Raw genomic sequence first — 56,236 nt, 5'->3', positions numbered from 1 at the left:
GATGTCCGCGGTTCGCTGCGCACCCTCTCCGACAACCGCGACAAGGCGTTCGAGCTGCTGCGCGTCGCCGTCAGCGAGCCGCGCTTCGATACCGAGGCGGTGGAGCGCATCCGCGCCGCGCAGATGGCCATGCTGCGCCGCCGTTCCACCGAGCCCAACTCCATTGCCAACGAGCGCTGGTTCGCCCTCGCCTTCCCCGGCCACCCCTACGGCCGCCCGGTGGATGGAACGCTGGAAAGCATGCCGCGCATCAGCCGCGACGACATCGCCGGCTTCGCCAAGCGCAGCCTCGCCCGCTCGAACCTGCGCGTGGCGGTGGTCGGCGACATCGACGCGGCGGAACTGGGCAAGCGGCTCGACGCCACCTTCGGCGCCCTGCCCGCCACCGCCACCCTTACCCCGGTGGCCAACGTGACGCCGCAGAAGATCGGCACGGTGGACGTGATCCCGCTCGACGTGCCGCAGTCGGTGGTGGTGATGGGCACGGGCGGCCTGGAGCGGCGCGACCCGGACTTCATCCCCGCCTTCGTGCTCAACCACATCCTCGGCGGCAGCGCCTTCTCCTCCCGCCTGTTCAAGGAGGTGCGCGAGGCGCGCGGGCTTGCTTACTCGGTCTATTCCTATCAGGTGGCCCTCTCCCACACCGGCCTGTGGTTCGCCGGCACCGCCACCAAGAACGAGCGGGCGGGCGAATCCATCTCGATCATCACCGACGAGTTCCGCAAGATCCTGAAGGACGGCCCCAGCCAGACCGAGCTGGACGAGGCGAAGAGCTATCTGACCGGCAGCTACGCCCTGCGCTTCGACACCTCCTCCAAGGTGGCGGGTCAGCTCCTGCAGATCCAGCTCGACGAGCTCGGCATCGACTACATCGACAAGCGCAATGCGCTGATCACCGCCGTCACCCTCGACGACCTGAAGCGCGTGGCCGGGCGCCTCGCAACCGCCCGCGATGCCCTCACCGTGGTGGTCGGCAAGCCGCAAGGCCTTTCGGGCGGCTGAACCGCGGTTCCGGCGCGGGCGCGGGTAACCATGCCGCGCAAAACCCTCCGCCGCCCCCCGCCACCGGTGCCGGTCGGTGGCGGGGGGCGGTTCCGGCGGACCGGCATCCTTTGCTATAACGGCCTCCGCCTCGAAGCCGGCATCTGACATCGAGCGACTGGAGTTGAGCGCAATGGCCCGTGCAGAACACGCCCTTCCACATGCCAGCCGCGCCGCGCGGCGCGGCGGCAAGGGCGCTCCGACCGGCGCTCCGTCCGGCGCTCCGATCGCGGTGGTCCTGTCCGCGTTCCTCGCCCTCGCGGTCGCCGGCTGCGGCGCCGGCGAGGGGCTCGACGGCGCCTTCGGCGCGCAGGACACCGGGGTCGCCTCGCGGCCGGGCACCTCCTCGGCCGGCGTGGTCAACAGCGGCACCACCGGCGTCCTCACCGTGGGGACGGGGCCGGATACCCAGGTCTATGACTGCCCGCCGGTGACGGTGCGCACCGGCGCCTCCACCTGGCAGGTCACCGACAAGCCGGGCGGCGCCCTGCGCTACCAGGCCAGCATCAGCCGGCTTGCCCGCGAGTGCTCCATCGCCGGCGGCACCATGCTGGTGAAGGTGGGCATAGAGGGCCGCGTGCTCATGGGCGAGAAGGGCACGCCGGGCCCGGTGCGGGTGCCCATCCGCATCGCCGTGGTGCAGGAGGGCCCGAGCCCGAAGACCCTCACCACCAAATTCTTCCTGGTGCAGGTGGATGTTCCGGCCGATCCCGGCCACGCCCCCTTCACTGCGGTGGAGGAGCAGATTTCCTTCCCGCTGCTGAAGCCGGCCGAGATGGAGCGCCACGTGGTGTATGTGGGCTTCGACCCGCAGGGCACCGAGGCGCGCGAGAAGCCCAAGCCCGCCGCCAAGCCCAAGCCGCGCAAGCCGGCGGCCCAGCCGGCCGGCGACAGCACGCCGGAAGTCTTCGGCCCGGCCCCGCAGTGAGGCGGACGGGCGCCCCCCGCCCTTAAACCGGACCGCCCTCCGCATCCCCGCGTTGACGCCCGCCGACATTCGCCTATGCTGCACCCGCGTTCGGGCCGGTTCGGACCGGACGCAATCGGACGATCCCTGCGGGAGAGACCGGCCTTTTTCCTCTCGCGAGGTTCCAGGCCGGCGCCGAAGGCGCAACCGCCCCGGAACCGCTCAGGCACCAAGGGCCGCAGGGGGACGAGCCTCTGGAAAGCAGCGCCGGCACTGCGCGGAGACGCGCATCCTCGTCGCTCACCGAAGGAGTAAGCCGCGCCCTTCCACGAGGCACGGTGAAATCTCTCAGGTCCTTCAGACAGAGGGGGCGCCGCGCGGATCCGCGGGAGCATGCGCCGACGAGTTTGCCTGGCAAGCTTGTCGCGTCACGCATTCTCCCGGCACCCGGATCCGGAAATTGGCGCTATCGTCCGGGAGTCCCTCGTGGATCAATCCGAGCCGCTGCTCGAAACACCCCTTTATTCCGCCCACGCCGCACTCGGGGCGCGCATCGTTCCCTTCGCCGGCTACCAGATGCCGGTGCAGTATCCGGACGGCATCCTCGCCGAGCACGGCTGGACACGCGCCCACGCCGGCCTGTTCGACGTCTCCCACATGGGCCAGGCCCTGCTGGTCGGGCCGGACCACGCCACCACCGCGCTGGCGCTGGAAGCCCTCGCCCCCGCCGATTTCCTCAATCTCTCCCCCGGCAAGCAGCGCTATTCCCAGCTCCTCGCCGCGGACGGCGGCATCATCGACGATTTCATGGTGACGCGCCCGCTCGCCCCGGAGGCGGACGGCACGCTCATCCTAGTGGTCAACGCCGCCTGCAAGACCGGTGACTTCGCCCACATCGCCGAACACCTGCCGCCGTCGGTGCGCCTCGTCACCCGCCCCGAGCGGGCGCTCCTCGCCCTTCAGGGGCCCGAGGCCGCCACCGTCATGGCGCGGCACGCGCCGGAGGCGGCCTCGCTCGACTTCATGAGCGCCATCCCCACCACCTTCGACGGCATTCCGGTGGAGGTCTCCCGCTCCGGCTATACCGGCGAGGACGGCTTCGAGATTTCCGTGGCCGAAGACCAGGCGGCGGCCCTGTGGGCGGCTCTTCTCGCCGAGCCGGAGGTGAAGGCCATCGGCCTCGGGGCGCGCGACAGCCTGCGGCTCGAGGCCGGGCTCTGCCTCTACGGCCACGACATCGACCTTTCCACCTCCCCGGTGGAGGCGGCCCTGGTGTGGTCCATGCAGAAGCGGCGGCGCGAAGGCGGCGGCTTTCCCGGCGCGGCACGCATCCAGCGCGAGCTGGCCGAGGGCCCGGCCCGCGTCCGGGTGGGCCTGAAGCTGGAGGGGCGCGCCCCGGCCCGCGAGGGGGCGGAGATCGCCTCCGGCGGCGCGGTGGTCGGGGTCGTCACTTCCGGCGGCTTCGCCCCGACGCTGCAGGCGCCCATCGCCATGGGCTACGTGCCGCCGGCCCTCGCCGCGCCCGGCACCCGCCTCGACATCCTCGTCCGCGGCAAGGCCCTGCCCGCCGTGGTGACGTCTCTTCCATTCGTTCCGACGCGCTATGCGCGCAAGCAGAAGCCGGGGGCCTGATCCATGACGCAAGTGCGCTACACCAAGGACCATGAATATGTGCGCGTCGAGGGCGACGTGGCGGTGGTCGGCATCTCCGACTACGCCCAGGGCCAGCTCGGCGACGTGGTGTTCGTCGAGCTGCCCGACATCGGCAAGGCGGTGGAGAAGGGCAAGGAAGCCGCCGTCGTGGAGAGCGTGAAGGCGGCGAGCGAGGTCTACGCCCCCCTCACCGGCGAGGTGGTGGAGGTCAACAGCGAGCTCGAAGGCGCCCCCGGCCTCGTCAACGAGGACCCGGAAGGCAAGGGCTGGTTCCTGAAGCTGAAGATCTCGAACCCGGCCGAGCTCGACGACCTCATGAACGAGCACGCCTACAAGTCCTTCCTCGACACGCTGGGCTGACCATGGCCCACGACTACCAAGCCACCATCCGCTGGGCGCGGGGCGAGGCCGCCTTCACCGACGGGCGCTATTCCCGCGGCCATGTCTGGGCCTTCGACGGCATCGAGGTGCCCGGCTCCTCGGCGCCGTCATCGGTGCGGGTGCCGCTCTCCCGCGAGGATGCGGTGGACCCGGAGGAGGCGCTGGTGGCCTCGGCCGCCAGCTGCCACATGCTTTTCGCTCTCGATTTCGCCCGCCGCGCCGGCTTCCGCGTGGACAGCTACGAGGACGCGGCCACGGGCGAGATGACCCCCAACGAGAAGGGCAAGCTGTTCGTCTCCCGCATCAGCCTCAACCCGGTGATGGTGTTCTCCGGCGAGAAGCTGCCGAGCGGCGAGGACGTGGCGGCCCTACACCACCGGGCGCACGAGGAGTGCTACGTCGCCCATTCGCTGCGCGCGGACATCATCATCACGCCGCGCTTCACCCTCGCCTGACCGGAAGGCGGACCCATGCGATATCTTCCCCTCACCCCCGAGGACCGCGCCGAGATGCTGGCGCGCACCGGCGCCGCCTCGGTGGACGCCCTGTTCGCCGACATTCCCCTCGCCCAGCGCGAGACCGAGCTGCCGAACCTGCCTTTGGCCAAGGGCGAGCTGGAGGTGGAGCGGGCGCTGGCCCGCCTCGCCTCCCGCAACGTGCCGGCCGGCTCGGTGCCCTTCTTCGTCGGTGCCGGCGCCTACCGCCACCACGTGCCGGCGAGCGTGGACCACCTGATCCAGCGCTCGGAATTCCTCACCTCCTACACGCCGTACCAGCCCGAGATCGCCCAGGGCACCCTGCAATACCTGTTCGAGTTCCAGACGCAGGTGGCCGAGCTCACCGGCATGGAGGTGGCCAACGCCTCCATGTATGACGGCTCCACCGCCACCGCCGAGGCGGTGCTGATGGCCCACCGCGTCACCCGCCGCCGCAAGGCGCTGCTCGCCGGCAACCTGCACCCGCACTATCGCGCCACGGTGGAGACCGTCTCCCGTTATGCCGGCGACGAGGTGGTGTCCCTGCCCCCCGCCCCCTCCGGCGGCGAGGACATCATCGGCGCCATCGACGCCGGCTGTTCCTGCGTGGTGGTGCAGTCGCCGGACGTGTTCGGCAACCTCGTGGACCTGAAACCCATCGCCGAGGCCGCCCACAAGGCCGGCGCCCTGCTGGTCGCCGTGTTCACCGAGGCGGTGTCCCTGGGCCTCATCGAGCCGCCGGGGGCGCAGGGCGCCGACATCGTGGCAGGCGAAGGCCAGTCCATCGGCAACGCGCTGAATTTCGGCGGTCCCTATGTGGGCCTGTTCGCCACCCGCTCCAAGTTCGTGCGTCAGATGCCGGGGCGCCTCGCCGGCGAGACCGTGGACGCGGAGGGCCGGCGCGGCTTCGTGCTGACGCTCTCCACCCGCGAGCAGCATATCCGCCGCGAGAAGGCCACCTCCAACATCTGCACCAATTCGGGCCTGTGCGCCCTGGCCTTCACCATCCACATGAGCCTGCTCGGCAAGACCGGGCTCACCCGCCTCGCCCGCCTCAACCACGCCGGCGCCTGCGACCTCGCCGACCGGCTGGCGGTGGTGCCGGGGGTGGAGGTGCTCAACGACACCTTCTTCAACGAATTCACCATCCGCGTGCCCGGCTCCGCGTCGCACGTGGTGGAGAAGCTGGCGGCGAAGGGCATCCTCGGCGGCGTGCCGTATTCGCGCCTGGCGCCGAAATCGGGCCTCGACGCCCTCATCCTCGTCGCCGCCACCGAGACCACCAGCGCGGACGACCGCGCCGCTTTTGCCGCGACCCTGAATGAGGTGCTGTGATGAACCGCGAAGGCCGCGGCGCCACCACGCCGCAGATCGTTTCCGACACCACGTCCGTCCCCTATGCGGGGCCGCAGACCTTCACCGGCAACCGCGCCCTGGACCTGGAAGAGGGGCTCCTGTTCGAGATCGGCCGCACCGAGGTGACCGGCGTCGACGTGCCCGAGCCCGCGCCGTTCAAGGACCGCCTGGGCGGCCATGCCCGCACCGCGCCGCTGGAGCTGCCCGGCCTCAGCGAGCCGGAAGCCATGCGCCATTACGTGCGCCTGTCGCGGATGAATTACGGCATCGACAGCGGCCTGTTCCCGCTGGGGTCGTGCACCATGAAGCACAATCCGCGCCTCAACGAGAAGATGGCGCGGCTGCCGGGCTTCGCCGACGTGCACCCGCTCCAGCCCCTGTCCACGGTCCAGGGCGCGCTCGGTCTCATGGGCGAGCTGTCGCGCTACCTCCTGGAACTCACCGGCATGCAGGCGGTGGCGCTCCAGCCCAAGGCCGGCGCCCATGGCGAGCTGTGCGGCATGATGGCCATCAAGGCCGCGCACGAGGCAAGCGGCTCCAAGCGCCACGTGGTGCTGGTGCCGGAGAGCGCCCACGGCACCAACCCCGCCACCGCCGCCCTCATCGGCTACGAGGTGCGCTCCATCCCGGCGCGCGCCGACGGCACGGTGGACCCGGAGGCGGTGAAGGCCGCGCTGGGGCCGGAGGTGGCCGCCCTCATGCTCACCAACCCCAACACCTGCGGCCTGTTCGAGCGCGATGTGGTGGCCATCGCCGAGGCGGTGCACGCAGCCGGGGCCTATTTCTATTCGGATGGCGCCAACTTCAACGCCATCCTCGGCAAGGTGCGCATCGCCGACCTCGGCGTCGACGCCATGCACATCAACCTGCACAAGACCTTCTCCACGCCCCATGGCGGCGGCGGGCCGGGGGCGGGGCCGGTGGTGCTCTCGGCGGCGCTCGCCCCCTTCGCGCCGGTGCCGGCGCTGGTGGCCACGGCGGACGGGCTGGCGCTGGTGGAGGACCAGGGCGCGGACGGGGCGCAGCAGGCGCTGGGCCGCATGAGCGCCTTCCACGGCCAGATGGGCATGTTCGTGCGGGCGCTGTCGTGGATGCTCTCCCACGGCGCCGACGGCATGCGGCAGGCCTCCGAGGATGCGGTGCTCTCGGCCAACTACATCCGCGCCTGCCTCATGGACGTGATGAGCGCGCCCTTCGCCGAGCGCCCGGCCATGCACGAGGCCCTGTTCGACGACGCCTGGCTCGCCGGCACGGGGATCTCGACCCTGGACGTGGCCAAGGCCCTCATCGACGAGGGCTACCACCCCATGACGGTGTATTTCCCGCTGGTGGTGCACGGCGCCATGCTCATCGAGCCGACGGAGAGCGAGTCCAAGGCCTCCCTGGACCTGTTCATCGCCGCCCTGCGCGACCTCGCTTTGGCGGCGAAGGCCGGGGACAAGGCGCGCTTCCTCGGCGCGCCCTATTACGCCCCGCGCCGCCGCCTCGACGAGACCCGCGCCGCCCGCGCGCCGGTGCTGCGCTGGGTGAAGCCGGAGCCGATCCCCGACGCGGCGGAATAGCGGGCAGAGGGCTCCGGTCCCACGAACGGTCGTCATGCCCCGGACAAGCCGGGGCATGACGGTGGTGAAGGACGACAGCGCGATCCTCCCCTCGGGAGGGAACCGGGCGCCGCGCCATGCGTTCCCACCCCTTGCCCCCGCTCGCCGCGCCTGCGAAAAGCGCCGGCATGATCGTTCTCGACGATATTTCCCTGCGCCTCGCCGGGCGCCTGCTCATCGACCATGCCTCGGTGGCCATCCCCGAGAATGCGCGGGTCGGCGTGGTCGGGCGCAACGGCTCGGGCAAGACCACCCTGTTCAAGGCCCTGGTGGGCGAGCTGGAGCTGGAATCCGGCGCCATCCGCATGCCCAACCGCACTCGCATCGGCCGGGTGGCGCAGGAGGCGCCGGCGGGGCCGGATTCGCTCATCGAGCGCGTGCTGGCCGCCGATACCGAGCGCGCCGCGCTGCTGACGGAGCGCGAGGCCGCCGCCGATCCCATGCGCATGGGCGAGATCGAGATGCGCCTGCTCGACATCGACGCCTATTCCGCCCCCGCCCGCGCCGCCACCATCCTCGCCGGCCTCGGCTTCGACGAGAGCGCGCAGGCGCGGCCCTGCTCGGAATTCTCGGGCGGCTGGCGCATGCGCGTGGCGCTCGCCGCGCTGCTGTTCACCGAGCCCGACCTGCTTCTGCTCGACGAGCCCACCAACTATCTCGACCTCGAAGGCACCCTGTGGCTCCAGGACTACCTCGCGCACTACCCGCGCACGGTGATCCTCATCAGCCATGACCGCGACCTGCTCGACACCAGCGTCGACCACATCCTGCACCTCACCGGGCAGAAGCTGACCCTCTACAAGGGCGGCTTCAGCTCGTTCGACCGCCAGCGGCGCGAGCGGCTGCTGCTGGACCAGAAGGCGCGCAAGAAGCAGGAGATGCAGCGTGCCCACATGGAATCCTTCGTCGCCCGCTTCCGCGCCAAGGCCACCAAGGCCAAGCAGGCCCAGTCCCGCCTCAAGGCGCTGGCCCGCATGGAGCCGCTGGCCGCCCAGGTGAGCGAGGAGGGGGCGTCCATCTCCATCCGCCATCCCGAGCGGCTCCTCTCGCCGCCTATCGTGGTCATGGACCATGTGTCGGTCGGCTATGTGCCCGGCAAGCCGATCCTGCGGAACCTCGATCTTCGCATCGACGAGGACGACCGGATCGCGCTGCTCGGCCCCAACGGCAACGGCAAGTCCACCTTCGCCAAGCTCCTCGCCGGCCGGCTGAAGGAGGAGAGCGGCAGCCTCGTGCGCGCCGACAGGCTGGAAGTGGCCTATCTCGCCCAGCACCAGATCGACGAGCTGGTCCCCGGCGACAGCCCCGCCCAGCACGTGCGCAAGCTCATGCCCGACGCGCCCGAGGCCCGGGTGCGGGCGCGGGCGGCGGAGATGGGGTTTTCCGGCGGGGCCGCCGACACCAAGGTCGCGTCCCTCTCGGGCGGCGAGAAGGCGCGCCTGCTGCTGGGGCTCGCCACCTTCAACGGCCCGCATTTGCTCATCCTCGACGAGCCCACCAACCACCTGGACATCGAGGCGCGCGCCGCCCTCATCGAGGCGCTGAACGACTTTCCCGGCGCGGTCATCCTCGTCTCCCACGACCGGCACCTGCTGGAGGCCTGCGCCGAGCGGCTGTGGCGCGTCGCCGGCGGCACCGTGAAGGCCTATGAAGGCGACCTCGACCAGTACCGCACCGAGGTGCTGTCGCGCTCCGACGGCGACCGCATGACCGATTCCGGCCGCAAGGACAGTGCCGAGACGAAGAAGGGCACCCCGGCCGACCAGAAGCGCAAGACGCCCACCGGCCCGCTCAAGAAGCGCGTCCGCGAGCTGGAAGCCAGCGTGGAGAAGCTGGAGAAGGAAATCGCCGGCATCGACGCCAAGCTCGCCGAGCCGGACCTGCATGCCCGGAAGCCGTTCGATGCCGCCCGCTTCGCCAAGGCCCGCGCCGAGGCGGTGGAGAAGCTCGCCGCGGCGGAAGAGGAATGGCTCGCCGTCAGCGCCGAGCTCGAGGCCGCGGCCGGCTCGTAGGCGCCGCCGGGGCCGCCCGCGCCGCTTCGGGCGCCTGCATCAGCGCCGTCAGCGCCTGCGCGGCGCGCGAGTGGTACCGATCGGCGTGGCGCAGCGCGTAGAAGCGGCGCGCCGGAAAGCCCAGCGGCAGCTGGCGCAGGGTGCCGGTGGCGAGCCCCGCCGCCGCCACCAGGTCCGAGATCACCGTTGCCCCGGCCCCAGCCGCCACCGCGCTGATGACCGCCTCGTTGGACGGCAGCTCCAGCACCACCTTGAGCCCCGCCGGATCGAGCCCGGACGCGCGCAGCGCATCCTCGAACACCTGCCGTGTGCCCGAGCCGGGCTCGCGCAGCACGAACGGCAGCTCGAACAGGTCCGCCGGCGTCAGCGCGCGCCGCGCCGCGAACGGGTGGCCGGCCGCCGTCACCAGCACCAGCCGGTCCCCCGGCACGGCGGTGCGGGCGAGGAGCGGCTCCTCCACCTCGCCTTCCACGAAGCCGAGATCGGCGGTCCCCTCCCGCACCGCCGCCGCCACCTGCGTGGTGTTGCCGATGACCACCGACAGCGCGATGTCCGGATAAAGCTGGTGGAAGCGATTGAGCAGGGGACCGAGCCAGTAGTTGGCGATGGTCTGGCTGGCCTGGAGCGCGAGGCGCCCGCGCCTCAGGCCGGAGAGATCGGCCAGCACGGTCTCGGCGGCGGCGGCGCGGGCGAGCACGGCGTCCGCTTCCGGCACGAAGGCGCGCCCCGCTTCGGTCAGCTCGATCCGCCGCCCCACCCGGTGGAACAGGGCGACGCCGCAGGAAGCCTCCAGCGCCGCGACCGAGGCGCTGACCGCCGACTGGGTCATGTGAAGCTGGGCGGCGGCGCGCGTCATGTGCAGGGCGCGGGCGACGGCGACGAAGACCCGCAATTGCTCCAGCGTCATCGTGGCTCCGCCTGCCCGCGCTCAGGCGTCGCGCGGGCCTTGATTCTGCGGGATCCCGCTCAGGCGCCGCGCGGGCTTTCGCTCACATCAGCGTCTTGATCAGGATAAGGCTCAGCGCCGAGATGAAAAGCCAGGCGGCGGCACCGAGAAGCAGGGGCTTGATGCCCTTGAGGCGCAGCTTGGCGATGTCGGTCTCCAGCCCCATGGCGCCCAGCGCCACCGCGAGCAGGAAGGTGGTGGTGGTGGCGACCGGCATCTTCACCTCCGCCGGCACCCATCCGCTCGAAGCCACCATCACCATGGCGATGAAGCCGAACACGAACCACGGCATTGGCGGGCTGGCATGGCCGGCCGCCTTGTCGCCGCGGGCGCGGATGACGGCGGCGGCGCCGAGGCCGATGACCAGGGGCGCGAGCAGCATCACCCGCGACAGCTTCGCCACCGTGCCGAACTCGCCGGCCTGCTGGCCGCCCTGGAAGGCGGCGGCCACCACCTGCGCCACCTCGTGGATGGAGGCGCCGGTCCACAGGCCGAAGCCGTGCGCGTCGAGGCCCGTATAGGGCAGGAGCACCGGCATCAGCAGCATGGACAGCGAGCCGAAGACGGTGACGCAGGCCACCGCATAGGCCACATCCTCGTCCGAGCCACGGGTGACCGTGTTGGTGGCGATCACCGCCGAGGCGCCACAGATGGCGGTGCCGGCCGCGATCAGCTCGGACAATTGCTTGTCCACCCCCATCAGCCGGCCCAGCCAGCGGGTGGCGAAGAAGGTAGCGAACAGGGTTCCGGCGACGATGAGGAAGCCGGTGAGCCCCACCGAGCGCACCTGCTCGAAGGTGAGCTGGAGGCCCAGCAGCACGATGGCGAAGCGCAGGATGCGGCGCAGCGCGAACTTCACCCCCGGCTTGGCGATGGCCGCCGTGCCGAAGATGTTGTGCAGGGCCATGCCGATGGCGATGGCGAGGATAAGCGGGCTCACCAGCCCCATGCCGGGGATCTGCCGCAACCCGTAGGCGGAGGCGGCGATGAGCACGGTGTAAGCGAGGCCCGGCAGGATGCCGCCGAAGGCCGTGGCAAGCGGACCACCTCCGCGGGCGAGCGGGGACGGTGCGAGCGTGGCAGGGTCGGCGACGGTCTTGTCGGTCATGGCGGGGCTCCAGAAGTGACACGGAGCATGCAGCGGCACAATCAATCGATCAAACGAGTTGTATTTCTACAATTGATCGATTTATTTGATTATATGGCATGCCGGCACCGGATGCGCCGACAGCCCGGCCCTCGCGGGCAGGGCCGGCGCCGGCCCGGAAGCCTCACCGCTCGGCAAAGGCCTTCTCCACCACGAAGGTCTCGGGCCGATGGCCGGCGCCCTCGGCGAAGCCACGTCCTTCGAGGAGCTCGCGCGTGTCGGCGATCATCTGCGGCGAGCCGCACAGCATGACCCGGTCATGGGCCGGGTCGAGGTCGGGCAGGCCGAGATCGGCGAACAGCCGCCCGCTCTCCATCAGGTCGGTGACGCGGCCGCGATTGCGGAACGGCTCGCGCGTCACGGTCGGATAATGCAGCAGCTGGGCGGCGGCGTATTCGCCGAGGAAATCGTTGGCCTTGAGGTCCGCCACCACCTGCTCCCCATAGGCCAGCTCCGCCACCTCGCGGCAGCCGTGCACCAGCACGATGTGCTCGAAGCGCTCATAGGCCTCCGGGTCCTTGGCGATGGACACGAACGGCGCCAGCCCGGTGCCGGTGGCGAGAAGATAGAGCCTTTTGCCGGGCTTCAAATTGTCCAGCAGCAGCGTGCCGGTGGGGCGGCGGCCGACGAGGATGGGATCACCCGGCTTCAGCGCCTGCAGGCGCGAGGTGAGCGGGCCGTCCGGCACCTTGATGGAGAAGAATTCCAGCGTGTCCTCATGGGGCGCGCAGGCGAGTGAATAGGCGCGCAGCAGCGGCCTGTCGGCCACCGGCAGGCCGATCATGGTGAACTGGCCGCTCTTGAAGCGGAAGGCGGTGTCGCGGGTGGCGGTGAAGGAGAAGAGCCGGTCGGTCCAGTGGCGGACATCGAGGACGGTCTCGGTGTTGAGATTGCTCATGGCTCTCCCCTCACGCCAGCGACGACGGGGACGGGCCGGCGGAGGACTGGCCCGGTGCCGCCGAGAAGGCGCTCTCGAACTTGCCGTCCACGTCCATCCAGTCCGAGGCGTCGGCCGGCGGCTCCTTCTTCTCGGCGATGTTCGGCCACAGGGCGGCATATTCGGCGTTGAGCGCCAGCCAGCGCGCCGCCTCAGGATCGCTGTCGGCGGAAATGGCGGCGGCCGGGCATTCGGGCTCGCACACGCCGCAATCGATGCATTCGTCCGGATTGATGACGAGCATGTTCTCGCCCTCATAGAAGCAGTCCACCGGGCAGACCGAGACGCAATCCATGAATTTGCAGCGGATGCATTTGTCGGTGACGACGTAGGCCATGGGGCAGGGTCCCGTTGTTGTTCTCCTTTATTTTAGCCGGACCGGCGCTCGGCCTTCAGGACTAAGACCTTGACGGGTCAATTAATTGCGGATTTTCCAGGACGCTTGACGACCGCACGAAATCCGCTGGCGCGCCGCGCCGGGACCGGAGGAGGAATGGGTCCTCCAGTCGAGCAACCGTGTTTGCGGCTGCGAGGGATGTGTCGTCCTTTTGCCGTGACGGCGGTTGGAGAACGCAGGCGCCCTGCATTCCCCGGACGCATGCAGCGACAGCGGAATGCGAGCCGGGGCCCAGCACAAAGAGACCGCCGAAGGCGCTGCCTTCAACAGCGGTCCTGGACTTTGACCCGCTGCGCGGGATCCCGGCTCTCCTTCCACTGCGCTGCGCTCCGTTTCAGTCGGCCGGGAAACGATGGATGGCTCCGGTCAAGCCGGAGGGCGAGGGTGGGATGTCACACCACCTGCGCGAGGTTCGAACCGTTGAGGTTCACCGCGAGGCCCTTCAGCGCGTCCTCGTTCAGCTCGCCGCCCATGGCCTTCAGGCTCTCCTCGCGGATCAGGGCGCCGAGGTCGGCGCGCAGCTGGATGAAGTCGGGGGAGAGCTGGAGTGCCGCATCGCGCGGGCGGGCCAGCGGCACCGTCACCTCGGCCTTGATGGTGCCGGGACGCGCGGTCATCACGTAGATGCGGTCGGAGAGGAAGATCGCCTCGTCGATGTCGTGGGTCACGAACAGCACCGAGATGCCGAGCCGCTGCCAGAGGTTGGTGAGGATCTGCTGCATGATGATGCGCGTCTGCGCGTCGAGCGCGCCGAAGGGCTCGTCCAGCAGCAGCACCTTGGGCCCGGTCGCCAGGGCGCGGACGATCCCCACCCGCTGCTTCATGCCGCCGGACAGGCGGTCGGGATAATGGTCCTCGAAGGCGGAAAGGCCGGCAAGGCCGAGCAGCGTGCGCGCCGCCACCGCCCGCTCGGAACGGCCCAGTCCGCGCATCTTGAGGCCGAACTCCACGTTCTCCCGCACCGTCTTCCACGGGAACAGGGAATATTGCTGGAACACCATGCCCCGGTCAGCCGAGGGGCCCTTCACCGCCTCCCCGTCCACGGTGACCCGCCCGGCCGTGGGCTTGAGGAAGCCCGCCACCGCGTTGAGCAGGGTGGACTTGCCGCAGCCGGAGGGGCCGATGATGGAGACGAACTCGCCGGGCCGCACCACGAGATCGGCGTCGCTGACCGCCACCATGGCGCCATCGAGGGTGTCGTAGGCCAGATGGAAATCGCTGACCTCGATCAGGCCGGTCTGGGCGGGAGGGACGGGAGGAACAGCCATGGCGCGCCTCGCTTTCGTTTGGCTCATTTGGCCCGGGACCAGGGCGTCACCGCCCGCCCGAGAAGCCGGATGAGGAAGGAGGAGGCGAGCCCGAGCACGCCGATGGTGATCATGCCCAACGCGATGTCGGGATACTGCACCAGGGAATAGGCCTCCCAGGTGAAATAGCCGATGCCGAACTGGCCGGAGATCATCTCCGCCGCGATCAGCGACACCCAGGCGACCCCCATGCCCACGGTGAGGCCGGTGAAGATCTGCGGCAGCACCGCCGGGAAGTAGACCTCGCGGAAGGTCGCCCGCTCGCTCGCCCCGAGGCAGCGGGCGGCGCGCACCAGCACCTCGTCCACATTGGCCATGCCGTGCAGGGTGTTGATGAGGATGGGAAAGAACGAGCCGAGGAAAGTGATGAAGACGATGCTCTCCTCGTTGGTCGGCCACAGCATGATGGACATGGGCACCCAGGCGATGGCCGGGATGGGCCGCAGCACCTCGGACACCGGGAACACGAAGTCCTTCAGCAGCTGGAAGCGCCCCATCAGCAGGCCCAACGGCACCGCGACGAGGGTGGCGATGGCGAAGCCGAGGAAGATGCGGCGACAGGAAATATAGATGTGGTCGAAGAAGGCGCCGGTGGAAAAGGCGGTGCGGGCGCTTTCCAGCACCTGCTCGGGCGAGGGCACGTTCACGAAGCGCACGTAGAGGATCATGCGGTTGCTGGTGAGCACGTGCCAGGCGAGGATGAAGAGGCCGATGGAAAGGGCGCCGAGCAGGATCGCCCGGATCGCCGCGGCATTGAGCTTCACCCAGCGCCGCGCCCGCCCCAGGGGGGAGCGGTCGGGCGCGGGGGCAGCCGGCGCCTCCGGGCGCTCCGGCCGCAACAGGATGGGCCCCGGCGCCGCCACGGCGGCACCCCTTCCCTCCACGCCCGCCAGGTGCAGGGGAGCGGAGGGGGACACGAGCGTTTTCGCCATGGCGGTCTGCATGGCGCTCACCCGCGGCCCGCGGTGGCGGCCTTCAGCGCGTCGCCGAAGGACATCACCTTGCCGCCATCCTTGGCCGCAGCGGCCTCCGCGTCGGCCTTGAGCAGGAAGGGCAGGATCTCCGCCTTGCCGTCCTTCGTCGTGCCCACCGCATAGAAGGCCTCGCTGGCGAACAGCTTGATGCCGCGGGCGCTGTCGAACAGATAGGTCATGCTCACCGTCTTGCCCTGGGCGGTCAGCTCGGCGAGCGCGCCCAGGGTGCAGGCGGGGCTGGAATAGGACTTGATGCCCTCGCCCTCGATCCAGATCTCGCCCGCCTTGCGCGGCGCGCTGATCTTGACCTTGCAGAAGGCGTCCTCGCCGGAGACCTCGTAATTGTCGGTGCTCGCCAGCTGCTTCTCGTAATCGAGGCCCAGTTCCTTGTAGGCTTGGCGGATATAGCTGTCGTTGACCCAGGCCTTGACGTCGAATTCCTTCATCCGCCCGAGCTTCTGCAGCACGGCGGCATCCTCGGCGGCGTCGGCCACCAGCTGCGGCTTGATGGTGGGGTCCATGGTCATGATGCCGCCCGGGCCGAGGAAGATGTAGACCACTTCCTTGTCGATGCCGGTCCACTTGGCGATCTGCTCGGCGGCGGTCTTGGGATCCTTGCGCACCCAGCCGTTCGCCTCGATGACCGCCTTCAGATAGCCGACCACCACCTCCGGATACTTCTCGGCGAAGTCGGTGCGCACCACCACGCCATGCCAGGTGGGGGCCCTGGTCTCCACGCCGTCGAAGATCTTGCGGGCGAAGCCGCGGAACGGCAGCAGCTCGGCGAAGGGGACGAAGTCGGCGTGGGCGTCGATCTTCTTTTCCTGGAGGTTGGTGGAGCCCACCTCCGGCGACTGGCTCACCAGCTTGAAGTAGTCATTGGGCCAGCCCTTGTCCTGCATGGCCTTGAGGATCATGCCATGGGCCGCCGAGCCGAACGGGACGGAGAGCACCTTGCCCTTCAGGTCCGACAGCTCGAAGTACGGCGAGTCCTTGTGCACCACCACCCCGTTGCCCGAGCCGAACAGGTTGTAGGCGGCGACCGAGATCAGCTGGGACTTGGACTGCGGATTGGACTGGAAGGTGTAGCCGTTCACCACCAGGGGATAATCCCCCATGCCGCCGAACTGGAGCTTGTCGGCCATCATGCCGTTGGTCACCGGCGGGCCGGAGGTGAAGTTCTGCCATTCGATGTTGTAGGTGGCGCCGGCATACTTGCCGTCCTTCGGCAGATACTTGTCGAGGAGCTTCAGCTCCTTGATCACCACACCCGTGGTCACCGTGTTGGTGGTGGTGTCCTGGGTGCCGATGCCGATGTTGATGGTCTCGGCGCCGGCGGGAAGAGCGGCGAGGGCGCTGGCGGCCGAAAGCGCCAGGGCCAGCGCGCGAAGGATCGAAGTTTGAACCACGGGGGTGCGAAGAAGCGCGGACGGGAACAGGGTCATCGGATCCACCTCTCGGGGCAGGACGGCTCTCGACCGTGATCTTCCGCCGCGAGCTTCGACCGGTTCAAAGGAAGATGATGCGCGCCTGTCGATTAGTTGCCTCCTTTACGGCCCCGCCCGTTTTTTCAGCAAGGCCTGCCTGTGATACCGGCGGCGCGCGGGCGGCCGGGGCGGCCGCGCTCAGCGATCACCGCGCATGGCGTGCAGGGCATCGAGGTCATAGACCACCAGCTTGGCCTTCTCCGCCTTCAGAACACCCTGCTCCTGCAGGCGCTTGAGGCTGATGGTGACCCATTGGCGCGTGGCCCCCACCATGTGGGCGAGGTCCGCGTGGGTGAAGGCGGTGCCGATGACCACGGCGCCTTCGTCCCTGACGCCGTAGGTGTCGGCGAGGTGGAGCAGCAGGTGGGCGAGACGCTCGGTGACGGAGCGTGTGCCCAGCATCTGGGCAAGGGCGGAATAGCACTTGCCCTTGAAGGTGACGCCCTCGATCAGGCCGATGGCGAAGGCGGGGATCTGGGCGATGAGGCGGCGCAAGGTCTTGCCGGTGAGATGCACCACCACCGAGTTGGTGGCGGCCACCCCCGACCAGACGTGCTGGCCCTGACCGAACAGTTCCGGGCCGCCGACGAAATTGCCGGCATCCCAGTAAGCCAGGGTGATCTCGCGAGCCGAGGGGGCGATGTAGAAGACTCGGATCCGGCCGCTCTCGATCAGGAAGATGCCGTCATGGGGCGTGCCTTGTGAAAACAGCATCTTGCCCCGATAGACCACCCGCTTCTGACCCTCGCGCAGCACCTCCTCCCGCTCCTTGGCGGTGAGGCGCTGGAACAGCAGGGGCGGCCCGTTGGTCAGCGCCGCATTCTCGGTCAGCAGCAGGGCCTGGGCCGGGTTCGCGGTCGCGAGCAAGGGCGACGCGGGGGCCGGAGGGTGTCCCTGATGGGAGGCGGTCTGCATGCGGCTTCTCCCGGTTGGATGGATTCCAATCCGCAAGAAGCGTACCAATATATAAATAATTTTGTCGATCAATTTAATATAAATATTGTGGCGGCAAAGCTCCCGCCGATCCAGCGTGCCGGCGCATTCCGGCGGCCCTTACGGGCTGGTCTTCTTGGCGTCGAACAGGGCCAGCGCCTCGGTCCGCAGGACCCCGCCGGTGATCTCCACCTGCGCGAACGGCGCGTGCCGCGCCATCAGCTGGGCCACCGCCTGCGCCGACATGGTGATCTGGCCGAGCCGAGCCGCGATATCGTCCACCGACGCCGCGAACACCACGCGGGAAATGCCGCACCAGATGATGGCGCCCATGCACATGGCGCACGGTTCGCCGGAGGTGTAGAGCGTCGTCCCCTTCAGCTCCTCCGGTGGCCGGGTGGCGACGAAGCGGCGGATGGCCACCATCTCCCCATGGGCGGTGGGATCGGCGAGCCGCCGGCCGAGATTGAGACCGCGCACCAGCACCTGCCCGTCGCGGGTGATCACGGCGCCGAACGGATAGTCCGCCTCCGCCGCAAGGGCGATGGCCTCGCGCATCAGCCGCTCGTCTTCCGGGCGGACCGGCACCAGGGTCGCTTCCGCACGGGCTTCGCGGGGAAAGAGGTCGAGCACGCTTCCACCGGCCCCGATGGCCAGCGCCGTCAGCACCGCGCGGCGGGACGGAAGCGTTTTCGCGCTGGCCGCAGCGGCCGAGCCGTCCCGGTGATCGCCTTCTTGGCCCCAATTTGCGCGGCCGTCGCCGTTTTGGCCGTTCCTGCCCCGACCGCTCCTGTCCTGGCGCTCAGGCATGGCTACCCCAGATTTGCAGGTGACGGCCAACAAGACCATGCCGGCCTTCACCCCACAAGTGGCGCTGCAGGCCGGGCCGCGGGCGTGACGCCGGCATCAGGGCAGGCGAGCGAAAAAGCAGAAAGCCCGGGCGTGCGGCCCGGGCTTTTCCAAATCGTGTCTTATTCGCCGACTCAGTGCCCGGTGCCACCGCCCCGCGCGCGCTCCAGCGCCTCGTAGACCTGCTGGAGATCGGCGAGGTGACGCTCCGCGCGCTGGCGCACCGCGTCGGCTGAAGCGTCGGCCACGTCTTCCCTGGCTTCCTGGATCTGCTGCTGCAGCGCCCCGAGATCCAGTTCCTCCAGAGGCTTCGCCTCTTCCGCGAGGATGGTGAGGCCGGCCGGGTTCACCTCGGCGAAGCCGCCGCGGACGAAGTAGCTCTTCGGAGCGGTGCCATCGCCCTTGATGGTGAGGATGCCCGGCTTCAGCATGCCGATGAAGGGGGCATGGCCAGCCAGCACGCCGAACTCGCCTTCCGCGCCGGGGACGATGACTTCCGTCACCGCGCCGGAAAATACGAGCCGCTCGGGGGAGACCAGCTCAAAGGGTAAGGTCGCCATCTTTGTCGTCTCCGGGTCGGCCCCTCGAAAGGGTTCCGCTCACGTCCGCCCCGGCGCGATCGCGCCCGGCGGCCTTCATTGTCCCATGCGGGGAGCCGCCATGCCGGAGCGGTCGTTCCGCCCCCGCAGGTCCGGCTCCTCGGCGCCCGTCGCGGGCGTCAGCGTCGGCGGTCGGCCACGAAGCCGACGCCGAGCCCGATGATCGCGCCCACCACGGCGGCAATGCCGATGTGGCGGGACTGCTCCGAGGTCAAGCCGCCGCCCGGGCGCTCGCCCTGGAGCTTGATGTCGATGCCCGGCAGGTGGATTTCCGCCACCTGCGGGCGGGTGAGCCAGCCGACGAGGCCGCCCGCCGCGAGACCGAGAACGAGGCAGAGGATCTTGGTGTTCATCTCAGTCCTCCACCCCGCTCAGGGGATCACGCCGCCTCGGCGGCGAGCTTCTTGCCCTTCTCGATGGCTTCGTCGATGGAACCCACCATGTAGAAGGCCTGTTCCGGCAGGTAGTCGTACTTGCCTTCCACCAGGCCCTTGAAGCCGGAGATGGTGTCCTTCAGGTCCACCAGCTTGCCGGGCGAGCCGGTGAAGACTTCCGCCACATGGAACGGCTGCGAGAGGAAGCGCTCGATCTTGCGGGCGCGGGCGACCGTGATCTTGTCCTCTTCCGACAGCTCGTCCATGCCGAGGATGGCGATGATGTCCTGCAGCGCCTTGTAGCGCTGCAGCGTCTGCTGCACCTGGCGCGCCACGTTGTAGTGCTCCTCGCCGATGACCAGCGGCGAGAGGATGCGCGAGGTCGAGTCGAGCGGGTCCACCGCCGGGTAGATGCCCTTTTCCGCGATGGATCGGGACAACACGGTGGTGGCGTCCAGATGGGCGAAGGAGGCGGCGGGCGCCGGGTCGGTCAGATCGTCGGCGGGCACGTAGATGGCCTGCACCGAGGTGATCGAGCCCTTGGTGGTGGTGGTGATGCGCTCCTGCAGGGCGCCCATGTCGGTGGCGAGCGTCGGCTGGTAGCCCACCGCCGAGGGAATGCGGCCGAGCAGCGCCGACACTTCCGAGCCGGCCTGGGTGAAGCGGAAGATGTTGTCCACGAAGAACAGCACGTCCTGGCCCTGGTCGCGGAAGTGCTCGGCAACGGTGAGGCCGGTCAGCGCCACGCGGGCGCGGGCGCCCGGAGGCTCGTTCATCTGGCCGTAGACCAGGGCGCACTTGGAGCCGGCGGCCGAGCCGTCATGCTCGTGCGGGTCCACGTTCACCTTGGACTCGATCATCTCGTGATAGAGATCGTTGCCCTCGCGGGTGCGCTCGCCGACGCCGGCGAACACCGAATAGCCGCCGTGCGCCTTGGCGATGTTGTTGATCAGCTCCATGATCAGCACGGTCTTGCCCACGCCGGCGCCGCCGAACAGGCCGATCTTGCCGCCCTTGGAGTAAGGCGCCAGCAGGTCCACCACCTTGATGCCGGTGACCAGGATCTCGGCTTCCGTGGACTGGTCCGCATAGGAGGGGGCGGGCTGGTGGATGGCGCGCTTGGCGTCGCCGACCACCGGGCCGAGCTCGTCCACCGGCTCGCCGATCACGTTCATGATGCGGCCGAGGGTCGCCTCGCCGACGGGCACCAGGATGGGGGAGCCCGTGTCGGTGACGGGCTGGCCGCGCACCAAGCCCTCGGTGGCGTCCATCGCGATGGTGCGAACGGTGTTCTCGCCGAGATGCTGGGCCACTTCGAGCACCAGGCGGTTGCCGTGGTTGGTGGTCTCAAGCGCGTTCAGGATTTCCGGCAGATGGCCATCGAACTGCACGTCGACAACGGCGCCGATGACCTGGGTGATGCGTCCGGTGGGATTCGCCATGTTCGTCGTCCTTTGTCCTCGTCCACGCCGCGGTCAGAGCGCTTCGGCGCCGGAGATGATTTCGATAAGTTCTTTCGTGATCATGGCCTGACGCGTCCGGTTGTAGATCAGCGTCTGCTTCTTGATCATGTCGCCCGCATTGCGGGTGGCGTTGTCCATGGCGCTCATCTGCGAGCCGTAGAAGGACGCCTGGTTTTCCAGGAGCGCGCGGAAGATCTGCACCGCGATGTTGCGCGGCAGGAGGTCCGCGAGGATCTCCTCTTCCGTCGGCTCATACTCGTAGACCGGCCCGGCCTCGCTCTCGTCCCGCTCGGGGAAGCTGGCGGGGATGATCTGCTGGGCGGTGGGCACCTGCGAGATCACGCTGCGGAAATGCGAGTAGAACAGCGTGCACACATCGAACGCGCCCTGGTCGAGCAGCGACAGGATCCGGCCGGCGATGTCGTCGGCGTTCTTGAAGCCGAGCGTGCGCACGGTGCGCAGGTCCACGAGCTCGATGATGCGGTCCGGGTAGGTCCGGCGCAGCTGGTCGTAGCCCTTGCGGCCGACGCAGAAGAACTTGACGTCCTTCCCCTCGCCGAGGAGCTGCTGCGCCTTCTCGCGGGCGAGCCGCACGATGGCGGTGTTGAAGGCACCGCACAGGCCGCGCTCGCCGGTGCACACCAGCAGGAGATGCTTCTGCGACTGCCCGGTGCCGGAGATCAGCACCGGCGCCTGCCCCGCCCCGACGATGCCGGCGGCGAGATTGCCCAGCACCGTCTCCATGCGCTCGGCATAGGGACGGGCCGCTTCCGCCGCCATCTGGGCGCGACGCAGCTTCGCCGCGGCGACCATCTGCATCGCCTTGGTGATCTTCTGCGTCGCCTTCACCGAGGCGATGCGGTTTCTAAGGTCTTTCAGGCTCGCCATCGCGCCCGTCCGTCAGGTTCGAGGAACGAAGGGCGCCGCTCAGGCGAAGCTCTTGGCGAAGGCGTCGAGGGCCTTGGTCAGCTTCTCGGCGGTGTCCTTGCTGAGTTCCTTCGAGGTCCGGATCGCCTCGAGGATCTCCGGGTGCTGCGTGCGCAGCGCCAGGAGGACGCCCTGCTCGAACTCGCGCACCTTGGAGACCGGCAGCGGGTCGAGATAGCCGTTGGTGCCGGCGAAGATCACCGCCACCTGCTCTTCCACCTTGAGAGGCGAGAACTGGCTCTGCTTCAGCAGCTCGGTGAGGCGGGCGCCACGGTTGAGCAGCTTCTGCGTGGAGGCGTCGAGGTCGGAGCCGAACTGGGCGAAGGCGGCGAGCTCGCGATACTGGGCGAGCTCGCCCTTGATCTTGCCCGCCACCTGCTTCATCGCCTTGATCTGGGCCGAGGAGCCCACGCGCGACACCGACAGGCCCACGTTCACCGCCGGGCGGATGCCCTGGTAGAACAGGTCGGACTCAAGGAAGATCTGCCCATCGGTGATGGAGATCACGTTGGTCGGGATGTAGGCCGACACGTCGTTGGCCTGGGTCTCGATCACCGGCAGGGCGGTCAGCGAGCCGGCGCCGTGCTCGTCATTGAGCTTGGCGGCGCGCTCCAGCAGGCGGGAATGGAGGTAGAACACGTCGCCGGGATAAGCCTCGCGGCCCGGCGGGCGGCGCAGCAGCAGCGACATCTGGCGGTAGGCCACGGCCTGCTTGGACAGGTCGTCGTGGATGATGAGGGCATGCATGCCGTTGTCACGGAAATACTCGCCCATGGCGGTGCCGGTGAACGGCGCCAGGAACTGCATCGGCGCCGCGTCCGAGGCGGTGGCGGCCACGATGATGGAATATTCCAGCGCCCCCTGCTCTTCCAGCACCTTCACGAACTGGGCGACGGTGGAGCGCTTCTGGCCCACCGCGACGTACACGCAGTAGAGCTTGGCCTTCTCGTCCGTGCCCTGGTTGATGGGCTTCTGGTTGAGGATCGAATCGAGCGCCACGGCGGTCTTGCCGGTCTGGCGGTCGCCGATGATCAGCTCGCGCTGGCCGCGGCCGATGGGGATCAGCGCATCAATGGCCTTGAGGCCGGTCTGCATCGGCTCGTGCACCGACTTGCGCGGGATGATGCCCGGCGCCTTCACGTCGACGCGGCGACGCTCGGTGAACATGATCGGGCCCTTGCCGTCGATCGGGTTGCCGAGGGCATCCACGACGCGGCCGAGCAGGCCCTTGCCGACCGGGGCGTCGACGATGGCGCCGGTGCGCTTGACGGTCTGGCCTTCCTTGATCTCGCGGTCGGAACCGAAGATCACGATACCTACGTTGTCGATTTCGAGGTTCAGCGCCATGCCGCGCGTGCCGTTCTCGAACTCGACCATCTCGCCGGCCTGGACGTTGTCGAGGCCATAGACGCGGGCGATGCCGTCACCGACGGAGAGAACCTGCCCGACCTCGGACACCTCGGCTTCCTGGCCGAAGTTCTGGATCTGCTCTTTCAGGATGGCAGAAATTTCAGCGGCTCGAATGTCCATCAGCGGACCTCTTTCATCGCATGCCGGATAGAATTGAGTTTGGTCTTGAGCGAGGCGTCGACCATGCGGGAGCCGAGCTTCACGATGAGACCACCGAGGATGGACGGATCGACGGTCACGTCGAGATTCACGTCCTTGCCGGTCTTTTCCGCCAGCGTCTCCTTCAGCGCGGCGAGGTGCGCATCGCTCATGGGCGTGGCCACCGTCACCTGCGCCGTCGTCTCGCCGCGATGGGCGGCGACGATGGCGGCGTAATCCACGATCATGCGTGGCAGCGCGAACAGGCGGCGGTTCTGCGCCACCAGCTTCACGAAGTTTCCGGACAGGCCGGAAATGCCCGCCCGATCCAGGACCGCGGAGATGGCCTTCAGCTGTTCCTCGGCCGAAAAGACCGGGCTCTTCACCAGCCGCGCCAGATCCGCGCTTTCCGCAATCATCACCGACAGCTGGTCCAGATCCGCCTTGACGGAATCGACCGCGCCGGCCTCAGTCGCCAGTTCGAACAGCGCGGTCGCGTAGCGCCCCGCCATGCCTGACACGATCGTATCCGCCACCCCGCACCTCTCTCGGACTTCCAGGAAGAAGCGGCACACCGTGTGCCGCGACGGCCCAAGCCCTTGATCTGTTGGGAATATTCAAAATTGACCCCGCGAGAGGGCTGAACCCGCCCCTCGAAATCCCGGTGTGCCTAACACAGGGCGATCTGGGCGGCAACATGACCGAAGGATGGCACCTAGGCCGCATTGCCGCACCGGGAGCCCGTGTTACCGCCGCCACCCCCGCCCAAGGCCTTATGCGGTGCCGAGAAACTGCTTCAGCTCGGTGGTCTGCGGATGGGCGAACACTTCTTCGGGCGGGCCAATCTCGTGCACCCGTCCCTGGTGCATGAACACCACGCGGTCGCACACCTCGCGGGCGAAGCGCATCTCATGGGTCACCATGAGCAGCGTCATCCCTTCCTCGGCGAGGCTCTTCACCACGGCGAGCACCTCGTTCACCAGCTCTGGGTCGAGGGCGGAGGTGATTTCGTCGCAGAGCAGGGCGAGCGGCTTCATGGCCAGCGCCCGGGCGATGGCGACGCGCTGCTGCTGGCCGCCGGAGAGCTGGTCCGGATAGGCGTCGAACTTGTGGGCCAGGCCCACCTGCTCCAGGCGGGCGCGCGCCTCCGCCTCGGCCTCCTTCTCCTTCACCTTCTTCACCACCATGGGCGAGAGCATCACGTTGCGCCCGGCGGTGAGGTGGGGGAACAGGTTGAAGCCCTGGAAGATCATGCCGACCTTGAGCCGGAGCGCCCGCAGGTGCACCTCGTCGGGCAGGAGCTGGGCGCCGGCCACGGTGATGGAGCCGTCATTGATGGTCTCCAGTCCGTTGATGCAGCGCAGCAGCGTCGACTTGCCCGAGCCCGACTTGCCGATGATGGCGATGACCTCGCCCGGCGCGACGTCGAGGTTGATGCCCTTCAGCACCTCGTTCTGGCCGAAGCTCTTGCGCACCTCAGTGATGGTGATGAGCGACATTCAGCTTCCTCTCCAGGATCTGGCTCGACTTCGAAAGGGGCCAGCACAGGGCGAAATAGATGAGGGCGGCGAAGCCATAGACGGTGAACGGCTCGAACGTAGCGTTGGTGATGATGGTGGCGGCCTTCGACAGCTCGACGAAGCCGATGATCGAGGTCAGCGCCGTGCCCTTCACCACCTGCACCGAGAAGCCCACCGTGGGCGGCACGGCGATGCGCAGGGACTGGGGCAGGATCACGTGGCGCAGCTGCTCGGGAAAGGTCATGGCCAGGGACGAGGACGCCTCCCACTGCCCCTTGGGGATCGATTCCACGCAGCCGCGCCAGATCTCGGCGAGGAAGGCGGAGGTCCACAGGGTGAGCGAGACGGCGGCCGCCGCCCAGGACGAGACGTCGAGGCCGAGCAGCGGCAGGCCGAAGAAGATCAGGAACAGCTGCATCAGCAGCGGGGTACCCTGGAACAGCTCGATATAGAGCGCCGCCGCCCGCCGCAGCCACGCCCGCCGGGCGATGCGGGCATAAAGGACGCAGAGCCCGACCACGCCCCCGCCCACGAACGCGGCAAGGGAGAGCAGCACCGTCCAGCGGGCGGCCAGAAGCAGGTTCGAGACGATGTCCCAGGTGGAGAAGGCGGTCATCTTGCGGCCCTCCGGCGCGGAAAGAGGATGAGGCCGATGCCGCGCATGGCCTGCCGCAGCAACACCGCGAGCAGAAGGTAGATCAGGGTGGCGAGGATATAGACCTCGAAGGCGCGGAAGGTGCGCGACTGGATGAAGTTGGCGGCGAAGGTCAGCTCCTCCACCGAGATCTGCGAGCACACCGCCGAGCCGAACATGACGATGACCATCTGCGAGGAGAGGGCCGGCCAGATCTTCTGCAAGGCGGGGACGAGCACCACGTGGCGGAAGGTCTGCAGCGGGCTCATGGCGAGGGAGGCGCCCGCCTCGAACTGCCCGCGCGGCGTCGCCTCGATGCCGGCGCGGATGATCTCGCAGGCATAGGCGCCGAGATTGACCACCATGGCGAGGATGGCCGCTTGCATCTCGGTCAGCGAGACCCCGGCCGCCGGCAGGCCGAAGAAGATGAAGAACAGCTGGATCAGGAACGGCGTGTTGCGGATCAGCTCCACATAGGCGGAGACGATGGGCTTCAGCCAGCCTGGCCCCAGCGCCCGCGCCCAGGCGCAGGCGATGCCCACCGCCACCCCGATGGCACCGCCGACGACAATCAGCTCCACGGTGACGGCGACGCCCTTGGCGATCACCGGCACATAGTCGCCGAGGGATGAGAAATCGAAGCTGTAGGCCATCTGCGCCCTTTCCCCCCATGCGCCATGCGGGCCGTGCAGGTCCCGGAAGGCGATGGCTTCCCCTCATCCGCCCCCCGCGGGGCCACTGCGCGATGCCGCCCCGCGTCCCGGACGCGCGGGCGTCGGCGGCACGCGAACCGGGCTCCGCGCGAGACGTCCGCGCGGCAGTCGTTTTCGGCGGGCCGAAGGTTCAGAAGCGCCCTCGGCGAACGCCTGCACCGGGCTCCGCCCCTGCCGCCGCTGACGCTTCAGCCGGCCGGAGCACGAATGTCCCTCACAGGTCCGCCGGCAGCGAAGCGCCCAGCCATTTCTGCGAGATCTTCTCCAGGCTGCCATCCGCCTTGGCGGCGGTGATGATGGCGTTCACCTTCTCCAGCAGCTTCGGCTCGTCCTTGTTGAGGCCGACATAGCAGGGCGAGTTCTTGATCAGCACCTTCACCTGCGGCTTCTTCGGCGGGTTGCGCGCGAGGATCGCGGCGGCCACCACGTTGCCGGTGGCCACCACCTTCACCTGGCCCGACAGGAAGGCGGAGATGGTGGAATTGTTGTCCTCGTAGCGCTTGATCTCGGCGGTGGGCGGGGCGACCTTGGTCAGCTCCAGGTCCTCCACCGAGCCACGGGTGACGCCCACCGTCATGCCGGCGATGTCCTCCACCTTCTCCACCTTCACGTCCGCCGGGCCGAAGATGCCGTTGAAGAAGGGGGCGTAGGCCACCGAGAAATCCATCACCTTCTCCCGCTCCGGATTCTTGCCGAGGCTGGAGATGACGAGGTCCACCTTCTTGGTCTGCAGATAGGGGATGCGGTTGGCGCTGGTCACCGGCACCAGCTCCGCCTTCACGCCCAGCTTGCTGGCGATGAGGTTGGCGACGTCGATGTCGTAGCCCACGGGCTTCAGGTCGGTGCCCACGGAGCCGAAGGGCGGGAAGTCCTGCGGCACGGCGATCTTGATGACACCGGCCTTCATGATGTCGGCGAGGGCCTCCGCCCGCGCGCCGGCGCTGGACAGGGCCAGCCCGGCCGGCAGGAGTGCGGCGAGCAGGGCGCCGCGCAGGACCGCCCCGACGGCGCCCCTCCGACCGAAACGGTTGTGATCCGTGCGCATTTTCCTGCCCCTTCTCCCGCTGCGCCGGTGGCGCGTTGGGACGAATTGAGCAAGCCCTGTGCCAAGGCGGGCGGAAGGACCACGGGTCGGGCCCGTCACTGCGGCGCAGCCATCTTGCCCGCGAAAACGGCAGCGCCCCGAAACGAAAGATGCCCCGTCCGATGGCTCGGACGGGGCATCTGCACAAGTCGTAGGCAGCGCAACCCTTGCGCCGCTGGCCGGCCGGAGCCGGCTCCGGCCTCAGTTGGCCTTGGTGGACTTGTTGGCGGGGTTCGCCGGGTAGGCGGCGTTCTTCACGTCGCCCTTCATCAGCTCCACCGCCAGCTTGAGCTGGCTGTCGTTCTTCGGGTCCGGCGGCACGTAGGCCGGCGAGCCGGTCTGCTCGTCTTCGCCGTTCTTCAGGTGGCCCTTCAGGGAGGCCTCGCCGCGGGTGGCGTCGGCGGCGCCGCCGAGCTTCGCCTTGAGGTCGTCCGGCAGGTCCTGCACCAGCACGATATCCGGATCGATGCCCTTGGCCTGGATGGAGCGGCCCGAGGGCGTGTAGTAACGGGCGGTGGTCAGCTTCAGGGCGCCGTTCGAGCCGCCCGGCCCGAGCTTGATCACGGTCTGCACCGAGGCCTTGCCGAAGGTGCGCGAGCCGATGATGGTCGCGCGCTTGTGGTCCTGGAGGGCACCGGCCACGATCTCGGACGCGGAGGCCGAGCCGCCGTTCACGAGCACGATCACCGGCACGCCCTTGGTCACGTCACCGCCGCGCGCATTGAAGCGCTGCGTGTCGTCCGGGTTGCGGCCACGGGTGGTCACCACCTCGCCGCGGTTCAGAAACACGCTCGACACCTCGACCGCCTGGTCGAGGAGGCCGCCGGGATTGTTGCGCAGGTCGATGATGAAGCCGCGCAGCTTGTCCGCCCCGATCTTGGCGGTGAGGTTGCGGATGGCCTCCTTGAGGATCTCGGTGGTCTGCGCGCTCTGGAAGGTGTTGATGCGGATGTAGCCGATGTCGTCGGCCTCGACCCGCGAACGCACCGTCTGGATCTTGATGGTGTCGCGGACGATCTTGAGCTCGACCGGCTTGTCCATGCCCTTGCGCTGGATGGTGAGCGTGATGGGGGTGTTCACCGCCCCGCGCATCTTGTCCACCGCCTCGTTCAGGGTCATGCCCTGGACCTGGTCGGAATTGAGCTTGGTGATGAGGTCGCCGGCCATCACGCCGGCCTTGGCGGCGGGGCTGTCCTCCATGGGGGACACCACCTTCACCAGGCCGTCCTCCATGATCACCTCGATGCCGAGGCCGCCGAACTCGCCGCGATTCTGCACCTCCATGTCCTGATGGCTCTTCTGATCCATGTAGGACGAATGCGGGTCGAGCGACTGGAGCATGCCGTTGATGGCGGCCTCGATCAGCTTGCCGTCATCGGGCTTCTCGACATAGTCCGAGCGCACGCGCTCGAACACTTCGCCGAACAGGTCGATCTTCTGGTAGACGTCGGACGACGACGCCCCCGATGCGATGCCGATGAAGGCCCGTGGCTGAACCGCGGCAACGGCCACGAGGGCACCCGCCGCAACGCCGAAGAGAAATAGAGACGTACGACGCATTATCCACGTACCTTCTGGCTATCCGTTGCCGCCCACCAGGGGGAGGGGTCGATCGAGACTCCGTCTTTGCGGAACTCGACATACAATTGGGGCTGTCCCGTGGCCACAGCAGCGCCTTGTGCGGGCGAACCCTGTGCAGGCGAACCCTGTGCCGGCGCACCCGGCCCGCCGGCACCGCGCACCGGCGCCGCCGGGGAACGCGAGGCGCTGCCCATCACCGCCACCGGCTCGCCCGCCAGGACGAACTGGCCGAGCTCGACGGTGATCCGTTCCATGCCTGCCATGAGGATATGGTACCCGCCGCCCGCGTTGATGATCAAGAGTTGCCCGTAGCTTCGGAACGGTCCGGCATAGACCACCCACCCGTCCGCGGGCGCGCTCACCGGGGCACCGGCACGGGTGGCGATGGTGAGGCCCTTCTCGTTGCCGCCGACCGTGTCCGGCGCCCCGAAGCTGCGCAGCGTCACCCCGGCGACCGGTAGCGGCAGCAAGCCTTTAGCCTGGGAGAATGCAACGGCGGGAGTGATGCGCGCCGGATCCTTCAGCGCCGCGAGGTCGGGTTTCGCCACTTCCGGCGGGCGGGCGACGGCATTTGCCGCATCCGCCGCGCGGGCGGCCGGGGCCACCTCGCTCTCCAGCCGGGTCACGAGATCGTGCACGTCGGCGGTGGCCTTGGCCAGCTGGTCGGCCTGCGCCTTCTCGGCCGGCGGCACCGGGTGCTCCTCCGCCTGGCGGCGCTGACGTTCCGTCACCAGGGCCGCGAGGCGCCGCCCGTCCTCCTCCAGCTCGCCGCGCAGGCGGGTCAGCGCCTCGCGGGAGGAGGCGAGCTCGGTGCGCACCCGCGCGAGTTCCGACAGGTCGGACGCCAGCGTCTCCGCCTCCACCCTGAGCTCGGGCAGGAGGGCGCCGAGGAGGATGGCCGAGCGCACCGCGTCGAGCGCGTCGTCCGGGCGCATCAGCAAGGCCGGCGGCGGCTCGCGGCCCATGCGCATGAGCGCCGCCAGCACCTGGGCCAGCACGCCGCGCCGCTTGAGAAGGGAGGCGGACAGCTCGGTGGCGGACTGGTCGAGTACCGTGATGCGCCCTTCCACGTCCGTGAGCTGCTGTTCCACGCCACGGCTGCGGGTGGCGGTCTCCAGCAGCATCTGGTTGAGGCGGCCGCGATCGCCCTTCGCCGCGTCGAGGTCGGCCCGCAGGCGCGCCTGCGCCTCCTGGGCGCCGCGCACGTCGCTCTTCAGCGCATCCGTATCGATGCCGGTGCGGTTGGGCACCGGCTGCGGCAATGGCGCGACGGGCAATGGCGTGGCGGGCGGAGAGGCCGACTGCGCGCGCGCCACCGTCGCCGCCGGCACGCAGCCGGCGAGCACCGCGCACAGGAACAGGGCGGCCCTTGAGGTCATGGCCCCATCCTTGAGGCCGCATGGTTTAGGACTGGTAAAGCCGCGCCCGCGCTCCCGGGAGCTTTCCGCATCGCGCATGCTCCCGGGCTTCGGCTCGGCGCATCTTCTTGCTGCGGGCCGGCATCCGCCCCGCCCGGACATGCGCCCGGCAGGGCCGCCCGCAGGCGTCAGCCCTCCATGCTTTCCAGCTCGGTGATCATCCGGTCGATGAGCGAGAGGCCGGTCTGCCAGAAGGCCGGGTCGCGCGCATCAAGGCCGAAGGGGGCGAGCAGCTCGGCGTGGTGCCGGGTGCCGCCGGCCGACAGCATTTCAAGATAGCGCTCGGCAAAGCCGTCCGCCGCCTTCTCGTAGACCGCATAGAGCGAGTTCACCAGGCAATCGCCGAACGCATAGGCGTAGACGTAGAAGGGCGAGTGGATGAAGTGGGGGATGTAGGTCCAGAAGGTCTCGTAGCCGGCGCTCAGGTGGATGGCCGGGCCGAGGCTCTCGCTCTGCACCTGCATCCAGATCTCGCCCACCTTCTCCGACGTCAGCTCGCCCTGCCGGCGCTCGGTGTGGACGTTGCGCTCGAAGGTGTAGAAGGCGGTCTGGCGCACCACCGTGTTGATCATGTCCTCCACCTTCTGCGCGAGCATGATCTTGCGCGCCCGCGGGGTCTCGGCACCGGCGAGCAGCCGGCGGAAGGTGAGCATCTCGCCGAAGACGGAGGCGGTCTCGGCCAGCGTCAGCGGGGTCGGCGCCATCAGCGCGCCCTGGCGGGCCGCCAGCACCTGGTGCACCCCGTGGCCGAGCTCGTGGGCCAGCGTCATCACGTCCCGCGGCTTGCCCTGGTAGTTGAGCAGCACGTAGGGGTGCGCCGACGGCACGGTGGGATGGGCGAAGGCGCCGGGCGACTTGCCGGGCCGCACCGGGGCATCGATCCAGGACTTGTCGAAGAAGGTGCGGGCGATGTCCGCCATGCGCGGCGAGAAGGTGCCGTAGGCTTCGAGCACCGTGTCCCTCGCCTCGCTCCAGCCGATGTCCCGGCTCTCCACCTTCGGCAGCGGCGCGTTGCGGTCCCAGAATTCCAGCTTTTCCTTGCCGAACCAGCGCGCCTTCAGCGCGTAATAGCGGTGCGACAGGCGCGGATAGGCGACGCGGATCGCCTCCACCATGGCGTCCACCACCTCCTTCTCCACCCGGTTGGCGAGGTGGCGGGAGGAGGCGACATCGGGAAAGCCGCGCCAGCGGTCGGAGATTTCCTTGTCCTTGGCCAGCGTGTTGGTGATGAGGGTGAACAGGCGCAGGTTTTTGCCGAAGGTCTCCGCCAAGGCGAGGCCGGCGGTCTTGCGCACCTCCTCCTTGGGGTCCTGCATCAGGTTCAAGGTGGGCTCGATGGCGAGCTCCTGCCCGTCCACCTGAAAGCGCAGGGAGGAGATGGTCTCGTCGAACAGCCGGCTCCAGGCGCTGCGGGAGGGATTGGCCTTCTCGTGGAACAGCTGCTCGATCTTGTCGTCGAGCTGGTAGGGCTTGTCCTTGCGCAGGTCCTCGATCCACGGGCGGTAATGCCCCAGCGCCGGGTCGGCCATGGCGGCTTCCAGCGCCGCGTCGTCGAGCCGGTTCAGCTCCAGGGTGAAGAACAGGAGATGGGTGGAGGCGTCGGTGAGGCGCTCCTGGATGTCGCCGTAGAACTTGGCGCGGGCGGCGTCGGACGTGTCGCCCGCATAGACGAGGCTGCCATAGGAGGCGATGCGGCCGATGAGGTCGTCGATCGCCTCGTAGCGCTTCACCGCCGCGGCCAGGATGCCGCCCGCGTCAGGCCCGGCCAGCAGATCCGCGAGCTTGCCCTTGAAGGCCTGCTCGAACGCGGTGCACTCGGCATCGGCCGCCATCAGGTCCGCTTCCAGCAGCGGCGAATCCATGGCCGGGTAAAGGTCCGAGAGGTTCCACTCGGGCAGGCGCTCGGCCGCCTCGGCGGTGGCGGAGACGGTCGCCGGCGCGGCGCGGCAGAGGCGGGCAAAGGCGTCGTGAAAATCCGGCGAACGATGCGGCAGCGGGAACGAACGAAACATGGGACCTCCGCAAACGGGGGCGGCGCACCGACGGCGCCGGGCTCGGGGGACAAAATCGCCGCATTGGGCCTGCGCCGCAAGCGGCCCGACCCAGGTTGCCCGACCCAAGCTGCCCGACGAACACGGCCGGCGCGAGGCTCAGGGCTTGTTAACCATCTCCCGCCCAAGCTCCGCAGCGAATCCCTCCCGCCCGGTGCTCCGTCACAGCCCTGATGCCGCTTTCCATCCTCATCGTCGAAGACGATTCGCTCGAGGCCGCCCGTCTCGAAACCGCTCTCTCCCGCAAGGGTTACCGCTGCGTCCTGGCCGACGACGGCGACGGCGCGCTCGCGCGCCTGTCGCTCGAGCGGTTCGACGCCGTGCTGCTGGACCTTGTGCTGCCCGGCCTCGACGGCATGGGGGTGCTGCGCCGGATGTCGGCGCGGGGCCTCGCCGTGCCCGTGGTGGTGCAGGTGACGCCGGCCGGGCTCGATGCCGCCGCCGACGCCATCCGCGCCGGAGCCCGCGATTTCGTGGTGAAGCCCGCCGGCGCGCTGCGGCTGGAAGTGGCCCTCGCCAACGCCATCGCGCTCGGGCGGGCGGCGCGTCCCGAGGCGGAGATCCGGACCGGCACGGTGGTGCCGTTCGCGCCTCCGGCCGCGCCCGCCGCACCGGGCGACGCGGCGCAGGAGCACGCCTTCGCCCTGCTCGAATCGGCCGGGCACGTGCGCCGCCTGGAGCAGATCGAGGCGGAAGCCATCCGCTTCGCCTGCCACCTGTATGGCGGCCGCCTCACCGAGGCGGCGCGCCGCCTCGGCATCGGCCGCTCCACCCTCTACCGCAAGCTGGCGGAGATCGAGCACGGTGCGGTAGGCGAAGACCTCCCCGCGGAACCTTTGGCACCGCGGTTTGTTGCCGCAGAGTGACAGACGATGAAAAGCCCGTGTCAGCGCGGCTTTGTGAGTTGATCGGACGAACGGGTCACGGCACGAAGCAAGCGCGGGGATCTTGAGCGCAAGCATACGAGCGCAAGGGCGGGCGAGGAGAAGACCATGGGGTTCGGACCAGAGGACGAGACGACGGCGGGCACCCTGTGCCGCCTGCTCCGCGCCGGAGTCATCGGCATGTCGGTCGCCACCCTCGGGCTCGCGCCGGCCCGCGCCGAGCAGCCCGATCCGCCGCACGCCATGCCCGTCACCGCCGATGCCGGCATGGGGACGGACGACGCGCCGCGTCCCGGATCCGCCGCCGACCTGCCGCTGACCACCCCGCTGCCGCCCCTCGCCACCTCGACCGCGCAGACCCATTCGACCGCGCCGGCCACCCCGCCCGCCGCCGCTCCCGCATCCGCGCCCCAGGCGAGCGCGCCGGCTCCGGTGCGCGGCGGCGTCGACGCCGCCGGCGACGGCGCGGCCGCCACGGCCTCCGCCCCTGAGACTGCACCCCCCGCCGCACCGCCGGCGCCGGTGGTGGCCGAAAGCCCGCTCGCCCCCATCGCCGGGAGCATCGCCAGCCTCCTGGCCACGCCCGACCACCTCGGCGCCGCCAAGAAGGAGCAGGACGCGCTGGTCACCTTCTACGGCGCGCGGCAGAACATGCCCGTGTTCGTGGACGACAAGGGCGTCGACGCCCGCGGCAAGGCGGTCATCGCCCGCCTCGGCGCGGCGGCGGAAGACGGGCTCGACCCGGCCGACTATGCCGTCCCGGCGCCCCGGGCGGCGGCCGATGCCAGCGAGCTCGCCCGGACCGAGCTGAAGCTCGCCGTGGCCGCCCTCACCTATGCCCGCCACGCCCAGTCGGGCCGCTTCGACCCGAACCGCATTTCGGCGCTGGTCACCCCGGTGCGCGACATCCCCGACCCGACGGCGATCCTCACCAAGGTGGCCTATGCGCCGGACGCCAACGCGGCGCTCGCCTCCTACAACCCGCCCCATGCCGGCTACAAGGCGCTGAAGGCGCAGCTCGCCAAGGTGACCGGGCAGACCACCCCCGGCATCGTCGCCATCGCATCCGGCCCGCAGATCCGCCCCGGCGCCAGCGACGCCCGCATCCCCGCGTTGCGCGCCCGCCTCGGCCTCACCACCGGCGTGCCCGGAGACCTCGTCTACGACCGGCAGCTCGCGGACGCGGTCAAGGCCTACCAGGAGACGGTGAGCATCAAGCCGACCGGCATCGTCGGCCCCTCGACCCTCGCCGCCCTGAACGAAGGCGCCAATCCCGGCGGCGGCAGCCTGAAGGCGGACGTGATCGCCAACATGGAGCGCTGGCGCTGGCTGCCGCGCGACCTCGGTCAGACCTACGTGATGGTCAACATCCCGGAATTCATGGTCCGGATCTTCGAGGACACGCGCCGGATCCACGAGACGCGGGTGGTGGTGGGCAAGCCGCAGACCCCCACCCCGCTCCTCACCCGCGAGATGCAGTACATCGTGGTCAACCCGGCCTGGAACATCCCGCCGAGCATCGCCCGCAACGAGATGATGCCGCTGCTGCGCTCGGACCCCTCGGCGCTGAGCCGCCGCGGCATCCAGGTGGTGCGCAACGGCTCGGGCGGCTACTCCTTCCGCCAGGCGCCGAGCGAGCGCAATGCCCTGGGGCGCATCAAGTTCATGTTCCCCAACGACCACTCGGTCTATCTGCACGACACCCCGTCCAAGGCGCTGTTCCAGAACGACCGGCGCGCCTACAGCCATGGCTGCGTGCGCGTCTACGAGCCGCTCAAGTTCGGCGAGGTGATCTTCAATCTCGGCCTGCCCGGCGACAACTGGACCGAGGGGCGCATCTCCAAGATGTTCGGCTCCTCCGAGCGCTACATCAACCTCAAGCAGCGCTTCCCGGTGCACATCGTCTATTTCAACGTGGTGTTCGACGATGCCGGCCGGCTGGTGACGCGCGAGGACCTCTACGGCATCAATGCCGATGTGAAGACCCGGCTCGGCCTCGACGGCCGCAAGCGAATCGCCGAAGGCGGCAGCGCCTCGGCGCCGAAGCCGCGCTGAACCCGCGAATGCCGGCGGCGCGCGACGCGGGGCCGGCACATATCTTCAAATGATTGATTTTACGTGACTTCCCCTGAGCTCGACCGTCGCCTTGTGCGACGGCGTGCCGCGCCGGACCCCACACACCCGCACCGCTTCGCGCTTGCCTGAGGCCGCTGCGCCACAGGCCGGGGCACGTTTTCGCCACACTCGGCCGATAGTCACGGAGCCGTGACCGGTGTGCGAAAGAAGTTTCGTGCCCGGGCGCATGGGGGCGCGGGGTGTCAACGCACCCTTAACCGAACCCGACAAGACTCCGGTCCTATAGCGCCGCGGCAACAGTCGCGGCGTCCATGAAATCTGAGCCTCGGGTTCGAGACATTGGCCATCCGACACGCCCTCGACACCGTCCGATCCATGCGCCGCAACGGTGCGCCGGCACTGCGGGCGGCCGCCATCGGAACGAGCCTGCTGATCGCCGGCACCTCGTCGCTGCAGACGGCGGTGGCCAACGGCGACACCCGCACCATCACCCTGCACCACACCCATTCGGGCGAGGACGGTACCTTCACCTTCAAGAAGAACGGCCGCTACGACCCCGAGGCGCTGGCCAAGCTCAATCATTTCCTGCGGGACTGGCGCAACCAGAAGTCCACCCAGATGGACCCGCAGCTGTTCGACATCGTCTGGGAGGTCTATCGCGAGACCAACGCCTCCGCCCCCATCCAGATCGTCTCCTCCTACCGCTCGCCCGAGACCAATTCCATGCTGCGCTCGCGCAGCCGCGGCGTCGCCAAGTTCTCCCAGCACATGCTGGGCAAGGCCATGGACTTCTACATTCCCGGCGTGAACCTCACCGACCTGCGCGTGGCCGGCCTGCGGCTCCAGCGCGGCGGCGTCGGCTTCTATCCCACCTCGGGCTCGCCCTTCGTGCACATGGACACCGGCAACGTGCGCCACTGGCCGCGCATGAATCACGACCAGCTCGCCCGCGTCTTCCCGGACGGCAAGACCGTGCACGTGCCCTCCGACGGGCGCCCGCTCTCCAACTACAATGCCGCGGTCGCCGAGCTTCAGGCCCGAGGCTCCAAGCCCGGCGTCGCCGTCGCCTCCGCCGGCGGCAAGAACTTCCTGGCCAGCCTGTTCGGCCGCAAGGACGCGGACGACGAGGAAAGCGGCGCGGAGAACGCCACGGCATCCGCTTCGGCCCCCGAGCCCGCCGCTCCCGCCCCGGCGCGCGAGGGCGCCCCGAGGACCCAGCTCGCCGCCCTGGCGCCGCTGCCCCCGTCGCGGCCGGCGGAAATCGCGGCCGGCGCGATGCTGGCGAGCCAGGCCAGCTCCGGCGTTCCCGTCCCCTTCCCGCAGCGCCGTCCGGCCGAGGCCGAGCAGGAGCGCAATGCGCGCGTCGCCAGCCTCGCCTCGGCCATGGCACCGCTGCCGCCGGTCATCACCCGGGGGACGCAGGCGCGCGGAGCCGGCGCCGACACGCCGGCGCTCAGCTATGCCGCGGCGCGCGTCGCCGGCGACAACATGGGGGATCTTCTCGGCAACGCCCGGTTCCTCGCCGGCGGCCTCATGGCCCAGGCGGCCGAGGAACCGGCCCCGGCCGGCCGGCCGCGGGGCGCCCGCGGCGGCACGGAGCTCGCGGCCGGACGCATGTTCCTGTCGACCAGCGTCTCGTCCCAGTCCTATTTGCGCAGCCCCGAGGTGCGCAGCCTCGCCGAGCTGATGGAACCGCCCCACGACGTGACCCCTGCGGTCTACGCCATGACCTTCTCCATGCAGCCGACGCCGGGCGACGTGTGGCCCGACCTGCGCGGGGGCGGCCTGCGCGGCGTGGCGATCACCCAGCGCATGTGAGACCGCCGCCGCCCGGCATCGGCCGGACGGGGACGGGAGCATTTTTGCGATTCACCGAACCGGAAAAATGCTACATGTCATTGATTTAACGCGCCTTCTCCACTCGAAGACGCTCTAGACGAAGATGCCCAGCGCCTGGAGATAGAGATCCACGATGGCCTCGTGCTCCTTGCGCTCGTCCACGTCTTCCTTGCGGATCTTCAGGATGGCGCGCAGCGCCTTCACATCGAAGCCGTTGGCCTTCGCCTCGGCGAACACGTCCTTGATGTCGTCGGCGATGGCCTTTTTCTCCTCCTCAAGGCGCTCGATGCGCTCGATGAAGGACTTGAGCTGCTCCTTGGCAAAGCCCGCGGGGGCATCTGACACGTCTTCCGCCACCTGGCCTCTCTCCTCGTACGGGGCGCGGGCGGGCACGGGCGAAGCCGGCCGCGGGACGCGCGAAACATCGGTGGGAGCCGTCCGCCTGCCGCGACGCGCCTGCACGCCGCCGCATCCGCCCGGCTCCCGGTCGGGCGTCGATAGAGGCGCCCCGCAGGCGCCCCGTCAAGGACGCGTCCCCGTTTTCCACGCAACGGCGCACAGGCATCGCTGCGCAACCCGGTCCCGCTACCCCTTCCCCACCCCGTACCGCCCCTGCCGGTGACACCGATCGTGACGCCCGCCCCCTACCGGCTCGCCTTCGGCATCGCCACGCTTGCGCTCGGCGCCTTCGCCATGGGCGCCTCGGTGCTGTTCGTGCGGCAGGCGGATGTCGGCCCTTTCGCCAGTGCCTTCTGGCGCGTGGCGCTGGCCTTGCCCGTGCTCGCCGCATGGACCGCCCTCGCCGAGGGGCGCAGCGCCTTTCGCGTGGATCGCGCCTCGTCCCTCGCCGGGACCTTCTTCGCCGGCGACCTATTCTTCTGGCACCTCGCCATCCTGGGCACGAGCGTGGCCAACGCCACCGCCCTCGCCACCACGTCTCCGGTCTGGGTCACCGCCTTCGCCGTGCTAGTGCTGCGCCAGAGGGTGTCACACTCCGGCTGGGCCGGGCTGCTGCTGTGCCTCCTGGGTGCGGCGGCGCTGGTGGGCCAGAGCTGGCACTTCGATCCGGGCCACCTGCCGGGCGATGCCGCGGGCCTCGCCACCGCCGTTTTCTTCGCCGGCTATTTCCTGGCCATCGGCCGGGCGCGGCGGGTGCGGGGCGCGGCGGCGGTATCGCTGGTCTCCACCGCCGTCACCGCCGCCATCCTCCTGGCCGTCGCCTTGGCGCTGGAGCCGACCCTGTGGCCGGCGAGCGCCGCCGGCATGGCCTCACTCCTCGCGCTCGCCCTGGTCTCGCAGGTGGGCGGACAGGGATTGCTGGCGGTGGGGCTCGCCGCGGTGCCGCCGGCCTTCGGCGCACTGGTCTTCTTCCTGGAGGTGGTGTCGGCGGCGGCCCTCGGCGCGCTGCTGCTCGGCGAACCCCTGTCGCCCCTGCAGATGCTGGGCGGCGCGCTGATCGTGGCCGGGCTGGTGGTCGCCCGCCCGCGCCGCCCAAAGCCCGCCACCCAAAGCCCGCCACCCAGAGACCCGGCCGCCTCGATAGCGCCCGGATCGCCCCTCACACAACGCGACCCCGGCCGGCATTGACGGGACGGGATCGGAAAGGCACACACGCTCCTACCATGTCCTTCTGCTTCGACGGCATGATCGCGACGACGTCCCTGCACCGCGCGACCGCGCGCCGGGCCAGCCTTTGGCGCGCGCTGGCCGTGGCCGTGGCCTGCGCGGTCGGCTGCGTCGCCCTGCCCGCCACGGCCTCCGCTGAGCTGCGCCTGTGCAACCGCACGCAGAGCCGCGTCGGCATCGCCATGGGCTACAATGACGGCAGCGGCTGGACCACGGAAGGCTGGTGGAACGTGGCCGCGAACACCTGCGAGACGCTGGTGCGCGGCGACCTCTCGGCCCGCTTCTTCTACCTCTACGCCGTGGACTACGACCAGGGCGGGGAGTGGACCGGCAAGGCCTACATGTGCACGCGGGAAAAGGAATTCACCATCCGCGGCAACCAGGACTGCCTGGTGAGCGGCTACGACCGCACCGGTTTCTTCGAGGTGGACACCCAGGAGCAGAAGTCCTGGACGGTCCAGCTCACCGAACCCGCCCGCAAGCCGGCCCAGGCCACGGCACCGCAACCGCCCGCCGTGCCCGCGCGCCGGCCCTGACACGGAGGGCCCTGACACGGAGGGCCCTGAAATTCTCGTTGAGATCTTCGGCCAGATCTTCGGCCGGGATCATCCCCCAAGGCGTCGCCGGACAGGCGCCCGTCAGAGGGGCCGGCCTTCCACCTTCACCGTGAGCTGCCGCTCAAGCTCGGCCGCCCCGTCGAGGCGCGGATTGACCGCCAGCGCCCGGCGCACCGCCTGCAGCGCGTGCTGGTCGTCGTCGAGCTCGCGGAAGATCAGCGCAAGGCCGTAGAGCATGGCGAAATGGCGCGGCTCGCGCGCCAGCACCTCGCGGATATCGAGAATGGCCGCGCTGTAGTCGTCGCGCATGTAGAGGATGGTCGCCCGCTTGCTCAGCGCCCCGATATAATCGGGCTCAAGCACGATCACCTGGTCGAGCAGCTGGAGGGCGAGATCGAACTGCTTGGCCTCGGCGGCGGCGTTGGCGCGGATCATCAGCATATCGGCGGTGGGGCTGCCGGAATCGGTGAAGATCTGTTCGAGCCGGTCGGCGATCATCTTGGAGCTGCGATCGTCGGGAGCAACCTTCAGCGCGGCGAACAGGCCTTCGAGCTGGGTGCGCTTGTCCTTGGGCAGGCGAGGACGAGCCGCCTCGGACGGTGCCCCGGGCGCGGCCTGCTGCGGGGCAGACGGCACCCTGTCGCCACGCGGCGCCTGCGCCATGGCAGCCTCCGCCGCAAGCAGCAGCGGAAGGCCGAGCAGCGCCGTGCGCCAACCACGGCGACGGCCGCTCCGGCGCGCGGCGGCGGCGGGGAATAGGTGATGGGGCGGCGTGTCCTCGGCGCTCATGGCAGGAGTGTCCGACCAAGCGCCGGCCGCGTCAACTCACCCGCGCGCAAGCGGGCGGCCCGGCAGATCACATCGGGGAGAAGACCCCGGCCCGGCGCCCCGAACGGGGCGCCCGTGCGGCGCGGAAACGCCATCCGCACCCGGCTGCATCAGCCCTGGCGGGCCTTGTAGCGCTTCTGGGTCTTGTTGATGATGTAGACGCGGCCCTTGCGGCGAACCAGGCGGTTGTCGCGGTGGCGCCCGAGCAGCGACTTCAGGGAATTGCGGATCTTCATGACAAACTCGCTTCGGCCGACCGCGGCGCGCTTACCGCGCGGCCCATCGACACTCTAGGTGCTGGATAGAGCCGGCGTGATAAGGGGCGGCGGGCGCGATGTCAACAAAGGCGGCGCCTCGGATCGAGCGCGGCGGCCCGGCCACCGGTTCGCGCGCGCCCCTCAGGCCCGGTGATAGGGGTGCCCGGACAGGATGGTCACGGCGCGGTAGATCTGCTCGGCCAGCATCACCCGCACCAATTGATGGGGAAAGGTGGCGGTCCCGTAGGCGATGAGCACGCTCGCCTTCTCCCGCACCGCCGGGGCGAGCCCGTCGGCGCCGCCGATGACGAAGGCGAGGGCGGCAAGGCCGCCGTCCCGCTGCGCCGCCACGCGCGCGGCGAAATCCTCGCTCGACAGGTTCCGCCCGCGGGGATCAAGCACCATCAGCCCCGCCCCTGGCGGCAAGGCGGCGAGCAGCGCCGCCCCCTCCTCCGCTATGCGGTCCTCGGGGCGGCGGGCGGCGGATTCGGGGATCTCGACCATGTCGCAGGCGCCGAGGCCGAGGGGCCGTCCGGCGGGGCGGATGCGCTCCAGGTAGCGCGTGACGAGGTCGCGCTCGGCCCCGGCTTTCAGCCGGCCGACACAGGCGAGGACGAGGCGCACGGCGTCTAGGGCGTTTTCAAGCGAAAGGGATCCCGGTCCGCGCCGGGACGACGCGATCCGTCACGACGCGATCAATCATGCCCCGACGCACCCTCCCGCTTCGTGGAAGCGCGACAGTGCTCGGGCGGCGCGCGTCAGGCGCGGGTTCCGGACCACATCTTCTCGATGTTGTAGAAGCTGCGGACCTCGGGCTGAAAGACGTGCACGATCACGTCGTTCGCATCGATGAGCACCCAGTCGCAGGCCGGCTGGCCCTCGACGCGCACGTGCTTGATCCCCGCCGCCTTGAGCGCCTCGATGAGGTGCTCGGCGATGGCGCCCACATGCCGCTGCGAGCGGCCGGAGGCAATCACCATGTAATCGGCGATGGAGGTCTTCCCGCGCAGGTCGATGGAGACGATGTCCTCGGACTTGTCGTCGTCCAGCCGAGCTGTGACGAGGGCGAGAATCTCCGCAGCGTCGGGATACGCCTCGGAGACCGTGGCGGGTGCCGAAATGTCAGCGGCCGCCAGAAGAGCCGTTGTGGACAGGGGTCCAGATCCTCTTGATGAAGGCGACGGTCCAAACCGTCGCACCCCCATAGAATGCAGGTAAATCAACGAATTTTCAAGAAGTTTGGCGCAGCCCCCGCCCCAGGCCCCCGGACGCCACCCCTCGCGCGGCGCGGATTCCCGTTGAAGACATGGGGGATTTCAGCCCGTGCAGGAACACCCAGGCCGGCGGATCGAGGTCCGCGAGCACCTTGGCGTCGCTCTCGTCGATGCGGTAGGGCGCCAGCGCCCGCGCCGCCACCGAGGCCGTCGCGGCGAGGCTGTTGCCCATGCGGTCCACCACCGCGATGGGCATGAGGTCGGCGATGGCGCGCCAGCGCTGCCAGCGGTCGAAACGGGCGAGGTTGTCCGCGCCCATGATCCACACGAAGCGCACCGTGGGCAGGCGGCGGACGAGATAGGCCATTGTGTCGTAGCTGTAGCGCACGCCGAGCGTGGCCTCGAAGCCGGTGACGTCGATGCGCGGATGGCGTGCCACCGCCCGCGCCACCGCCACGCGCTCCTCCAGGGGCGGCAAGGCCCGGTTGTCCTTCAGCGGATTGCCCGGCGTCACCAGCCACCACACCCGGTCGAGACCGAGCCGGCGCATGGCGAGAAGGCTCGCGGCGCGATGGGCGCCGTGGGCCGGGTTGAAGCTGCCGCCGAACAGGCCGACACGCAGGCCCGGAGTCACCCACGGCAGGTGGCGGGCCGCGCGCGGGCTGACCCCGCCGGCCCGCGCCGGGTCCGCGACCGTCCCATCCCGCGCGGCGGCAGAACTCACGGGCGCGTCTGCCCGGAACCGTGGATGCGGTACTTGAAGGAGGTGAGCTGCTCCGCCCCCACCGGGCCGCGCGCGTGCATGCGGCCGGTGGCGATGCCGATCTCCGCGCCGAAGCCGAACTCGCCGCCGTCGGCGAACTGGGTGGAGGCATTGTGCAGCACGATGGCGGAATCCACCTCCGCCAGGAAGCGCTGCGCCGCCGCATCGTCCTGGGTGACGATGGAATCGGTATGGTGGGAGCCGTGCGCCTCGATATGGGCGATGGCGTCGGCGAGCCCGTCCACCACCTTGGCGGCGATGATGGCGTCGAGATACTCGGTGTCCCAGTCGGCATCGCTGGCCGGCCTCACCCGCGCGTCCACCGCCTGCACGGCGGCATCGCCCCGCACCTCGCAGCCGGCGGCGATGAGCATCTCCACGAGGGGCTCCAGGTAGGTGCCGGCGACGGCCCGGTCCACCAGCAGCGTCTCCGCCGCCCCACACACGCCAGTGCGGCGCATCTTGGCGTTCAGCACCACGGACTTGGCCATGTCGAGGTCGGCGGCCTTGTCCACATAGACGTGGTTGATGCCGTCGAGATGGGCGAAGACCGGCACCCGCGCGTCGCTCTGCACCCGGGCGACGAGGCTCTTGCCGCCGCGCGGCACGATCACGTCCACATTTCCGTCGAGGCCCGCCAGCATGTGGCCCACGGCGGCGCGGTCGGCCACGGCGACGAACTGCACCGCATCCTGCGGCAGGCCCGCCGCCGCCAGCCCGGTGACGAAGGCCCGGTGGATGGCGCCGGATGTGGCGAGGCCATCGGAGCCGCCGCGCAGGATCACCGCATTGCCGGCGCGCAGGCAGAGCGCGGCGGCGTCCGCCGTCACGTTGGGCCGGCTTTCATAGATGACGCCGATGACGCCCAGCGGCGTGCGCACGCGCTCGATGACCATGCCGTTGGGCCGGGTCCAGCGCTCGGTCACCTTGCCCACGGGATCGGGCAGGGCGGCCACCGCCTCGACCCCCTCGGCCATGGCCTCGATGCGGGCGGGCGTGAGGGTGAGGCGATCGAGGAAGGAGCCGGTCATGCCGTCCACCTTCGCCTTGGCCACGTCGCCCGCATTGGCGGCGAGGATCTCGGCGGCGGCGGCGCGGATGGCGGCGGCGGCGGCAAGAAGCGCCTGCGTCTTCACCTCGGGCTCCGCCAGGGCAAGCGTGCGCGCGGCGGCGCGGGCGCGCCGGCCCATGTCCAACATGTAGGCATCAAGCGCCGCCCCGGCGCCGGCCGGCGGCACGGACCGGTCCGCGGCGGCGGAAACATCGGTTCGGGCGGCGGAGGCGGTGGCCATGGGGGGTCTCGCTGGCAGAAAGGACGGATCCGCCCGGAAACCCAGGCGGGAGGCTTTCCCTAGCACGATGCAAGGGGATTGCGACAGATCCGTGCCGCCGGCCTCATGCACCGTCACCTCTCGGACTTGTCAGGACAAGCCGGCGCAAAGGGTGGCAAGGATAGGCCATCGCCGTCTTCGGGAACCGACCGCCCATGCGCACCGCGCTTCTTCTGGGTCTTCTGGGCCTTCTCGTCCTGCCGGGCCCGGTTGCCGCCGGCGATGCCGACATTCCGCAGGCGCGGGCGCGGGCGGCGACCGGCGGCGGCACCATCGCCGAGGCAACCCTCGCCGGCCCCGCCGACCGCACCGGGCACGTGGTTCCCGGGGCGCCGGCGGAGGCATCGCGGCTCGTGGTGCGCATGCACGACGGGCGGGTGCTGGACTTCAGCCTGCCCGGCGGCGAGATGTTCGAGGACCTCGCGCCGCGCATCGCCGACCTCGACGGCGACGGGGTGGCCGACCTCGCCATCCCCAGCTTCGACCGCAGGCGCCTGCGTTTCCTGTCGTTCAGGGGCGGGGTGCACGAGATCTCTTCCCCGCCCCTGCCCACGGCGGCGGTGACCGATTTCGGCCTGTTCACGATGAACGGAAAGCCCGCCGTGGAAGTGGGCCTCGCCGACGGCGCGCACGCGCGGCTGGCGCCCTGAGAGGGCGAGCGGGCGCTCAGGCGGGGCGCCCGGTTCAAGGATCCGGAGCAGGTGACCGATGCCGGGAAACGGGGAAATGCCCTAGGTGCCGGGCGTGCCGTCGCGCAGGTGCAGGTAGGACAGGGACAGGAAGGCGCAGATGAAAACGGTGTTCACCGGATAGCTGAGACCCATGACGAGCGCCGCCGCCGCGACCAGGGCGAACGGCGTGTCGGGATTGGCGAACGGGGTGAGGGAGATGGCCTCATCGCCGGCCAGGGGCGGGACCGGCAGGAGATACGGCAGGAAGCTCATCTGCAGCGGCATCATGAGGGCGCCGATTCCCATCCCGATCACGGCGGTGATGAGGAACATGCATCCCAGCATCCGCCAGGTGTTGCCCCGACCGAGGCGCCAGACCTTTCGCCAGGACAGGGTACGACCCAGAGCCCGCGACGGCAGCCGCAGCAACAGGCGCTGGATCGCCAGAACCGCCAGCACCCACCAGGCGAAGAAGGCAAACACCACGACGCCGGAAGGGCCCGGGCCTGTGCCCGTCCACCGGCCCAGGACCGCATGCACTCCGGCGAGGGCGGCGAGGCTGGCAATGCCGGCAAGCATCAGCAAGAGGACGTCGAAAACATAGCCGAACGCCCGGCTCCCACCGCGCCCCAGCGTCGCCCCGTCAAGGCCGGCGGATCCCCGCAGCACCTCGTTATGGGTGACGAGGGCAAGCACCACGAGCGACACGCTGTAGGCCGGGACGGCCGCGAAAAGCACCAGGATCGGCCACGGATCGACCCTGCTTCCCAGTCGCAGGGGAAAGAAATGCTGAAAGATCAGGATGAAGGCAAACGGAACGACAGCGTAGGCAATGACCATCAGCCAGTGCCTGCGGGCAACCACCAGGCCCCATTGGAGCGAAAGCGTCGCCGTCGATACCACCGGCAGCTTCACGCGTTCGCTTCTGCCCGCCTCGCTCACGTCTTCGTCGCTCATGCCCGCCTCGCCCGACCCGGAGCGACGCGCAGCGTGGGCGCCGGCCCGCCCCTTCAACCGTCGCAGGCACAACCGGTATGCGAGGGCGCGCAACCTGTCGAGTCAAATCCAGGCATTACCTAACGGTAAGTGATTGCGGAATAATGACTACTCCACCCCGAGCGCCATGTCGTCCCGGTGCACCATCTCCGAGCGGCCCTTCACCCCGAGCAGGGTTTCGATCTCGGAGGTGGAGCGGCCCATGATGCGGGCGGCGTGGGTGGAATCGTAGGCCACCAGCCCGCGCCCCACCTCGGCCCCGTCCGGCCCGCGCAGCACCACCGCGTCGCCGCGGTCGAACACGCCCTCGATGCGCTTCACCCCGGCCGGCAGGAGGCTGGCGCCCCGGCGCAGCGCCGCCACGGCACCCTCGTCCAGATGCAGCGTGCCGCGCGGCTCCAGCGCCCCGGCGATCCAGCTCTTGCGCGCGCGCACCGGGTTCGCCGAGGTGAGGAACCAGGTGCAGCGTCCGCCGTCCATGATGCGCTTGAGCGGGTTCTTCACGTGCCCGGAGGCGATCACCATGTGGGTGCCGGCGGAGGTGGCGATCTTGCCCGCCTCGATCTTGGTGCGCATGCCGCCGCGCGACAGCTCGGAGCCCGCGTCGCCGGCGATGGCCTCGATCTCGGCGCCGATGCGCGCCACCACCGGGATCAGGGTGGCCGAGGGATCAAGGGCCGGCGGGGCGGTGTAGAGCCCGTCGATGTCGGAGAGCAGCACCAGGAGATCGGCGCTCGCCATGGTGGCGACGCGGGCGGCGAGGCGGTCGTTGTCGCCGTAGCGGATCTCGGTGGTGGCGACCGTGTCGTTCTCGTTGATGATCGGCACGGCCCTCAGCTCCATCAGCCGCGCCAGGGTGGAGCGGGCGTTGAGGTAGCGCCGGCGCTCCTCGGTGTCGCCCAGGGTCAGCAGCACCTGGCCGGCGGTGATGCCGTAATGGTTCAGGGTCTGCGCCCAGGTGCGCGACAGGGCGATCTGCCCCACGGCGGCGGCGGCCTGGCTGTCCTCCAGCTTCAGGGCGCCCGGCGGCAGGCCGAGCACGGTGCGCCCGAGGGCGATGGCGCCGGAGGACACCACCATCACCTCGCAGCCGGTGGCATGCAGGGCGGCGATGTCCTCCACCAGCGAGGTCAGCCAGGCGAGCCGCACCCGCCCATGCTCCCGATCCACGAGGAGCGCCGAGCCCACCTTGACGACGATGCGGCGGAAATCGGAGAAGGCGGGCGTCTGCCCGGAAACCTGCGAGGCCATGGACGTCTTTGCAACCGGAAGGCACTCAGACAGGCAGGACGCGCCCGTCGGTGCGGGAAAAGTCATCCCCCTTGAAGAGGAGCGGCGCGTCATGCGCCTTGGCGACGGCATAGGCCATGCAGTCGCCAAAGTTCAAGCCCGCCGGACGCCGCCCCTTGCCGAAGCGGTCGAAGGCAAGGCACGCGATCTCATGCATCTTCGGAGAGAATGCCACCGGACGCCGGTCGATCTGAATGTCGATCCGCGCTAGGCCTTCAGGGGCGCCATCCCTCCCGCGGAGCGGCCTCTTCCTTCTCCACGCCGCGCGCCTCCACCACCACGGCGAGCAGCGCCCGCAACGCCTCCTGCACCCCCTGGCCCGACTGGGCGGAGAGCAGCAGCGGCGTCTTCTTCGCGGCGCGCTTCAGCCGCTCCTTCTGCTGCTTGAGCAGCTCGGGGGAGAGCGCGTCGACCTTGGAGAGGGCCACGATCTCCGGCTTCTCGTCGAGGCCGTTGCCATAGGCGGCAAGCTCCGCCCGCACGGTCTTGTAGGCCTTGCCGGCATGCTCGCTGGTTCCGTCCACCAGGTGCAGCAGCGCTCGGCAGCGCTCCACATGGCCGAGGAAGCGGTCGCCGATGCCCACCCCCTCGTGCGCGCCCTCGATGAGGCCGGGAATGTCGGCCAGCACGAACTCGCGCCCGTCCACCCGCACCACGCCGAGGCCGGGATGCAGCGTGGTGAAGGGATAGTCGGCGATCTTGGGCTTGGCCGCCGTGGTGGCGGCCAGAAACGTGGACTTGCCGGCATTGGGCAGGCCCACGAGGCCGGCGTCGGCGATCAGCTTCAGGCGCAGCCAGATCCAGCGCTCCTGGCCTTCAAGGCCCGGATTGGCGCGGCGCGGCGCCTGGTTGGTGGAGGTCTTGAACTGGGCGTTGCCGAAGCCGCCGTTACCGCCTTCCAGCAGCCGGATGCGCTGGCCCACCTCGGTGAGGTCGGCAAGGACGGTCTCCTCCGCCTCGTCGAGGATCTGGGTCCCGGCCGGCACCTTCAGCACCACGTCGGCGCCGCGGGCGCCGGTGCGGTTGGCGCCCTTGCCGTGGTCGCCCTTCTTGGCCTTGAAATGCTGCTGGTAGCGGTAGTCGATGAGCGTGTTCAGCCCGTCCACGCATTCGATCCACACGTCGCCGCCGCGCCCGCCGTCGCCGCCGTCGGGACCGCCGAACTCGATGAACTTCTCGCGCCGGAACGAGACGCACCCTGCCCCGCCATCGCCGGAGCGCACATAGACCTTGGCCTGATCGAGGAATTTCATGGCTTTGAGGTAGACGGGAGGCCGCACAAACGCAAGGGCGGCCGCGCCGGCCGGGTCAGCGCTACAGCTTCAGGATCCGCTCGGCGTTGCCGTGGCAGACCTTTTCGCGCACCCCCGGCGGGAGCGGCGCGGTCTCGATGAAGGCGGCGGCGGTGGGCGTGTCCTCATAGGGATAGTCCACGGAGAACATCACGTTGTCCTCCCCCATCGCGCCGATCGCGGCGGCGAGCGCGCCCGGATCGCAGACCCCCGAGGTGGTGACGGCGAAATGCCGCCTGATGATCGCCGAGGGCAACTGGTCCGGCGGCAGCGTCTCGCCGAGCCAGCACGCCCAGCGGCTGTCGAACCGCCACAGGAGATAGGGCAGCGTCTCGCCCATGTGGCCGAGGATCACCCGCGCCTTGGGAAAGCGCTTGAAGGTGCCGGCGAAGACCAGCCGCAAGGCGTGGCTCGCGGTGTCGGCGGTCCAGGCCCACACCGCGCCGTTGAGCTCCGGCCGGCCGGCGAACATGGCGGGCTGGTCCGCCATTTCGCCCGGGTGGAGGTAGATCGGCACATCGAGGTCGGCCGCCCGCTCCCAGAACGGCAGGAACCTGTCGGCATCCAGATAATGGCCGCCGGTCTGCCCGTTGATGAGGGCGCCCTTGAAGCCGAGCTGCTTGACGCAGCGCTCCAGCTCGTCCGCCGCGACGGCGGGATCCTGCATGGGCAGGTGGGCGAAGCCGGCATAGCGCTTCGGCTGCTTGCGCACCTCTCCGGCGAGGACATCGTTGGCCTGCCGGGCAAGACGGATGGCGGTGGCGGTGTCCTTCTCCGCCTGGACGCCCGGGGTGGTGACGGACAGCACGCACAGGTCGATCCCGGCCTTGTCCATGGTCTCCAGCCGCAGCCCCCGAAGTCCGCGAGCCGGCGCTCGATGTCGGCGAACAGCGCGTCGCTGCGGGTGGGCCGGGCCACGTCGCGCCGCGCCAGCTCCGGGGTGGTGAAGTGTTCTTCGAGCGCGACCTTGCGGATCGGCCCGTCCGCCCGCGCCTCGCCGCCGAAGGCCGGCGCCGCGGCGATGAGGGCGCCCGTCTTCAGGAGGTCGCGGCGCGCGAGCCCGCGGCCTCGCGACGGCCCGGCGCCGTCAACCTCGGTCGGGGAAGAAACCATGTGAGGCTCCATGGGGCGCGGCGCACCGCCCACGCTAGCCGCCGGCCGGACCGGGCGCAAACAGGTCCCGCCTTTCCGGCTTTGACCTTTTGCGCCGGCCGGACCAAAAGAGGAACATGAGCCCGCGCACCGTCGACGTCCTGCTCCCCCTCGGCCTCGACACCCCCTATTCCTACCTCCTCCCGGAGGGCATGATCCTCGCCCCCGGCGATCTCGTGCACGTGCCCCTGGGCGCGCGCGGCATCATCGGCTGCGTCTGGCCACGCGCCGGCACGGCGCCGCCGGTGGAGGCAAAGAAGCTCAAGGCGGTGAAGGCGAAGCTCGACTACGTGCCGCTGCCGCCGGACCTGATCAAGCTCGTCGACTGGATGGCCGACTACACCCTGGCCCCGCGCGGCATGGTGCTGCGCATGGCGCTGCGCCACGGGGAGAGCCCGGGCACGGCGCGCGAGCGGGTGGGGGTGCGCCTCGTCGGCACCAGCCCGCAGCGCATGACCGCCGCCCGCGCGCGCCTCATGGAGCTGCTGGCGGACGGCTTCGTGCGCGGCAAGACCGAGGCGGCGCGAGAGGCCGGCGTCTCCCCCTCGGTGGTGGACGGGCTGGTGGACGACGGCACGCTGGAGACGGTGGTGCTGCCCCCCGAGCCCGCCGCCTATCCCCCGGACCCGGACTTCGCGGTCCCGGCCCTGTCCGAGGCCCAGGACGCGGCGGCGCAGGTCATGAGCGCGGCGGTGAAGGCGCGCGGCTTCGGCGTGTTCCTGCTGGACGGCGTCACCGGCTCCGGCAAGACCGAAGCCTATTTCGAGGCGGTCAGCGAGGCGATCCGGGCCGGGCGGCAGGCGCTGATCCTGCTGCCGGAAATCGCCCTCACCCAGGCCTTCCTCGACCGCTTCACCACCCGCTTCGGGGTGAAGCCGGCCGAATGGCATTCCGGCGTCTCCACCCGCCGCCGCGCCCGCATCCTCAACGAGGTGGCCTCGGGACAGGTGAAGGTGGTGGCCGGCGCCCGCTCGGCCCTGTTCCTGCCGTTCCGCGACCTCGGCCTGATCATCGTCGACGAGGAGCACGACCCCGCCTACAAGCAGGATGACGGCGTCGCCTATCACGCCCGCGACATGGCGGTGGTGCGGGCGCGCCTTGCCGGCGCCCCCATCGTGCTGGCCTCCGCCACCCCCTCCATCGAGACCGAGGTGAACGCCCGGCGCGGCCGCTACCAGCGCCTCGCGCTGCCGGTGCGGTTCGGCGGGGCGAAGGTGCCCGGCCTCTCTCCCATCGACCTGCGCCGGGAAGGCCCGCCCAGGGGCCGCTGGATCGCGCCGCGCCTGGAAGGTGAGATCAACGACACGCTGGCGGCGGGCGGGCAGGCGCTGTTGTTCCTCAACCGGCGCGGCTATGCCCCGCTGACGCTCTGCCATTCCTGCGGGCACCGCATGCGCTGCCCCTCCTGCACCGCCTGGCTGGTGGAGCACCGCTTCCGCCGCCGCCTCACCTGCCACCATTGCGGCTACCAGGCACCGGTGCCGGAGGAATGCCCGGCCTGCCACGCCAAGGACAGCCTTGTTCCCGTGGGGCCGGGCGTGGAGCGCCTGCAGGAGGAGGTGCAGGCCCTCTTCCCCGCCGCCCGCTCCCTGGTCCTGTCCTCCGACCTGCTGGGCGGGGTCGAGCGCATGCGCGCGGAACTGGATGCGGTGGCCAAGGGCGAGGTGGACGTGGTGGTCGGCACCCAGCTGGTGGCCAAGGGCCACAACTTCCCCGGCCTCGCCCTCGTGGGCGTGGTGGATGCCGACGTGGGCCTCGGCCATGGCGACCCGCGCGCCGCCGAGCGCACCTTCCAGCTGGTGCACCAGGTGGCCGGGCGCGCCGGGCGCGGCAAGGCGGAGGGGCGCGGCTTCATCCAGACCCACATGCCGGAGCATCCGGTGATGCGGGCGCTGGTGACCGGCGACCGGGACGCCTTCTACGACACCGAGATCGCCGCCCGCGAGGAGGCCCGGCTGCCGCCCTTCGGCCGCATGGCGAGCCTCGTCATCTCGGCCAGCGAGGGCCATGCGGCGGAAGCCCATGCCCGCCGCCTCGCCGCGTCGGCGCCCCTGGTGCCGGAGGTGCGGATCCTCGGGCCGGCGGAAGCGCCGCTCGCGGTGCTGCGCGGCCGCCACCGCTGGCGCCTCCTGGTGCGCTCCCCCGCGCCTTCGACCTGTCGCGCTACCTGCGGGACTGGCGGGCGGTGGCGCCGAAGGTCACCGGCAACATCCGGGTGGCCATCGACGTGGACCCGCAGAGCTTCTTTTGAACCAGCGTCCGGCCCCATGAAGCAGCGCCCCTCGTCCCGCCTCCTGGTGGTGAATGCCGAAAGCCGCCTGCTGCTGTTCCGGTTCGAGCACCGGACCGGCGCGCTGGCGGGCTCCGTCTTCTGGGCGCCCCCGGGCGGCGGCCTCGACGCGGGCGAGAGCTTCGAGCAGGCCGCCTGCCGGGAACTGCTCGAGGAGACCGGCCTGCAGCTCGCCGACCCCGGCCCGCAGGTGGCCCGGCGACGCGTCACCTTCACCATGCCGGACGGCGGGCTGGTGGAGGCGGACGAGCGCTATTTCCTGGTCCGGGTCCCGACGCTGGAGATCTCCTCGTCGGGCTGGACCGATGAGGAGCGCGCGGTGGTGGCGGCGCACGGCTGGTGGTCGCCGGCCGATCTGGCGCGGGCGACCGAGCAGGTCTGGCCCGAAGATGTCACCGACATGCTGGTGGAGGCCGGCGTGTGGCCGGCCGGCCCGTGAGATCCCGCCCGTGAGACCCCGCCCGTGAGGCCGGCCCATCGCCACGGCCCCGCTTGCCCCGCCACTCCCTTTCAGCACAATCCGCCCCCATGCTTGCCCGCAGCGAATCAGCTCCCCCGGCCCTTGCCGCCGTCGTCCTCGCCGGCGCGGAGCTGCGGCTCGACCCGTCCGGCGCCCTGCTGTGGCCGGACGAGGGGCTGATGGTGGTGGCGGACCTGCATCTGGAGAAAGGCTCCGCCTTCGCCCGGCGCGGCCAGATGCTGCCGCCCTACGACACCCTCGACACCCTGCGGCGTCTCGCCGCCGCCGTGGCGCTCCACCGGCCGCGCCTCATCGTCGCGCTGGGCGACAGCCTGCACGACCGCTGGGCCGGTGAGCGCATGGCGGATCCGGTGCGCGACGAGATCCGCCGCCTCCAGGCAGGACGCAGCTTCGTGTGGATCGCCGGCAACCACGACCCCGCCCCCAACGACCTGGGCGGCGAGGGCGCGGAGGCCCTCGCCATCGGGCCGCTGCTGTTCCGGCATGAGCCGGCGGAAGGTGCGGCGCCGGGGAGGTGTGCGGGCACCTGCATCCCGCCGCCCGCGTCGCCGTGCGCGGACGCGGCGTGCGGCGGCGCTGCTTCGTCACCGATGGCAGCCGCATGGTGCTGCCGGCCTTCGGTGCCTATGCGGGCGGCCTGAGCGTGCGCCACCCGGCCATCGCCAGCCTGTTCCCGCCGCACCGCTTCACCGCCCATCTGCTGGGCGCGGGCCGCACCTACGAGATGCCCGCGAGCGCCTGCCTCGGCGATTGAAGCCCTGTCCCGGTTCTGGAGAACGTTCCGGCGCTACCCGCGCCCCCTGCGGATGCGCACATAAAGCGCGCCCTCGCCGCCGTGGCGGCGTCCGGCCGGCTCGAAGCCCACCACCACCGCCCGCAGGTCCGGTTCCGCCAGCCAGAGCGGCACCGCCCGTTTCAGCACGCCGCGCCCCTCGCCGAAGGCAGGGCCGTGGCCGGTGAGGCGCTCGGGATCGCCCTTGCCGGTGATCACCAGCACCACCGAATGCCCGTCCGCCTGCGCCTCCAGCAGAAAAAGCCGCAGCCGGCGATGCGCCGCCGCCTGGGTGAGGCCGTGCAGGTCGAGCCGCGCATCCACCTCCGCCCCGCGCGACAGGCGCCGGCGCGCCTTCGGCTCCAGCCCGGCGAGGGGCGGCGGTGCCGGCGCCTTCGGCGGCACGCGCTTCGCCGGGGGCGCGGCGGGAGGCGCGGGTGGCTCCGGCACCGGAAGGGGCGGCACCTCGGGCACCGCCGGGGCCTCCGGCTCGGCCTGCGGCTTCAGCGGTTTCACCGAGCGCACCACATGGGTCCACAGCGCCCGCTCCTCGGCGCTGAGAAGCCGCCGGCGTCCCCGCCTGCTCATCGGGTGGCGCTCATCGGGTGGCGCTCATGGGGTGGCGCTCATGGGGCCGATCACGGCGAACGCCCGGCAGGGATCACCGGGGCGAGGCGGGGCACGAGCAGGGTGAAGCGGCCGGGATGGCGGATGCGCCCGGCCACCTCTTCCGCCACCGGGCCGCTGCCGAAATAAAGGTCCGCCCGCGCCGGCCCGACGATGGCCGAGCCGGTATCCTGCGCGATCATGAGCCGGCGGAACGCATCGCTGCTGCCGGGCGCGGCCAGCGGCAGGTCCGCCTCCACGAACACCGGGCTGCCATAGGTATGGAGCCTGCGATCCACCGCCATGGAGCGCCCCGCCGTGAGCGGCACGCCCTGCGCGCCCATGGCGCCGGCCTCCGCGCCGAGGTCGAGGGCCTTGAAGAACACATAGGAGCGGTTCTCCCGCCGCAGCGCGCGGCCGGCCTCGGGATCGGCCGCCATGAAGGCGCGGATGCGCGCCATGGACATCTCCTCGCGCGGCACCAGCCCGCGCTGGATGAGGAGGCGTCCCACCGGCAGGTAGGGATGGCCGTTATAGCCGTCGTAATTGAGCCGCAGCACGTGCCCATCCGGCAGGCGGATGCGGCCCGACCCCTGGATCTGCATGAAGAAGAGGTCGACCGGGTCCCTCAGCCAGACGAGTTCGAGCCCGCGCCCGGCCAGCGCCCCGTCCTCGATGGCGGCCCGGTCGAAATAGGGCACCATGCGGTCGCCGTCGCGCCGCAGCGCGCCGCCGGAATTGGGCGCGGGGCCGGTCCCGGACATCACGAGGTCGTCGGGCCGGCCATAGACGGGCACGTCGAAGCCGTTGCCGGGGATGCGCGCCCCGTCGAGTTCCGGCTCGTAATAGCCGGTGAAGAAGCCGCCCGCGCCATCGTCCGGAACCACCTGGAAGAGACGGAAATTGGCCTCGAAGAACAGCCGGGCCAGAAGGTCGCCGGGCGGATGCGGGCCTAGCCGCCGGGCACCGGCGCAGGCGCGGCGGAGCCCGTCCCGCAAGGTCGGCACCGAGGCCGGCCCCACCTCCCGCGGCGGAGCGGCGAGGGCGGCGCAGCTGGCGAGAAAGGCGGAAAAGGCCGCGGCGTGCCCGTCCGCCGCCCAGCCATCCAGATCGGCGAAGCCGAGCGGCACGAGGCGCGCGCCGGGGATCACCGGAGGCGGAAGCACCATGACGGCGGACCTTTGGACGGCGGGCCTTTGCGACGCCGGGGCAGCGCCCGCGGTGAACACGATGCAGAGCGCCGCCGCAAGCAGCACGCCGAGGCGGCGGGCGCCGCCTCCCGGCCGGCCTGCGGTTTCCCCTGCGCGGCGCGACGCCACCTTCGGGCTCACTGCGCCGCTTCGGTGGCCACCAGCTTCCAGTTCGGATCGCGCGTGCCGAGCTCGCGGGCGAAGGTCCAAACATCGGTCACGTCGGCCACCGTGTCGGGGCTGCCGTCCACCACCGTCCCGTCCGGACCACGGGTGACCGAGATGAGCTTCGACACGAAACGGACCGTGAGCTGGGCGGTGCGGCCGCGGACGGCCACCTCCTGCAGATCGGCGTGCTCGATGGAGACGAAGCGCGACTCCATGGTCTCGCGCCGGCTCTCCCGGTCGGCAATGGCGGTCACGAAGCCGTCATAGACGTCCTTGGCGAGAAGATCCTTCAGCTGACGCCGGTCGCCGGCGGCAAACGAGGTCACGATCATCTCGTAGGCGGCGCGGGCGCCGGTGAGGAAGTGCTTGGCGTCGAAGTCCGGCTCGACGCGGGCGATCTCGTCCAGCGCCGCGGCGGTCGCGGAGCCCTCCTCGGCCACGCCCTCCCAGCGGAAGGCGGGCGGCGCCTCCTCCTCGGCCGCGGCAGGGGCGCCGGGCGGGGTGGAATTGCGCTCCGGCAGGCTCACCACCTTGTCGGAGGCGGGCTGGGGCGGGCGGGCCGTGTCGCGGGAGTAGGGGTCGTAAGGCGGCCGCTCACGCCCGGTGCGCTGGCCCAGCACGCTGCGCAGCCGCATGAAGATGAAGACCGCAAGGGCCAGGAAGATGATCGTATAGATATCGAACACTGCGCTTCGCCATGCGTTTCGGGTCGGGCCGTGCACACTGCCCCACCACGTTGCCTCTTGCGAGATCCCTCCGTCGACGCCCGCCGCACCCGGCCGGATCCCACCGCTTATTTACGTCGATGCCGCGCGCCCGCCAGTCCCTTTGACGCCTCTGCCGGACGATTTCGTTGGAGAGCTTACGGGACGTGAGCCCTCGGCGCCACCTTCCGGACGAACGCGGCGGCTGCTTTCACCACCCGAACCTGCCGCGCGGCGGCGGTCAAGCCGTTTAGATGTGGGAACGGCGGCCTGAACACGGCCGGGAGCGCGAGCCATCGGCCGGCCGGGCCGGCCTTTACGGGCGTACCGTGCGCGTCCGGATGACGCGAGATGGAACCGAAGGCCGCCCGGAATGCTTGAGCCCCGGCAGCGGCGGAGCCGGGGCCCGTGCTTGCATCGAGCCCCCACTTGCCGCACTAGAGTCGGATCGGCCACCCCGGTTGGTTCAACCTGGGCGGACTTGGCTCGGGAGCACGTTGCGAGCGGATCGCCCCCCGCGATCCGGTCTTCGCGCGTTCTCCTTAACCTCAGGTGTGGGACGGAGGCCCGGCCCGGGACTGAACCCTGGCCGGCTCCCGCTCCCGAAGGCAGTTGATCCATCCGGATGGCCCATGTCTCCCACCGTACTGCTCGCTGACATCGGCGGAACCACCACGCGCGTCGCCCGCGCCGGCATGGACGGCGTCCCGTTCGACGTCCGTCTGGAAGCCAATGATTCGTATGGGTCCCTGGAGGACCTGCTGCAGACCTATCTCGGCTCGATCAGCGGCGAGGCCCCGCGCTATGCCGCGCTGGCGGTGGCCGGGCCCATCGACGCGGACGAGGTGCGCCTCACCAACCGGCACTGGCGCTTCTCCATCGAGGCGCTCGCCCGCGAGCTCAATTTCCAGCGCCTGGAAGTGCTCAACGATT

General features: G+C 70.1%; 53 protein-coding genes, 2 pseudogenes and 1 riboswitch (2 of these 56 running past the window's edge). Of the genes and pseudogenes, 18 read left to right on the top strand and 37 right to left on the bottom strand.

Annotated features, from left to right (window positions below):
* From EZH22_RS08690 to EZH22_RS08655, 8 genes are all read left to right on the top strand, one after another.
* Positions 1-1,002: the 3' portion of a M16 family metallopeptidase gene (locus EZH22_RS08690; protein ID WP_231711385.1), read on the top strand. It extends 294 nt beyond the left edge of the window; the window shows 1,002 of its 1,296 coding nt (coding positions 295-1,296); the start codon falls outside the window, past its left edge; the stop codon is at positions 1,000-1,002.
* 172 nt (positions 1,003-1,174) lie between these two features.
* Positions 1,175-1,969 carry a hypothetical protein gene (locus tag EZH22_RS08685; RefSeq protein WP_203195258.1) on the top strand — a complete coding sequence of 265 codons (795 nt, stop codon included), beginning with the start codon at positions 1,175-1,177 and terminating at the stop codon, positions 1,967-1,969.
* A gap of 119 nt (positions 1,970-2,088) precedes the next feature.
* Positions 2,089-2,197: riboswitch (glycine riboswitch) on the top strand.
* Between the two features lie 237 nt (positions 2,198-2,434).
* The gene (gcvT, locus tag EZH22_RS08680) at positions 2,435-3,580 is read left to right on the top strand and encodes a glycine cleavage system aminomethyltransferase GcvT (protein ID WP_231711384.1); all 1,146 of its coding nucleotides are present in this window, start codon (positions 2,435-2,437) and stop codon (positions 3,578-3,580) included.
* Positions 3,581-3,583: 3 nt separating this feature from the next.
* On the top strand, positions 3,584-3,961 hold the full coding sequence (gcvH, locus tag EZH22_RS08675; protein WP_203195256.1) for a glycine cleavage system protein GcvH: 378 nt from the start codon (positions 3,584-3,586) through the stop codon (positions 3,959-3,961).
* Positions 3,962-3,963: 2 nt separating this feature from the next.
* Positions 3,964-4,437, top strand: a complete 474-nt coding sequence (locus EZH22_RS08670; protein ID WP_203195255.1) for an OsmC family protein — start codon at positions 3,964-3,966, stop codon at positions 4,435-4,437.
* Between the two features lie 15 nt (positions 4,438-4,452).
* Positions 4,453-5,793, top strand: coding sequence for an aminomethyl-transferring glycine dehydrogenase subunit GcvPA (gene gcvPA, locus EZH22_RS08665; protein WP_203195254.1), 1,341 nt, complete (start codon positions 4,453-4,455; stop codon positions 5,791-5,793).
* Positions 5,793-7,376: an aminomethyl-transferring glycine dehydrogenase subunit GcvPB gene (gcvPB, locus tag EZH22_RS08660; protein WP_231711383.1), complete on the top strand. Its 1,584-nt coding sequence runs from the start codon at positions 5,793-5,795 to the stop codon at positions 7,374-7,376. The genes gcvPA and gcvPB overlap by 1 nt, the downstream gene beginning before the upstream one ends.
* A gap of 167 nt (positions 7,377-7,543) precedes the next feature.
* Positions 7,544-9,427: an ABC-F family ATP-binding cassette domain-containing protein gene (locus EZH22_RS08655; protein WP_203195253.1), complete on the top strand. Its 1,884-nt coding sequence runs from the start codon at positions 7,544-7,546 to the stop codon at positions 9,425-9,427.
* Here the strand turns inward: EZH22_RS08655 and EZH22_RS08650 are convergent.
* The 22 genes from EZH22_RS08650 to EZH22_RS08545 all read right to left on the bottom strand — a co-directional run bounded on the left by EZH22_RS08650 (position 9,393) and on the right by EZH22_RS08545 (position 32,277).
* Positions 9,393-10,334: a LysR family transcriptional regulator gene (locus EZH22_RS08650; protein WP_203195252.1), complete on the bottom strand. Its 942-nt coding sequence runs from the start codon at positions 10,332-10,334 to the stop codon at positions 9,393-9,395. The genes EZH22_RS08655 and EZH22_RS08650 overlap by 35 nt on opposite strands.
* Before the next feature lie 82 nt (positions 10,335-10,416).
* Positions 10,417-11,481, bottom strand: a complete 1,065-nt coding sequence (locus EZH22_RS08645; protein WP_203195251.1) for a YeiH family protein — start codon at positions 11,479-11,481, stop codon at positions 10,417-10,419.
* A gap of 163 nt (positions 11,482-11,644) precedes the next feature.
* The gene (locus tag EZH22_RS08640; protein WP_203195250.1) at positions 11,645-12,418 is read right to left on the bottom strand and encodes a ferredoxin--NADP reductase; all 774 of its coding nucleotides are present in this window, start codon (positions 12,416-12,418) and stop codon (positions 11,645-11,647) included.
* A gap of 10 nt (positions 12,419-12,428) precedes the next feature.
* Complete coding sequence (fdxA, locus tag EZH22_RS08635) at positions 12,429-12,794, bottom strand: ferredoxin FdxA (RefSeq protein ID WP_203195249.1); 366 nt, start codon at positions 12,792-12,794, stop codon at positions 12,429-12,431.
* A gap of 452 nt (positions 12,795-13,246) precedes the next feature.
* A complete protein-coding gene (locus EZH22_RS08630; protein WP_203195248.1) occupies positions 13,247-14,122 on the bottom strand; it encodes an ABC transporter ATP-binding protein in 876 nt (291 codons plus the stop codon).
* 23 nt (positions 14,123-14,145) lie between these two features.
* Complete coding sequence (locus EZH22_RS08625; RefSeq protein ID WP_408647686.1) at positions 14,146-15,093, bottom strand: ABC transporter permease; 948 nt, start codon at positions 15,091-15,093, stop codon at positions 14,146-14,148.
* A gap of 17 nt (positions 15,094-15,110) precedes the next feature.
* Positions 15,111-16,580 (bottom strand): ABC transporter substrate-binding protein, encoded by a 1,470-nt coding sequence (locus EZH22_RS08620; RefSeq protein WP_203195246.1) that lies wholly within the window; start codon positions 16,578-16,580, stop codon positions 15,111-15,113.
* Positions 16,581-16,760: 180 nt separating this feature from the next.
* On the bottom strand, positions 16,761-17,537 hold the full coding sequence (locus EZH22_RS08615; RefSeq protein WP_203195245.1) for a Crp/Fnr family transcriptional regulator: 777 nt from the start codon (positions 17,535-17,537) through the stop codon (positions 16,761-16,763).
* Positions 17,538-17,675: 138 nt separating this feature from the next.
* Entirely contained in the window at positions 17,676-18,188 is a 513-nt protein-coding gene (locus EZH22_RS08610) for a nucleoside deaminase (RefSeq protein WP_231711382.1), read from the bottom strand.
* Positions 18,189-18,538: 350 nt separating this feature from the next.
* A complete protein-coding gene (locus EZH22_RS08605; RefSeq protein WP_203195244.1) occupies positions 18,539-18,964 on the bottom strand; it encodes a F0F1 ATP synthase subunit epsilon in 426 nt (141 codons plus the stop codon).
* A gap of 158 nt (positions 18,965-19,122) precedes the next feature.
* Positions 19,123-19,356 carry a hypothetical protein gene (locus EZH22_RS08600; RefSeq protein WP_203195243.1) on the bottom strand — a complete coding sequence of 78 codons (234 nt, stop codon included), beginning with the start codon at positions 19,354-19,356 and terminating at the stop codon, positions 19,123-19,125.
* 26 nt (positions 19,357-19,382) lie between these two features.
* Positions 19,383-20,819 carry a F0F1 ATP synthase subunit beta gene (gene atpD / locus EZH22_RS08595; protein WP_203195242.1) on the bottom strand — a complete coding sequence of 479 codons (1,437 nt, stop codon included), beginning with the start codon at positions 20,817-20,819 and terminating at the stop codon, positions 19,383-19,385.
* A 33-nt stretch (positions 20,820-20,852) separates the two neighbouring features.
* Positions 20,853-21,728, bottom strand: coding sequence for a F0F1 ATP synthase subunit gamma (locus tag EZH22_RS08590; RefSeq protein ID WP_203195241.1), 876 nt, complete (start codon positions 21,726-21,728; stop codon positions 20,853-20,855).
* A 39-nt stretch (positions 21,729-21,767) separates the two neighbouring features.
* Positions 21,768-23,297 carry a F0F1 ATP synthase subunit alpha gene (gene atpA / locus EZH22_RS08585; protein WP_203195240.1) on the bottom strand — a complete coding sequence of 510 codons (1,530 nt, stop codon included), beginning with the start codon at positions 23,295-23,297 and terminating at the stop codon, positions 21,768-21,770.
* Positions 23,297-23,827, bottom strand: coding sequence for a F0F1 ATP synthase subunit delta (locus tag EZH22_RS08580; RefSeq protein ID WP_231711508.1), 531 nt, complete (start codon positions 23,825-23,827; stop codon positions 23,297-23,299). The genes atpA and EZH22_RS08580 overlap by 1 nt, the downstream gene beginning before the upstream one ends.
* A 261-nt stretch (positions 23,828-24,088) precedes the next feature.
* Positions 24,089-24,814: an amino acid ABC transporter ATP-binding protein gene (locus EZH22_RS08575; RefSeq protein WP_203195238.1), complete on the bottom strand. Its 726-nt coding sequence runs from the start codon at positions 24,812-24,814 to the stop codon at positions 24,089-24,091.
* Complete coding sequence (locus tag EZH22_RS08570; protein WP_203195237.1) at positions 24,792-25,451, bottom strand: amino acid ABC transporter permease; 660 nt, start codon at positions 25,449-25,451, stop codon at positions 24,792-24,794. The genes EZH22_RS08575 and EZH22_RS08570 overlap by 23 nt, the downstream gene beginning before the upstream one ends.
* Entirely contained in the window at positions 25,448-26,122 is a 675-nt protein-coding gene (locus EZH22_RS08565; protein WP_203195236.1) for an amino acid ABC transporter permease, read from the bottom strand. Before EZH22_RS08565 ends, EZH22_RS08570 begins: the two co-directional genes overlap by 4 nt.
* Before the next feature lie 274 nt (positions 26,123-26,396).
* Positions 26,397-27,227, bottom strand: coding sequence for a transporter substrate-binding domain-containing protein (locus EZH22_RS08560; RefSeq protein WP_231711381.1), 831 nt, complete (start codon positions 27,225-27,227; stop codon positions 26,397-26,399).
* Positions 27,228-27,467: 240 nt separating this feature from the next.
* The gene (locus EZH22_RS08555) at positions 27,468-28,829 is read right to left on the bottom strand and encodes a S41 family peptidase (RefSeq protein WP_203196462.1); all 1,362 of its coding nucleotides are present in this window, start codon (positions 28,827-28,829) and stop codon (positions 27,468-27,470) included.
* On the bottom strand, positions 28,826-30,226 hold the full coding sequence (locus tag EZH22_RS08550) for a murein hydrolase activator EnvC family protein (RefSeq protein WP_203195235.1): 1,401 nt from the start codon (positions 30,224-30,226) through the stop codon (positions 28,826-28,828). The genes EZH22_RS08555 and EZH22_RS08550 overlap by 4 nt, the downstream gene beginning before the upstream one ends.
* A gap of 167 nt (positions 30,227-30,393) precedes the next feature.
* Positions 30,394-32,277, bottom strand: coding sequence for a M3 family oligoendopeptidase (locus EZH22_RS08545; protein ID WP_231711380.1), 1,884 nt, complete (start codon positions 32,275-32,277; stop codon positions 30,394-30,396).
* 212 nt (positions 32,278-32,489) lie between these two features.
* Here EZH22_RS08545 and EZH22_RS08540 point away from each other — a divergent pair, with 212 nt between their 5' ends.
* The 3 genes from EZH22_RS08540 to EZH22_RS08530 all read left to right on the top strand — a co-directional run bounded on the left by EZH22_RS08540 (position 32,490) and on the right by EZH22_RS08530 (position 37,094).
* Positions 32,490-33,182: a response regulator gene (locus tag EZH22_RS08540; protein WP_231711379.1), complete on the top strand. Its 693-nt coding sequence runs from the start codon at positions 32,490-32,492 to the stop codon at positions 33,180-33,182.
* A 126-nt stretch (positions 33,183-33,308) separates the two neighbouring features.
* Positions 33,309-35,255 (top strand): L,D-transpeptidase family protein, encoded by a 1,947-nt coding sequence (locus EZH22_RS08535; RefSeq protein ID WP_203195234.1) that lies wholly within the window; start codon positions 33,309-33,311, stop codon positions 35,253-35,255.
* A 360-nt stretch (positions 35,256-35,615) separates the two neighbouring features.
* On the top strand, positions 35,616-37,094 hold the full coding sequence (locus EZH22_RS08530; protein ID WP_408647685.1) for a DUF882 domain-containing protein: 1,479 nt from the start codon (positions 35,616-35,618) through the stop codon (positions 37,092-37,094).
* A 114-nt stretch (positions 37,095-37,208) separates the two neighbouring features.
* Here EZH22_RS08530 and EZH22_RS08525 read toward each other — a convergent pair whose 3' ends face one another.
* Positions 37,209-37,472, bottom strand: a complete 264-nt coding sequence (locus EZH22_RS08525; protein WP_231711378.1) for a DUF2312 domain-containing protein — start codon at positions 37,470-37,472, stop codon at positions 37,209-37,211.
* A gap of 273 nt (positions 37,473-37,745) precedes the next feature.
* On the opposite strand from EZH22_RS08525, the gene EZH22_RS08520 reads away from it, so the two are divergent.
* Together EZH22_RS08520 and EZH22_RS08515 are read left to right on the top strand one after the other, a co-directional pair.
* The gene (locus EZH22_RS08520; protein WP_231711377.1) at positions 37,746-38,702 is read left to right on the top strand and encodes a DMT family transporter; all 957 of its coding nucleotides are present in this window, start codon (positions 37,746-37,748) and stop codon (positions 38,700-38,702) included.
* A gap of 35 nt (positions 38,703-38,737) precedes the next feature.
* The gene (locus EZH22_RS08515; RefSeq protein WP_203195233.1) at positions 38,738-39,277 is read left to right on the top strand and encodes a DUF1036 domain-containing protein; all 540 of its coding nucleotides are present in this window, start codon (positions 38,738-38,740) and stop codon (positions 39,275-39,277) included.
* Positions 39,278-39,379: 102 nt separating this feature from the next.
* Here the strand turns inward: EZH22_RS08515 and EZH22_RS08510 are convergent, their stop codons facing one another.
* From EZH22_RS08510 to EZH22_RS08485, 6 genes are all read right to left on the bottom strand, one after another.
* On the bottom strand, positions 39,380-40,087 hold the full coding sequence (locus EZH22_RS08510) for a tetratricopeptide repeat protein (RefSeq protein WP_231711376.1): 708 nt from the start codon (positions 40,085-40,087) through the stop codon (positions 39,380-39,382).
* Between the two features lie 149 nt (positions 40,088-40,236).
* Positions 40,237-40,362 carry a type B 50S ribosomal protein L36 gene (gene ykgO, locus EZH22_RS08505; protein WP_012114086.1) on the bottom strand — a complete coding sequence of 42 codons (126 nt, stop codon included), beginning with the start codon at positions 40,360-40,362 and terminating at the stop codon, positions 40,237-40,239.
* A gap of 162 nt (positions 40,363-40,524) precedes the next feature.
* On the bottom strand, positions 40,525-41,007 hold the full coding sequence (gene rlmH, locus EZH22_RS08500; protein WP_203195232.1) for a 23S rRNA (pseudouridine(1915)-N(3))-methyltransferase RlmH: 483 nt from the start codon (positions 41,005-41,007) through the stop codon (positions 40,525-40,527).
* A gap of 134 nt (positions 41,008-41,141) precedes the next feature.
* On the bottom strand, positions 41,142-41,537 hold the full coding sequence (gene rsfS / locus EZH22_RS08495; RefSeq protein ID WP_408647727.1) for a ribosome silencing factor: 396 nt from the start codon (positions 41,535-41,537) through the stop codon (positions 41,142-41,144).
* A gap of 76 nt (positions 41,538-41,613) precedes the next feature.
* Positions 41,614-42,321, bottom strand: a complete 708-nt coding sequence (locus EZH22_RS08490; RefSeq protein WP_408647684.1) for a nicotinate-nucleotide adenylyltransferase — start codon at positions 42,319-42,321, stop codon at positions 41,614-41,616.
* Positions 42,318-43,559 carry a glutamate-5-semialdehyde dehydrogenase gene (locus EZH22_RS08485; protein WP_231711507.1) on the bottom strand — a complete coding sequence of 414 codons (1,242 nt, stop codon included), beginning with the start codon at positions 43,557-43,559 and terminating at the stop codon, positions 42,318-42,320. Before EZH22_RS08485 ends, EZH22_RS08490 begins: the two co-directional genes overlap by 4 nt.
* A 287-nt stretch (positions 43,560-43,846) precedes the next feature.
* Between EZH22_RS08485 and EZH22_RS08480 the strand changes: the two genes are divergently transcribed.
* Positions 43,847-44,341 (top strand): hypothetical protein, encoded by a 495-nt coding sequence (locus tag EZH22_RS08480; RefSeq protein WP_203195230.1) that lies wholly within the window; start codon positions 43,847-43,849, stop codon positions 44,339-44,341.
* Between the two features lie 81 nt (positions 44,342-44,422).
* On the opposite strand, the gene EZH22_RS08475 is transcribed toward EZH22_RS08480, so the two are convergent.
* The 5 genes from EZH22_RS08475 to EZH22_RS08455 form a co-directional block, all read right to left on the bottom strand.
* Entirely contained in the window at positions 44,423-45,319 is an 897-nt protein-coding gene (locus EZH22_RS08475) for a hypothetical protein (RefSeq protein ID WP_203195229.1), read from the bottom strand.
* A gap of 147 nt (positions 45,320-45,466) precedes the next feature.
* Positions 45,467-46,609 carry a glutamate 5-kinase gene (gene proB, locus EZH22_RS08470; RefSeq protein WP_203195228.1) on the bottom strand — a complete coding sequence of 381 codons (1,143 nt, stop codon included), beginning with the start codon at positions 46,607-46,609 and terminating at the stop codon, positions 45,467-45,469.
* 25 nt (positions 46,610-46,634) lie between these two features.
* Positions 46,635-46,823, bottom strand: coding sequence for a type II toxin-antitoxin system VapC family toxin (locus EZH22_RS31690; RefSeq protein ID WP_408647683.1), 189 nt, complete (start codon positions 46,821-46,823; stop codon positions 46,635-46,637).
* A gap of 40 nt (positions 46,824-46,863) precedes the next feature.
* Positions 46,864-47,901: a GTPase ObgE gene (gene obgE / locus EZH22_RS08460; RefSeq protein ID WP_203195227.1), complete on the bottom strand. Its 1,038-nt coding sequence runs from the start codon at positions 47,899-47,901 to the stop codon at positions 46,864-46,866.
* Positions 47,902-47,962: 61 nt separating this feature from the next.
* On the bottom strand, positions 47,963-48,775 hold the full coding sequence (locus EZH22_RS08455) for an amidohydrolase family protein (RefSeq protein WP_231711375.1): 813 nt from the start codon (positions 48,773-48,775) through the stop codon (positions 47,963-47,965).
* Between the two features lie 394 nt (positions 48,776-49,169).
* Between EZH22_RS08455 and EZH22_RS08450 the strand changes: the two are divergent.
* From EZH22_RS08450 to pdeM, 3 genes and pseudogenes are all read left to right on the top strand, one after another.
* Positions 49,170-51,343, top strand: a pseudogene (locus tag EZH22_RS08450) (primosomal protein N').
* Positions 51,344-51,359: 16 nt separating this feature from the next.
* Positions 51,360-51,821: an NUDIX hydrolase gene (locus EZH22_RS08445; protein WP_203195226.1), complete on the top strand. Its 462-nt coding sequence runs from the start codon at positions 51,360-51,362 to the stop codon at positions 51,819-51,821.
* An 89-nt stretch (positions 51,822-51,910) separates the two neighbouring features.
* Positions 51,911-52,617, top strand: a pseudogene (gene pdeM, locus EZH22_RS08440) (ligase-associated DNA damage response endonuclease PdeM).
* 33 nt (positions 52,618-52,650) lie between these two features.
* Here the strand turns inward: pdeM and EZH22_RS08435 are convergent.
* The 3 genes from EZH22_RS08435 to EZH22_RS08425 form a co-directional block, all read right to left on the bottom strand.
* Positions 52,651-53,223 carry a Smr/MutS family protein gene (locus tag EZH22_RS08435; RefSeq protein WP_203195225.1) on the bottom strand — a complete coding sequence of 191 codons (573 nt, stop codon included), beginning with the start codon at positions 53,221-53,223 and terminating at the stop codon, positions 52,651-52,653.
* A 50-nt stretch (positions 53,224-53,273) separates the two neighbouring features.
* Positions 53,274-54,410, bottom strand: a complete 1,137-nt coding sequence (gene mltA, locus EZH22_RS08430; RefSeq protein WP_203195224.1) for a murein transglycosylase A — start codon at positions 54,408-54,410, stop codon at positions 53,274-53,276.
* Positions 54,411-54,568: 158 nt separating this feature from the next.
* Positions 54,569-55,285, bottom strand: a complete 717-nt coding sequence (locus EZH22_RS08425) for a Tim44/TimA family putative adaptor protein (protein WP_203195223.1) — start codon at positions 55,283-55,285, stop codon at positions 54,569-54,571.
* 650 nt (positions 55,286-55,935) lie between these two features.
* Here EZH22_RS08425 and EZH22_RS08420 point away from each other — a divergent pair.
* A protein-coding gene (locus EZH22_RS08420) for a glucokinase (RefSeq protein ID WP_203195222.1) crosses the window boundary here: on the top strand, positions 55,936-56,236 show its beginning. The gene runs 641 nt beyond the window's last position; the window shows 301 of its 942 coding nt (coding positions 1-301); the start codon lies at positions 55,936-55,938; its stop codon lies beyond the right edge, outside the window.

It is taken from the genome of Xanthobacter dioxanivorans (genome assembly GCF_016807805.1).
Classification (GTDB): Bacteria; Pseudomonadota; Alphaproteobacteria; order Rhizobiales; family Xanthobacteraceae; genus Xanthobacter; species Xanthobacter dioxanivorans.
This window is presented reverse-complemented; position numbering and strand designations above follow the sequence as displayed.

Excerpts from the sequence above, each read along its gene's own strand:
- EZH22_RS08685 (WP_203195258.1), top strand. The coding sequence starts at position 1,175 with ATGGCCCGTGCAGAACACGCCCTTCCACATGCCAGCCGCGCCGCGCGG.
- gcvH (WP_203195256.1), top strand. The coding sequence starts at position 3,584 with ATGACGCAAGTGCGCTACACCAAGGACCATGAATATGTGCGCGTCGAG.
- EZH22_RS08670 (WP_203195255.1), top strand. The coding sequence starts at position 3,964 with ATGGCCCACGACTACCAAGCCACCATCCGCTGGGCGCGGGGCGAGGCC.
- gcvPA (WP_203195254.1), top strand. The coding sequence starts at position 4,453 with ATGCGATATCTTCCCCTCACCCCCGAGGACCGCGCCGAGATGCTGGCG.
- gcvPB (WP_231711383.1), top strand. The coding sequence starts at position 5,793 with ATGAACCGCGAAGGCCGCGGCGCCACCACGCCGCAGATCGTTTCCGAC.
- EZH22_RS08655 (WP_203195253.1), top strand. The coding sequence starts at position 7,544 with ATGATCGTTCTCGACGATATTTCCCTGCGCCTCGCCGGGCGCCTGCTC.
- EZH22_RS08650 (WP_203195252.1), bottom strand. The coding sequence starts at position 10,334 with ATGACGCTGGAGCAATTGCGGGTCTTCGTCGCCGTCGCCCGCGCCCTG.
- EZH22_RS08645 (WP_203195251.1), bottom strand. The coding sequence starts at position 11,481 with ATGACCGACAAGACCGTCGCCGACCCTGCCACGCTCGCACCGTCCCCG.
- EZH22_RS08640 (WP_203195250.1), bottom strand. The coding sequence starts at position 12,418 with ATGAGCAATCTCAACACCGAGACCGTCCTCGATGTCCGCCACTGGACC.
- fdxA (WP_203195249.1), bottom strand. The coding sequence starts at position 12,794 with ATGGCCTACGTCGTCACCGACAAATGCATCCGCTGCAAATTCATGGAT.
- EZH22_RS08630 (WP_203195248.1), bottom strand. The coding sequence starts at position 14,122 with ATGGCTGTTCCTCCCGTCCCTCCCGCCCAGACCGGCCTGATCGAGGTC.
- EZH22_RS08625 (WP_408647686.1), bottom strand. The coding sequence starts at position 15,093 with ATGGCGAAAACGCTCGTGTCCCCCTCCGCTCCCCTGCACCTGGCGGGC.
- EZH22_RS08620 (WP_203195246.1), bottom strand. The coding sequence starts at position 16,580 with ATGACCCTGTTCCCGTCCGCGCTTCTTCGCACCCCCGTGGTTCAAACT.
- EZH22_RS08615 (WP_203195245.1), bottom strand. The coding sequence starts at position 17,537 with ATGCAGACCGCCTCCCATCAGGGACACCCTCCGGCCCCCGCGTCGCCC.
- EZH22_RS08605 (WP_203195244.1), bottom strand. The coding sequence starts at position 18,964 with ATGGCGACCTTACCCTTTGAGCTGGTCTCCCCCGAGCGGCTCGTATTT.
- EZH22_RS08600 (WP_203195243.1), bottom strand. The coding sequence starts at position 19,356 with ATGAACACCAAGATCCTCTGCCTCGTTCTCGGTCTCGCGGCGGGCGGC.
- atpD (WP_203195242.1), bottom strand. The coding sequence starts at position 20,819 with ATGGCGAATCCCACCGGACGCATCACCCAGGTCATCGGCGCCGTTGTC.
- EZH22_RS08590 (WP_203195241.1), bottom strand. The coding sequence starts at position 21,728 with ATGGCGAGCCTGAAAGACCTTAGAAACCGCATCGCCTCGGTGAAGGCG.
- atpA (WP_203195240.1), bottom strand. The coding sequence starts at position 23,297 with ATGGACATTCGAGCCGCTGAAATTTCTGCCATCCTGAAAGAGCAGATC.
- EZH22_RS08580 (WP_231711508.1), bottom strand. The coding sequence starts at position 23,827 with ATGGCGGGGCGCTACGCGACCGCGCTGTTCGAACTGGCGACTGAGGCC.
- EZH22_RS08575 (WP_203195238.1), bottom strand. The coding sequence starts at position 24,814 with ATGTCGCTCATCACCATCACTGAGGTGCGCAAGAGCTTCGGCCAGAAC.
- EZH22_RS08570 (WP_203195237.1), bottom strand. The coding sequence starts at position 25,451 with ATGACCGCCTTCTCCACCTGGGACATCGTCTCGAACCTGCTTCTGGCC.
- EZH22_RS08565 (WP_203195236.1), bottom strand. The coding sequence starts at position 26,122 with ATGGCCTACAGCTTCGATTTCTCATCCCTCGGCGACTATGTGCCGGTG.
- EZH22_RS08560 (WP_231711381.1), bottom strand. The coding sequence starts at position 27,227 with ATGCGCACGGATCACAACCGTTTCGGTCGGAGGGGCGCCGTCGGGGCG.
- EZH22_RS08550 (WP_203195235.1), bottom strand. The coding sequence starts at position 30,226 with ATGACCTCAAGGGCCGCCCTGTTCCTGTGCGCGGTGCTCGCCGGCTGC.
- EZH22_RS08545 (WP_231711380.1), bottom strand. The coding sequence starts at position 32,277 with ATGTTTCGTTCGTTCCCGCTGCCGCATCGTTCGCCGGATTTTCACGAC.
- EZH22_RS08540 (WP_231711379.1), top strand. The coding sequence starts at position 32,490 with ATGCCGCTTTCCATCCTCATCGTCGAAGACGATTCGCTCGAGGCCGCC.
- EZH22_RS08535 (WP_203195234.1), top strand. The coding sequence starts at position 33,309 with ATGGGGTTCGGACCAGAGGACGAGACGACGGCGGGCACCCTGTGCCGC.
- EZH22_RS08515 (WP_203195233.1), top strand. The coding sequence starts at position 38,738 with ATGTCCTTCTGCTTCGACGGCATGATCGCGACGACGTCCCTGCACCGC.
- EZH22_RS08510 (WP_231711376.1), bottom strand. The coding sequence starts at position 40,087 with ATGAGCGCCGAGGACACGCCGCCCCATCACCTATTCCCCGCCGCCGCC.
- ykgO (WP_012114086.1), bottom strand. The coding sequence starts at position 40,362 with ATGAAGATCCGCAATTCCCTGAAGTCGCTGCTCGGGCGCCACCGCGAC.
- EZH22_RS08485 (WP_231711507.1), bottom strand. The coding sequence starts at position 43,559 with ATGTTGGACATGGGCCGGCGCGCCCGCGCCGCCGCGCGCACGCTTGCC.
- EZH22_RS08480 (WP_203195230.1), top strand. The coding sequence starts at position 43,847 with ATGCGCACCGCGCTTCTTCTGGGTCTTCTGGGCCTTCTCGTCCTGCCG.
- EZH22_RS08475 (WP_203195229.1), bottom strand. The coding sequence starts at position 45,319 with ATGAGCGACGAAGACGTGAGCGAGGCGGGCAGAAGCGAACGCGTGAAG.
- proB (WP_203195228.1), bottom strand. The coding sequence starts at position 46,609 with ATGGCCTCGCAGGTTTCCGGGCAGACGCCCGCCTTCTCCGATTTCCGC.
- obgE (WP_203195227.1), bottom strand. The coding sequence starts at position 47,901 with ATGAAATTCCTCGATCAGGCCAAGGTCTATGTGCGCTCCGGCGATGGC.
- EZH22_RS08455 (WP_231711375.1), bottom strand. The coding sequence starts at position 48,775 with ATGGACAAGGCCGGGATCGACCTGTGCGTGCTGTCCGTCACCACCCCG.
- EZH22_RS08445 (WP_203195226.1), top strand. The coding sequence starts at position 51,360 with ATGAAGCAGCGCCCCTCGTCCCGCCTCCTGGTGGTGAATGCCGAAAGC.
- EZH22_RS08435 (WP_203195225.1), bottom strand. The coding sequence starts at position 53,223 with ATGAGCAGGCGGGGACGCCGGCGGCTTCTCAGCGCCGAGGAGCGGGCG.
- mltA (WP_203195224.1), bottom strand. The coding sequence starts at position 54,410 with ATGGTGCTTCCGCCTCCGGTGATCCCCGGCGCGCGCCTCGTGCCGCTC.